The following is a 57,671-nucleotide window of genomic DNA, read 5'->3' on the forward strand; positions in this document are numbered from 1 at the left end:
GATTTAACTGCCGAAAAAGCAAAGGGATACTCAGTGGCTGACGTGAAAGTGACGGCTGCTTACAGTCAGGCGACGAGTGTGTCTCAGCTAAAACCTTGGGGCAATGCGGCAGATGATATCTATTACACCGAGATCGACTTTACCGGTGTGGATATTTTTCCCGGCGGTCAGTCGGATCACAAGAAAGAAGTGCAATTTCGCTTGTCGCTACCCACCACGGGTGACTCGGCGGATTGGGTGAACGCTGGCGACCCGTCTTGGGACAGCTACACCAACGCGGATAAGCAGGCGCCTAAAATTGCGATGTATAACGATACAGCGCTTATTTGGGGCTCTGAGCCAACCCCACCTTGCGGCGCTGGCACCGGCATCAATTGCGCACCTAGCGCGCAAAATGTCGCAGTGACCACGCAGCAAAATACGGCGGTCCAAGTTACGCTTTCGGCTGCAGATAGTGACGGCACCATTGCATCCTACCAAGTAGCTAGCCCTGCAAACGGTAGCCTTGCGGGCACCGGCGCGGTGCGAACCTATACTCCTGCAGCAGGTTTTTTTGGCGTGGATAGCTTCACCTACACCGCCACCGATAACAGCGGCGCGGTTTCAAATGAAGCCACCGTTTCCGTTACGGTAACGGAGCCTATTGTGCCTTCGGTTGCAATATCTTCGCCCAACAATAATGCCCAAGTGTATACCGGCGCATTGGTGCCGGTGAGTTTCACGCTGGCCAATGCCGCGAGTGTAAAAGTGTTGGTCAATGGGGGCCAGGTTGCCACCGGAGTTACCGGGTCGACTGTTAGCATTACCGCGCCCACAAGTACGGGCAGCTTTTTAGTTGAGCTAATTGCGCAAGATGCGAGTGGTGCAGATTTAAGTGCCTCGGCCAGCCTCACTTTAAACGCGGTTACGCCACCGGCGAATACGCCGCCTGTGGCTTCGTTTACATCGGTAAGCAGTGGCTTAACTGTCAATGTTGATGGCTCGGCATCATCGGATGCCGACGGCGATGCGCTGACCTACAGCTGGGATTTTGCCGGCGTGAGTAAGTCGGGCAAGACCGCAAGTCACACCTTTGCGGCGGCCGGAAGCTACGCCGTTCAGCTAACCGTATCCGATGGCATCGATACTAACGTAACGAGCAAAAGCGTTTCGGTGACTGCGCCAACGCCCGGTGTTAGTTGTGATTACATCGTCGCCGATCAATGGAATACCGGCTTTGTTGCCAACATTCGGTTGACCAATACCACCAGCGCGCCGGTGTCAAACTGGTCGGTAACCTGGAGCTACCCAGCCGGTGTTGCCCGCACCAATGGTTGGAATGCAACAGTCGTGGGTAATAACCCCTACACCGCCACATCTGCCGGTTGGAACAACACCATTCAACCTGGCCAGTATGTTGAATTCGGCATTCAAGGCACAAAGCCTAACGGCCAAGCCGCGCCGGTACCCACTGTCACTGGTGCTGTTTGCCAGTAAATGAATGGCCCAGCTTTTCGCTGGGCCTTTTTAATGGAGAAAAAATATGTACAGTCAAATGAAAAAAGGCTTGCTGTCATCGGCCGTGCTATTAACGTCGCTAGGTGTTTCTTCCATTGCCCTTGGTCATGGTTTGATGGTTGACCCGCCGGCGCGCAACGCCAAATGTGGTTTACAAGAAAAGCCTGACCAGGCCACCACACAAGCTTGTGTGGATGCCTTTGCCAATGATTCCAACGGCGGCTATCAATTTATGAGCGTGTTAAGCCACGACGTGGGTCGCAAAGGTGTGACGCCCTTGCCTAGCAACGTTTGTGGTTTCGATAGCGAAGTGTGGAATGGCGGAGCTACGCCCTGGGACACGGCGACCAACTGGCCCACCACGCCGGTGGTTGCCGGTGAAAAAGTGTTTACTTGGAATATTTCCTGGGGCCCGCACTTTGATGACACCGAGGAGTTTCGCTACTGGATTACTAAGCCAGGGTTTGTTTTTGACTCGAATAAAAAATTAACCTGGGATGATTTTGAGACGGAAGCCTTTTGTGTTCTGAATTATGACGACAAAAACCCTACTGCCAACCCCTTGGTGGTAGCCGATAAAGCTAACACGCTTTTTCATACCAGCTGTCAGCTACCAGAGCGATCTGGGCATCATGTGGTGTACGGCGAGTGGGGTAGAAACTACTTTACCTATGAGCGCTTCCACGGCTGTATGGATCTGGCTTACTCGACCGGACCAACGCCACCTAGCGCGCAAAATCAAACGGTGACATTGGAGAAAAATGGCAGTGCGGCCATTACCTTAGTGGCCACCGATGCCGACGGGCAAGTTATCGATTACAGCGTGACGTCACAGCCCGAGCACGGCGTCGTTACTGGCACGGGTGCTAGCCGCGTTTATACGCCAAATGTTAACTACAGCGGTGCCGATGCCTTTGCCTTTGTGGCTATCGATAACGACAACCTAAGTTCGGCACCCGCTACGGTTTCTATCACCGTAAAGGCGGAAAACTCGGCACCGGTGGCAAGCTTTATGGCGTCGACTAATGGCTTGGAAGCGACGCTACATGCGCATGATTCTTCTGATCCGGATGGGGATACACTGAGCTACGCGTGGGATTTTGGCGATGGCAATGTTGGCCAAGGTGTTCATGTTGTACATGCTTATGCAGTCGCCGGAACCTATGACGTTAGCCTGACGGTTTCTGATGGCAACTTAACTGATAGCGTCCAACAAGCTGTCAGTGTGAGTGCTTTGCCAAGCAGCGATATCAGCTGTGAGTACGTCGTGGAGAATGAATGGAACACGGGTGCGGTGGCCACCATTCGGATTAATAACCGAGGTGCGAGCGCAGTTAACGACTGGACCCTGGGCTGGCAATATGCCAACGGTAACCGTGTCGCGAGTTCGTGGAATGCGACCTTAACTGGCGCCAATCCCTACCAGGCGACGGCCTTGAGTTGGAATAAGTATATTCCTGCTGGGCAAACGGCTAGCTTTGGGGTGCAAATCACAAAAGCCGCCGGTGAAAGCGCCGTACAGCCGACGTTTGTTAGCGGAGTTTGTGCGCCAAATTAAAATGAATTAAGGTAATTTTGCTCTATTTGGCGAGCCTTGTGCTCGCCATTTTTTTATCTAGAGCAGATAGGGCGCTTGTAAGGCAATCGGCGCACCGACGAGACTTTACAATTGTTTACATTACTAGACAAAAGCTAATCCATGTTGACTGATTGAATCACAATCTCTTGATAGATTGCCGCTTCTGAAATTTTTCCTGAGGTGGTAGTGACGATGTTAGACATAATTCATACGCGTAAGTGGTTGGCGCGAATCTCCCTACTTGCCCTAATGCCGTTGATGTTGGTGGCCTGTGACGACGATGACGATAGCACCAGCGTCGACGACCGCGGCTATTTACAGTTTTATAATGCATCGTCTAACTCTTCCACCACCCAATTTCGCTTAGACGATGAATTAGTTGGCTCGGCGCCCTACGGTGATGTGACGGCATTAGCTGCAATAGAGTTAGATGATTACACCCTCACCCTCGAGCGCGCTGATACCAGTGATGCGAGCAATAATGTGGTTGTGGTGGAGCAAGACCTAACCATTAGTAAAGATGACTATACCCTTTGGGCGATGTTTGGCGATTTCACCGCACCTGAGTTAGTTGCTTACGACTATGAACCCTCAGACGATTTCGAAGACGATCAGTTTGAGCTGATGGCTTACAATTTCACCTCGAGTTCGAGTCAGCTTGAGATCTACTATGCGCCCGAGGATGGCAGCTTTGATGAGGCTAGCTACTTAACCACGTTAGGAGCGAGAGAGCAGTCCGCAACCTTTGATCTTGAAGAGGGTGACTATACCTTTCATGTGATTGAGGTAGACAGCGGCGAGCTTATTTTGTCTACGGCCGAGGTGCCTTTTGTTGAAGCTAAAACTTATTTTGTCGTGCTGCGCGATGATGATGAGAGCACCGACGGAACCATTTCCTTAGATCAAGTTACCACTTCTACCTTTGTGTATAACTATACGAATGAAAATAATGCGGCGCAGTTGCGCGTGTATAACAGCATTGATGAGCTGGGCTCGGTGGATATACTGCTTACCGGTCGCGCTGAGAATCCGAGTTTTTCAGCCATTGATTTTGACAGTGCGTCTGAATTTCAAACCATGCCCTTCGGTGATTACACCTTAGCTATGACCGAAGTGGGCAATCCAACCAACAAGTACATAGAAAACAAGCTGGTATCACTCGCCTCTGGTGCTTCCAAAAATGTGGTGTTTTACAAGAGTACCAGCAATGTCGTTAGCGCCTTGGTCTTTAGCCAAGATGTTCGAGAGCGTGTATATGAACACGATATTAACTTGTTGAGCTTCGCTAATAAGTTGGACTCAGATGGCGATCGCTACTTGCTAAAAGCATATTTCGTGAACGAGGCCGAGGGAGAAACCCTGGAGTCTGCAGCGCAAGTCTTAACCGGTGTGGATTTTGCGAAAGTACGCAATTTTACCTTGGTATCTGGTGACTATGCGGTCTACATTACCTACACCGACGACGATGGGGTAGAGCAGGCGTTAGTTGATGATATCTATCTGGAGTTAGAGGCCAACACCAATTACATGTTGATATTAGAACCGGACAGTTCGGCATACGGTGGTTATCGTATTAGTGTGGTCCAGTAGTTCTAAACCTGCACGAGGGTCGCTGGGCGGTGGCCTTCGTGTGTCGATAGCTTGTATTTGGGGGCAGACAAGGCGCTGGTCAAAAAACAACCTAAAACAACCTGCGAAGTCTTTATCTCCCAGTTTTCCCAGGGGTGCCAAGCAAAACCAAGAAAACTTGCTGTTTCTGAACTAAAAGGGTGTTCAGCAGTCCCAAGAGTTGAAATAATCCCCCGTTATTTAATTCTGGGTCGAAATCAGCATATGGAAACTCTTCACTCTCGTGGCCGTGGGCGTCAATTTGGTGCCGTGTTGTTAGCCTGTTTGGCTGCTTTAGTTGCAGCTTGCTCGGATAGCAATAGTAATAGTCAAAGGGCGGCCGATGCTGGTTATCTACAGTTTTACAATGCCTCGCCCAACTCTTCGGTGACGGATTTTGTCATCACCACTACCACGTCTGAGACGAATACGAGCCTTGTATCAAAGGCTGAATACGGCGATGCGTCGGCTATAACGGCGGTGACTCCGGCTGATTACGCCTTGTCGATTGAGCGCGCTGATCCTGCCAACCCAGGCGAGAAAATTGCGTTGTTCGAGCGCGATGTCACTGTTATTAAAGATGAACACAGTTTTTGGCTCATGACAGGTGATTATTCTGCACCCGAGCTGACGGAGTATCGCTACGTTCCACCTACGCCCTATAACAGTGGCGAATTCGGCATTACGGTATTCAACGTCACGGAGGCGCGCGGACAAATTGAACTGTATTACGTCGCCGAAGGCGGCACTTTTGACGAGGCGCAATTTTTAGTCACCCTCGGCGATGGCGGCCGCTCTGAGCCAAGCACGCTTAGCGAAGGCAATTATATATTTTTCGCGGTGGACGTGGACTCGGGCAATCGGATTTTAACTACCGATGTCGTGCCCTTCGTTAAAGCAAATACCTATTTTCTTATGTTGCGCGAACTGGGTTATGGTGATGCCAGCACCGTGGTATTAGATCAAGTCTCGGGCTCGAGTTTTGTGTACAGCTATCAGGATCAATTGAACCCAGCGCCTACCAAGATTCGCGCTTATAACAGTATTACAGACTTAAATAATGTCGACGTGATCCTCACGGGGGCATCAGAAACCCATACGATTTCAGGCTTGGCGGCCAGTACCTTGAGCGATGTCCAAAGCCTCGCGGGTGGCGAGTATGATGTGGAACTAACGGCCGCAGCTAACCCGGATGTTGTCCATTACCAACGGGAGGAGGGTAGAAAGCTTGCTTCTGGCTCGAATTCGATACTGTTCTTTCTGGAGAACGTGTTGGCAACTGGTAACGATGTAGTTTTGCTCGATTTTCTCCTGTCCCAACCTCTGAGGCCGCGTTTATACGAATCACATGTTAACTATGTTCATCTAGGGGTTAAACAAGTTGAGGTGGAAACATCTTCTGGTGAGACGGTGTTAGTGGCGGACCCATTGATATTGCACTTTGTTAATGAAGATGCAGGTGAGGTGTTTGAAGCGGTTGATGGCGAAGGCAATTTAGTTGTAGCGCCGACATCAAAATATAATTTGACCAATCTGGAGTTTGGTAGTCAGCGAAACTTCAGTATGCCGGTCGCAAACTATGTGCTTTATTTAACCTACTCAACGACTGCGTCAGTTACGAATGAGGACGGGACAGTCACTGTTGTCAGTACCCGCCATCAATTTGGTGATTCGTTGGACTTTGAAGTGCTAGCCGGTGAAAACTATTTGTTGACCTTTGAAGCGGATGCTTCTGCAACAGATGGCTATCGTTTAAAAATTAGCCAGTAGCCGCCTGACAAGTGATAATAATGGCCGCATGTAGCGGCCATTATTTATGGTGCGGCTGGTATACCTGTGGAATTTAAATAGGTGAGCCCGGCGGCATTTTTCCGGCATCATCGCCATCAGTGGTTAATTTACCTATTTTCTGACGCGCCAGCGCGCTTAACCATTGCCCTTGGGTAGTCTCGTTTGCACCTTTTAGGTCTGAATCTTTGACAATCTTGTTCAAGGTTTTGAGTGCTGCTGCTTTCACTTCCGGGGCTGCTTTGGCTACCAATAAAGCACCAATTTTATTGACATAAGCGGTCTGAGCTCGCTCTTGTATGATTGGCGCAGAGTTAGATTTTTCGCTTAGACGTTGCCAAACTTGCGCCATTAATTTTTCTGCATTGGGTAGAGTTTGCATATCGATGTGTTGCCAGTTGAGGCGCGCGAGGCGCTCGGGCGCGATGAGAATATCGAGGCTGTGGTTGACGCTTGCCTCAGCCATCGACACTGGATCGAGAACCGTACCGGTATAGCCTTGAGTGCTTTCGCGGGTTTTACTGTAGCCGTAAGCTTTGGGCGGAATCAGTGCCTCAATGGTTTTTGGTAGCTGCAAAAACGCCGGCTCCAAGGTGCCCAACAGCGCGTCTATGGCCTTTAATTGGCGCGCAGCGGCAATGGGCTCGTGTACTAAATTCGCCGCATCGCCTTTCACGCCATAATTGTACTCGAGCCCGCCTATCCATTTGCCAGCTGCTTCAGCTTGATAGCGATGAAAAAAATAAATCGGTACTAGGATTTCTTCGAGGTCTGAAAAGGGTCGGTTAGGGGCTAAGGCATTTTGATTAAAATTTTCCAGCGCGACTTTGCGTAACGCGATTACTTTGCTTAGCTCTGCAACCGCGTCTGCGCCATTATCCCAAAGGCTTGAGCTGGCGTGGGTATCGCTGGCGCTGCGGCTGTCTGGGTCTGATATAAAGGTAAAGCCTTGCGCGCGCGATTGATCAATAAAATCCAGTCGCGCCTGTTGGTCGGCAAAATCGCCGTAGCCGTATTGAATAACGCGCTTGTCCCAAGCGCCAATATTCTCGGCATAGGCGTTACTTAAGGTTATTTTATTTTCACCGGTGAGCTCGAATAGGGGATGCGGGTAATCCATCACCGAGGCGCGATCTTTATTACTGGCGGCAAAGTTGTGGGCTATGCCTAGGGTGTGGCCAATTTCATGGGCCGACAACTGCCGAATTCGCGCCAAGGCCATGGCCGATTGTGCTTGTGTGTCTGCGTTGTCGGTGGTGAAGGGCGCTGTCATCCCTTGGGCAATTAAATAATCTTGGCGCACCCGCAGCGAGCCTAAGGTTACGTGGCCTTTGATAATTTCGCCGGTGCGCGGGTCGGTTAAGCCGTAACCGTAGGACCAACCACGAGTGGCTCTGTGCACCCATTGAATGACGTTGTAGCGCGCATCTAAGGGATCGGCATCTTCGGGTAATATTTTTATTTGGAAGGCGTCTTTGTAGCCAGCTGCTTCAAAGGCTTGGTTCCACCAGCGGCCGCCGTCTAGCAAGGCGGTGCGCACCGGTTCAGGTGTGCCTGGGTCTAAATAGTAAATAATGGGTTTTACGGCTTCGCTGAGCTCGGCTGAAGGGTCTTTCTTAGTTAACCGATGGCGAGGAATAAAGCGTTTGGTCATATCCTCTTCAATGGCGGCGGCATAGTCTTTGTATTCGAAAGACCAGAAACCACTTTGGGGGTGAAAGGGTCGGGGTGTGTAACCGGCGTCTGGCAAGGCGACAAAGCTATGGTGCATGCGCAGGCTAATGGCATAGGCATCTGGGCTAACGTCTTGAACGAATTGCCCCGGCTCTTCGCCGGTGAAGCTGACCGTCGCTTCAATTTCGGTATTGGTTGGGAAGGCCTTGGTGCGCGGCAGATAGATGGCAGAGCGCGAGCTATCCAAACGGAAATCACCTTGTTTGGTCTGTTTTAATCGGCGTGCAACACCATGGCTGTCGCGCAGGGCGAACTCCGTGGCGTCCACCAATACATGGGAGTCGTTGCGAGCCACCACCGGAAAGCCCCAGAGTACCGAGCTGGCGAAAGCTTCTTGTACCGATTGTTGCTCCAAGGCATTACTGGAATCGGCTCGATAATAGGTGTTTAACTGCCGCAATAACACCTTGTCGCCCACTGTTTCGAATCTAACCAACTTGGTGTTGAGATCCATCAATTGGCCGCGGTCTAGGCCGATATCGTTGGAGCCTAAACCCTGCGGTAAGCTGAAGTAATAGATATATTCGGGCGAGGTTTTCGCCACTTCCAAATACACTTTGCCAGTGTCGGGGGCGTAGTAGATGGGAATCAGGCCTGCTTGTGCCTGCATATTTTGGGTGAAACTGGCTATCTCATGGCTGGGTGCTGGGGCTTGGTTACAGCCAAGCAGTAGGCCACAAAAGCTGAGTGCGAGTGCGATCAATCGTGTTTTCATCGAATCCTCCGTTTAGATAAAGACCCTTGGGCGAGGCTTTCCCTCAATAGTCTGCGCCAATGGCGTTTGCCGATCAGTTGATGCAGGTCAAGGCAGCCCCCAAAGGCACTCTGCAAAATAGGCGCTCAATCTTGTTAGCGTTTGGGCATTGGGTATTATGATTAACAACTTTTCCGATTTAATCCGGATGGCGTCAGAGCAAAAAGATGCCCAGCGTATGTTGCTGCTTTTTGCCTCGGCGGAATCCGAAGGTAAAAGCCCTGATCAGCAGTCGGAGCGCGGTACACTGTCACCGGTCATGTGCGTGGACAAATTGCCGGCTGACATAAAAAGTTTCAAAGCTTTAGTGGCCGAAGCGGACTCGATTAGCCCTGAATGGGACATGATGTTTGTTGCCGGTCTCAGTGGTAAGGGCCCGATTGCCCCGTCGGAAAAAGATGCAGAGCCCTATTTAAACAAAATGACTAGCGATATCAAAACCGGGCAAGATCTATCCCAGTATTTAGTCTTCGATCGCACGGAGAATTTATTAATGTTTGACCGCCAGTAGGTTGCAACTCAGTCTAAGTAAAAAGCCCTGCAATTGCGGGGCTTTTTACGTTTTAAACATCTTAAGTTAAAATAGCTTGAACCAAGTGGCTATTGATTAAAATGCTGTGGCGCTAGGCTCATGCACCCGGCCCGCAATCCAAACACTTCTCTACCATCTCTGGGCCAATGTGTAATTGGTGGTTTAAATCCCGCAGCGCTGTGCGCACCCCTTCTTCAATCACGGGGTGATAAAAGGGTAGATCCAAAATTTGCGGTACGGTCATGCGCATTTGTATCACCCACGCCAATTGGTGGGCGATGTGCTCGGCCGCAGGGCCAAACATTTCTGCGCCTAACAATAAACCGGTTCCTTGCTCGCCATATACGCGCAATAAGCCTATATTTTTGTGCATAACCCGGGACCGACCTTGGTCTTCAAAGCTTACTTCGCCAATGGCGTAACAGTGTTCGCCGCGCTGTTTAAGTTGCGGCAGTGATAGACCGACTGTGGCGATCTGCGGTTCGGTGAATACAACGCCTATGGGGGTGCGGCGCAAGCCGGCGCGCACGTCGGCAGCATTCTTGAGTGACCGACCGGCGTTATCGCCCGCAATTTTTCCTTCGTCCGCCGCTTCGTGCAGCAGCGGTATCGCGTTTGATACGTCGCCGGCAATAAAAATGGGGCTCTGGCCACATTGACCTGTGTAGCGGTCGTGCACGGGAACACCGAGGTCATCGAGCGTCAAGTCGGCGTTTTCTATGCGTAACTGCGTCAGGTTGGCACGTCGGCCAGTGGCGGCGAGAAGGTAGTCAAAACTCTCGCTGATCAAGCCCTTGTCTCGGTGCTGGTAGCGCACCTGAACGCTGTTACCCTGGTGAGATATGTGCTCAACTTTGGCGGCCGAGTCTAGATAAAACTCTTGGTTAAATTGAGCATGTGCGTAATCTCGAATTTTCTCGTCTTGCAGTGGCCCAAGGCTGCCAGAGGCGCCAAACATTACCACCTTCACACCTAAGCGAGACAAAGCCTGGCCTAACTCAAGGCCGATGACGCCAGGGCCAAAAACCGCCACTGATTGAGGTAGGTCGGTTAATTCGAACAAGTCGTCATTGATTAACAGCCGGTCGCCTGCACTCTTTAAAAATTCAGGCACGAAAGGTGATGACCCAGTGGCGATGACAATGCGGTGCGCGTTAATGGTGAGCTGAGTTCCGTCGGCTTGCTCTACCTGCAACTGCTGTTGATTAACAAAAGTGGCATAGCCTGAAATCTTGTGTTGCGCAGGAAAACTGTCGACCGATTTGAGGACGAAGCCGACAAAGCGATCGCGCTCTTTTTGCACCCGTTGCATGACTTTTTTACCGTCAATTTTCGGCGCCGCGTAATCCACGCCAAACACGCCGTTATGGCTGGCGTGGTGCGCGTGTTCGGCCGCGGCAATTAATAATTTACTGGGCATGCAACCTACTCGCGCACAGGTCGTTCCATGTGGGCCGCCTTCGATTAATAAAACCTTGTCGGTATGTTCGCGTGCGGCGCGGTACGCGGCGAGGCCAGCGGTACCTGCACCAATAATCGCGACGTCTGTGCTGAGGGTTTGCATTATTAACTCCAGTTAATAGGGGGATAGTTAACGGTTCATTTTTCGTGGTGTATTGGTACACCCTTCGCCTGCCCTTTGGATGCAGGTGCAGGCGAATTGTTCCAAACGGTTTAGGCCGTGCTTAGGCTTTTTTGAAGTAAGCTTCTAACTCGTCGGCGCCACCGATATGCTTGCCGTTAATATAAACTTGTGGCGTTGTTCCGCGCCCAGTAATGGCATTGAGTGAGGCATAGCTTAGACCATGGCTACCCAAGGCAACTTCCTCGTAGGTGAAACCCTTGCTTGCCAGTAATTGTTTGGCGCGCTTACAGTGTGGGCAACCGGGTTTGGTAAATACGCTTACGTGGTCTGGCTTTTTGGCGCTTGGATTAATGAAATCTAGCATGGTGTCTGCGTCAGAGACTTCAAAGGGGTCGCCGGCTTTTTCTGGCTCGATGAACATTTTCTCAATGATGCCGTCGTTAACCAGCATCGAATAGCGCCACGAACGCTTACCGAAGCCTAAATCCTCTTTGTCCACTAGCATGCCCATGCCGGCGCTGAAGTGGCCATTGCCATCGGGTAGCAAGGTGATATTAGCCGCGTCCAAGTCTTTGCCCCAGGCTTCCATGACGAAGGTGTCGTTAACGCTTAGGCAAATGAGTTCGTCAATGCCGTTGGCTTTTAAGGTTGGCGCCAGCTCGTTGTAGCGTGGCAAGTGTGTGGTTGAGCAAGTAGGCGTAAACGCGCCCGGTAAGGCGAACAATACCACCCGCTTACCTTTGAAAATCTCTTGCGTGGTGATGGATTTCCACTCACCTTCAACCCGGGTGCGGAAGGTGACGTCTGGAACTTTATGGCCTTCTTTGTTGGCTAACATGGTTAACTCCTGTTTATGCTGTAGCTGTTTGTTGAATCAGTGGGGCTAGTATGGTGAAAACAGTGTTATTTAAAAAATTAATTAACAAAATAGACTTGATAGTTTTTGGCTATTTATTCTATCGATTGCTCTTGGTTAATAGATTCAAGCAATCGTTACCTCAGCTATTGGGTTGCCAGTGTGCTTAAGGAGCGTTGGTTCGACAGCCATTGTCACTTTGATCTGCCTGCCTTCGATGGTGTGCGCGCCGAGCGCTGGTTGACTGCCCAAGCCCATGGTGTGGCCGGTGCACTGATTCCAGGCCTAGAGCCAGGGCAATGGCTGCGCGCTCAGGCCTGCGCGGCAGGCCTAGGTGAGGGCAGTTTTTGGTCCGTAGGGCTGCACCCCTGGTGGATAGAAAAGCAACCGGCGATGTTTACCCCGTCGATGTTAATTGACGCATTGGCAGCGCATTATGCAAATGCTGGCTGCGTCGCTATCGGCGAGTGCGGGCTGGATGGCGCGATTGCGCTGCCACTTGCGAAGCAAGTGCCTTGGCTCGAGAGTCAGCTCGCCTTCGCGCGAGAAAAGTCACTGCCGGTTATTTTGCACCAGTACAAGGCGCACAATGAGCTTGTTGCCGTGTTGAATCGACACCGGGGTATTGTGGGTGTGGTACACGGCTTTAACGGCAGCCTTGCTATGGCGGAGGAGTATATTCGCCGAGGCCTGTTGTTGGGTGTTGGAGGCGTGGTGACCTACCTGCGGGCGAACAAAACGCGAGCCACGGTACAAGCCCTGCCAAGTGACAGCTTCTTGCTGGAAACCGATGCGCCCTCTATGCCTGTGCATGGGCGCCAGGGGGCGGATAATCGGCCAGAGTATTTATTGGAGATTGCGCAGGTTGTGGCGCAACTTCGGGCTGAAACGCTGGCGCAATTAGCGGCGAAAGTACGCGCCAATGGCCAGCGTTTGTTTAGGTTTTAGCGCTTTAAATGCGCCAAAACGAACGCCCTTTTTTACTGTTTAATACCTTCAACATTCAGCCAAAGTTTTACTGTTTCAGACGCCGGGCCCAAGTTGTAGGTTAAGCCAAACTCTGACGGCTTAAGGGTAATTTCACCTGAAAATCCAGCGCGGTAGCCGCCCCAGGGGTCTTTGCCTTCACCCACTTTAGACACCGCAATGGTGATTGGCTTGGTCACGCCGTTGAAGGTTAGATTGCCGTCGAGATCAAACTTTTCGGCGCTGGCATTTTTCACGCCGGTGCTAACAAATGTGGCTGTTGGGTGTTTATCGGTGTTTAAAAAGTCTTTGCTGCGAATGTGTTTATCGCGCTCGGCGTGATTGGAGTCGACGCTTGCGACATTGATCTCCACCTTGATCTTGCTAGCTTCGGGGTTGGCGGCATCGTAACTGAATTCGCCGCTGAATTCGTTAAAGCGCCCGGTGAGCCAGCTATAGCCCAAGTGTTGAATCGCGAAGTTGACGCTAGCGTGGGCACCTTTGGTGTCGATCACGTAATCGGCGGCTTGTGCACTCGTGGCGGCTAGCCAGATACCGGCTGCGGCGAGCAGGCTGCGGCTGAACAGTTGCAGCTTAGGTCTGGCGTTTAGGGTGTTGTTATTTGTCATCATGGGCTTCCTTAGGTTGTGTTAATCAAGTGTCGCGGTTATGGCTTTTGGTGAATGGCAGCATGCGCGTTAAGGTTTCATCTTTTTTAATGAAGTGATGCATGAAAGCTGCGCCGGCATGGAGTACCGCCAGGGCAATCAGCAGCCAAGCGCCCCATTCGTGTAATTCTCCGGCGCTATCTACGTTAGCGCTGCTTAATTGGATGCTAGACGGTATCGTAAACCAGTCGAAAAAGCTCGCACCTGCGCCTTCTGCGCTGGTTATTAGATAGCCAGTTATGGCAAGTAGTGTAAGTAAGCTTAGGAGTAGCCACTTGATAGTAAGCGCCAACTGATGCTGCCACTTACTGGTTCCAACAATGGCTTGGGGCGAGGCTTGCGACAGTCGCCAGAATATTCTCACCAAGGTGAGACCAAACAGCAGGATGCCCAAGCTGATGTGCAGTGCGGGTGCTTGGTGATAGTAGTTGTCGTAGTAGCCGAGCTCTACCATCCAAAGCCCGATACTAAACAGTGCTATGACTAAGATGGCACTGCTCCAGTGCAAACATTGGCTGAGTGCGCCATATCGATGGCTGGTGTCCTTTAGCATCATTTGGAGCCTTCATGGGTGGCGGGATTCGACATTGGTGCCGGTGATTGGCTAGTGTAGGATAACCGACCTTAATTTTGCACCTTACTTGAATATGAACGAGTGTCGATAAACGATGGATGCTTCGGTGCTGGTCAGTGAGTTTGGCGACGTGGATACCGCTGCATTAGCGCGCGCCAGCAACTGGCAGATAAAATACAAGCTATTGATGACCTGGGGCAACAGCGTGAGCGTTAAACCGTGGCTGCGACAGGACGAATATCTGGTGCGCGGTTGTGATACCTCCCTTTGGTTGTTCTGTGCCGTGCGCGAAGAGCGCGTTTATTTTTCGGTCGACGGCGATTCGCGCATTATCAAGGGGCTGGCGGCCTTGTTATTGGCGCAGGTAAACGGCGCGGCTAAAGCGGATATATTGTCGATGGATCTAGCGCATTTATTAACTCGCTTGCAGTTGGATCGCCATTTGGCGCCGTCGCGCAACAATGGTTTTGCCGCTTTAGTGAGCCGCGTGCTCGAATCTGTTCGGGCACTTAACGCCTAGTTTTTGCCAAAAATCGCTCGATGGCGCGCGAGCAGGCAACAAAACCAAAGCTGGCTGTTACCATTGTCACGGCGCCCAGGCCGCCGCCACAGTCTAATTTGACCTCTGCACCTAACGCCGATTTATTTGTGCAAACGCCGCCTTCGGGCGTGGGGAACTTTAACTGTTCGGTGGAGTAGATCGCTTCCACGGAAAAATTTCTTTTCGTGTTGCGAGAAAAGTTGTAATTCCTACGCAAATTATTGCGCGTGCGCGCGAGCAGTGGGTCGTTGGTAGTTTTGGCGAGATCGAGCGAGGTAATCTGGCGCGGGTCGAGTTTTCCGCCGGAGGAGCCGACCGTGATAACGGTGAGTTTTATGCGCTTACAGTAGCCGATAATTGCGGCTTTTACATGGGCAGAGTCGATACAGTCGACGACCACGTCTTGCGACTTATTTAAGAGCTCGGCGACGTTTTCGGGTTGAATAAAATCGTCGATGATTTGCACATTTAGTTCGGGGTTTATGCCCTTTAAGCGCTCGGCAATAACCGCAGATTTTGCTTGCCCCACCGTGCTGGCCAGCGTGTGCAGTTGTCGATTGGTGTTGGTGACGCAGACTTCATCCATATCGATGAGAGTGATATGACCGATACCGGTGCGCGCCAAGGCCTCCGCCGCCCAAGAACCCACACCGCCAATGCCGATGACCACAAAATGTGCCTGCGCCAGCTGAGCTAGAGCGTCCATTCCATAGAGTCGAGCAACACCGCCGAAGCGCTGTAGGTAGGCGGGGGATAAAGGTGTTTGGGTCATGGCAAATAGAAACTAATAAAACCGCTATTATAGCGTGATAAAACCCCGGCTCAATCCTTTGCTTGGCTTGAAATGATCGACAGCTGTAACTGACTTAACTGCAGAGCGCGATAGTGTTCGGCTATTGCTTGGTTTTCAAATGCAACGCTATTGAGATTGCGCAAGACATTCTGGTTGCGCGTTTCATTGACGAGGGTAAGTTCTTGCCAGCTTTTCGTTGGGCAGGCTGTTTGGTCGCTAGCGATAGTGCGCTGGTAATTCAATTCGTAACTACAGATAAAACTCGCCAAGGGCAATTCGAATGACAGCGGTTTACCCCACTTGCTGGGGGCAATAGATAACAGATAGTCGTTGCGCCAGCGGCCCTGATTTGCATCTCGCTGCGTCCAAAAAGTCATTAGCAAGTGCGCCTGATCATCGTCAAAATCTGCCAGATTCAGGGGCGCGAACTTTTCTTGGTACCAGATTTTTAACTGGCTGTTGGTAGGAGTTTCGGTCAGTTCAGCGTTAATGAAAAAGCTTATCTGTAAGGCTGAGTGTTGTTGGTTAAAGGCGTTCGGTTCAACTTTAAACGTGAGACCATTGGTGTGCTGATGGCTCCAGTCGGCGAGTTTTTTCAACAGGCGAATTTGATAGCCTTTTGCGTCTTTTGTCAGGGTGAACGGAGCGTAACTATTATCTGGCGCTGGCGTTAAATCCTGGGCGCTGTCTTGATGGAACCAATAAGAGGCTTCGAGCTGTTGGCTGGCTTCGCCGGCGTTCGGGTTAGCGCTCATACAGAGAAGCGCGAAGGCCATAAGATATTTGATACAAAGCGCGGGGTATTTGTTCATGACGGAAGTTTGCGCCATAACAGGCGCGCTGTAAATTGCATCGGGCCTGTTTTGAAGCGGGCGCGGACTGCTGGGTGTTAGATAAAATCGCTTTCCTGCACTTCGATAATCGTTGGTAAGTCCGACGCTTGTGCGTTTATTAGCGCAGAGGTTAATTCGCGCAAGTTTTTGGCTCTGACACCTTTACAACCGTAACCTTCGGCAATTTTGATAAAGTCGGGCGCGTAGATATCGCAGGCAATGGGCTCCATACCCGCATCGCGAAAATTCATCGCAATCATTTCGTAACAGCTGTTGTGCCAAATAATAATGCTAACGGGAATTTTCGCCTCCACAGCCGTCGCTAATTCATTGAGCGAAAATTGAATACCGCCGTCGCCCAGCAAACCGATAACCGGTCGATGGGGTGCACCCAAGCGCGCGCCAAAGGCCGCCGGTAGCGCCCAACCCAAGGTGCCGTAGCCGGTTGCAGCCGAACCAAAACTGCGCGGTGCGGTGGCGTCAAATTGGTTGGCGGCGTAGTAGGCCGGTTGCGTTGAGTCGCCCATTAGGATGGCGGTCGGTAGTGCCTCCAGCAGGCTGTCGAGAAATGCTTGATAGCCGAGGTGTATTTCTTGCTGATGTTTTTGCTTGGCCTCGGCAACCCGTTGCTTGGCATTTTCAAGGCGCGTTTTGCTCGCTGTCAGTTGGCTAGTTAATGCTTGGGCAAACTGACAGGCATCAGACTGGATAGCGAGGCTTGGTTTGCAGTTACGTGTTAACTGATCGGTGGCGATATCCACCCGAATGAGTTTGCCGGGAATGGTGAAATCGCCTTGAAAGAAAAAGTCGTAATCGGTTTCGGACAGTTCGGTGCCGATGGCGAGTATCACATCCGACTGTTCGAACTCATGCCGTATAGACGCGAACGATGGGTTTGAGCCCAACAGTAAAGGGTGATCGGGTGGCAGCAGACCTTTGGCGTTATGGGTCAGGCTAACCGGCGCCTGTAATTGCTCTGCCAGTGCGAGCATTGCGGCTTGAGCGTCGGCGCAACCGCCACCTAAGGCCAGTAGCGGTCGCTTGGCTTGATTGAGTAGTGTCGCGGCCTGCGCCACGCTGCTGAGGTGAGCGGCCGGCTTGCTGGGCAGCGGCCAAAGGTCGAGTGGCACATGATCAGCCGATGCGGTAATCACGTCCAAGGGTAGGGTTAAATGCACGGGCCCTGGCCTTTCGCTGGCGAAGATAGCGAAGGCTCGCGCCATCACCCTGGGTAATTCGTCGGGCCGAGTGAGGGTGTGTGCCCAGCGCGAACATTCGGCCATGGCAGCCTGCAGGTTGCGGGTTTCGTGCAACCGGCCTTCACCGAGACCGCGTTGCCAAGTGTTGTTGTCGGCGGAGATAACCAGCATGGGCTGAGAGTCTTGCAGCGCTTGCCCCATGGCGCCACTGATATTGAGTGCGCCTGGGCCGGAAACGGTAATACAGGCAGCAGGCTTGCCGGTCACGCGCGCATAGCCGTCGGCCATAAAGCCGGCGCCTTGTTCATGGCGAGGCGTAACGTGGCGAATCGCGGTTTGCGGTAAGCCGCGGTAGAGCTCGATGGTATGGGTGCCGGGAATGCCGAAGGCTACTTCAATGCCATAGGCTTCGAGGTATTTTGCCAGTAGTTCGCCGCAGGTTTGCATGGGGTTCTCCTATTCAATGCCCCAAGCATAGTGAGCTTAGGCGCAATAGGAAAATGAGATAATGGTATGAGTTCATGCAAAAAACGAAACGAATGGTGCTGCTACCAGCCGTCGTCTTCGTTGGTGTTATCTATTGATGGGGTTTTGGTCGTGGGGCGTTCGTCGCGAGGCAAGGGCGAGATTTCCACATGGCTCATAAAGTCATCACATATTTGCTCGAGCAGTGCGTCTCTGGCGGCCAATTCCGTGGGGTTTTCAGCGGTGAAGCCGTTGAAGCGAAAGTCAAACTTGATGGCGACTCCTTCGCCTGCGGGTGCGTAGTTGACGATTGGTGTTATGCCGCCTAAGTGAGAACCAGCTTGAGCTTGGAAGTAGGGGAACTTTACTCCTTTTCTAGCCACTTGGTGTTGGGATTTCGGATAGGGAATTCTTTTATATTTTGGCGATTCTTCGGGAACTAATATAGAGTCTGCATCTCCACGATTAAAAAAATTGCGCTCTAAATCATAATATTCTTCAGAAATATGGGTAGATATCGCGCTGTGACTTTTTAATGAGTTTTTGCTTGATAGAATTAGTCTTATATCTACAAAAACTTCTCCCGCTAGAGCTTCTATATGCAGAAACTTACATGGCCAGTTTAACGAGCAAATGGGCGGGCATTTCATTTCTGTGATGCCCTCGTTAAAATATCTGTTTTCCAAATCTCTAGTGCATAGTTTATCTGGGTAATATTCACCAAAGCCAGGAAGCAGAAAAAAAAGGTTAAAGTTTCCTGCAATGATTTGCATTAGTTGCGGGTTTGCATTTGCATAAACATCTTCGATGATCATTAGCCTTGCCATTTACCAAGTAGGTTCGCCTGTCTCGCGGCTGTTATGAAGTTACTTTTTGAATGACTGAGTGCCCCTCCGACTGAGAGGGCTATGCTAGAGGCATTTGTTTTTTCTGTTACTTCCAAAGCATTGGTTGGCCTGCCCACACTTCTTAGTATGCTGGAAATTTGGTTTCGCACTTTGGTTAGTGTGATTTTTGATCGTCTAGATGTGATTTGTACAGGCGACTTGGATAGCTTGGCATTTTTGGAAGCTAATTGCCTTATGGTTGAGGTAATTGTCGCGTCTGGGTCAATAAATTCAAACCCGAGCTTATCTAAATGACCTTTTACAAGCGTTAGTGATTTGTCCAGTATTCCACTGGAACTATCAAAGACTCTAATTTTAGTGAATGAGCCACTTTTGTTTATCATCGCCTGTTGAGTTTTTTGTAAGATTTTTGCTAGGTCAACTATTGATTGAGACTCGTTAAATATCTTTTGAGCGGGTGTTATCCAAGTTCCATGTTTATCTATGTCATAACTTGGCGAAAAAAATATTTCATAGGATAGTGAGTTCCAGCCATCAACCTCAGCGTAGGGTTTGAATCGATTGGTAAGGTTATCTATTGATTGATCTGATCCAATGAAAGCCTGTTCTAGCGCAAAAAAGTCATTATCATTTTTTCTGACAATTCCGTTCTGATAGCGATATAAGCCTGTTTCATCCTTGTTATTGTTGATACTGCCTACATTTGTTATATAGATCCCGCCGGAGTTCTTGGCAGTTGCTTGAGTAATGTAATAGTGGACTTCCACTTTACCCATTAAACATTTATGGCTATTCGCAATGTCTTTATTTTGGTGGCTATTTATCCCTCCGCCCAAAGCTCGTAATTGTTCTATTTTCTTCACTACTTCTAGACCGCTAAAGTTACTTATATCCACAGCGGCGAGAAAGTCGGGCAGCAGTTGGGCGTCGATATACACAGGGCGACCGCAGCGGCCATCCGTGTTTTGGGAAAAGTGAATAAAGCGGTGTTTGGTGTTTTTGTGCGGTTGTTGGGCTATGTGCCCAAGGCTTGCGAGTCCATTCATGATGCGTTCCATGCAGTATCAATGTGAGCTGGGCAGTATATTTGGCGGCCCTAGACTTGCCTAGAAAATCAGTCGAAAGCTGTACGAGTGTTCCTGCATATTTCGAAGGCTTTAGATTTGAGGGGGTAGGTCGAAACTAGTTATAAAGTATTAGTTGCTGAAAATGACTAATGCCATGTTCTGTTTTTGAGCTTGCCCGGTCATAAGTTCGGCATTTTAGTTGTGGTTTTATCGGAGTTTTACGTTCTTTTTTGGTGCTTCGAATAACCATAAAAATAAAATTGTTATTGGGGTTGTTCCGAGTCTTATTGGTGTGGACTATGGTTAACCCGACCATTACCCGCCGGTGGATTCCGGCCTGTATTGCGGTCATTTTTCAGGTACGGTTTTTCTCAAAATTGCATTTAGTTGAATGCCATAAGCGTTCTCTAATTGTTTACCGTTGTCCAAGGAGTTGGCTAAATGAAGAAATTGCCTCTATCTGCGCTCGGCAAGTCCGTTGCGCTATGTCTATCTTGTTCCGTGGCTGCGCTGGCTGGTGCTCAGGCACTCGACCCCGCCAAGCTTTCCCTCGAGCGCACCGCGCTGGATACGAAGCAGGCCCCCATTGCCACAGGCAAGAATCGATTGGAGATTTTTGTCGAGCTGGAAAGCGCCTCTGTCGCTGGGTTTGTTGTTGAAGAATTAGAAGCCACTGAAACTGAACCGAGTCGCGATCGCCAGCTACAGCAGGCTGAGAAGATTGCTGCAGAACAGGCTCAGTTCCGCGCCAAAATGAAAAAGCTTGGCGCCACCGAAGTGAAAAGCTTTCGCGCCGGTGTAAACGGTAGCAAGTGGTTGGTAGATCGTAGCGATTTAGCCGCGATTCAAGCCCTAGTAGGCGTAAAGCGTGTTATGCGTGTGCCACACCATAAGTTAATGAACAGTGTTTCTGTTCCTTGGGTTGGTGCTACAGACGCCTGGGACCTCGGTTTCAGCGGTGCCGGCAAAAAGATTGCGGTTATCGATACGGGCGTAGATTACGTGCATCAGAATTTTGGTGGCAACGGTGATTACACCGGCATAGACCCCTCTTCAATCACTCCTGGTTCCTTCCCAACGGCGAAAGTTACCCTTGGTTATGACTTTGCCGGCGCCGATTATCATGCTGGTGGCACTCCCGAGCAGCAAATTCCCCAGCCAGATGATAACCCGATGGATTATCAAGGCCACGGCACTCACGTTGCCGGCTCTGCGGCGGGTAACGGTGTTGAAGGTAAGGTAGGTCCTGGCGTTGCAAAAGATGCTGAAATTTGGGCGCTTAAGGTATTTGGCGACAATGGTGGTTCCACCTCGCTAACGGTTGACGCGATTGAATTCGCCCTAGATCCAAACGGCGACGGTAGCGTTGACGATCGCGCCGATGTGATTAACATGAGTTTGGGTTCTGACTTCGGTAGTCCCGATGATCCGTCTTCAGTGGCCGCGGATAACGCTGCGAGCATGGGCGTGGTTGTGGTGGTGGCTGCGGGTAACTCAGGCAATGGTGTGCCCTATGTACACGGTGCTCCGGCCGCCGGTAAGAAAACCATTTCTGTTGCAGCTACCGTTGCGGGCGGTGCCAATGAATTCGCTGTGCACGTAAACAGCGACATCGTTGGCGGTGACTACAACGCCGCTTATTCGGGCATCTCTCCAGCGCTGATCGAAGGCAGCCCAATTTCTGGTGCGATGGAGATCGCCAACCCGCTCAATGCCTGTACGCCGCTGGCGAATGACATGACCGATAAGGTTGCGTTCTTGCAGCGTGGCGGGTGTTCCTTCACCATCAAGTTACAAAATGCTTTAGCTGCAGGCGCCAGCGGTGCGGTGGTCTTCAATAATGAAGCTGGCGCTCCAATTATTATGGGTGGCACGCCAGTAGATTTGGCCGCTGCAATGATTTCATTGGAAAACGGAACGTTAATTTACAATGCCATGACCGGTGGTGATATGCCCGAAGGTGTATTGGATGCTGCCAACTATGTGCCTTTCCCTGATAATGATGACACCTTAGCTGGTTTCAGTTCTCGCGGCCCAAATAATGGTGGCTCTGATTTCAAGCCTGACTTGGCGGCCCCTGGTGTGGGTATTTCATCGGCAGCGACGCAGTCCGGCGATGGCGCTGTGAGCTTGAGCGGAACCTCGATGGCGACTCCACACGTTGCCGGTGCAGCTGCTGTTTTGTTGCAGAAGTTTCCCAACCTGAAGCCGAAGGCCATCAAAGCCATGCTGCAGAACTCTTCGCACTCTGCAAATGCCGGCGGCCCTGGCTCTAATACGCCATATCCGCTGACACTTCAGGGTACTGGTGTGATCAACGTAGCGGAAGCGGCAAAGCTCAGCAGCATTGCAATTCCTGGTGCAATTAGCTTCGGTCGTATTAACGAGGATCGAGATACCCGTGCGCATGAGTTGGTGATGCTGAAGAACATGTCTTCTTCAAGCCGCACCTTCAATGTGACCCATGTGCCGAACCGCGAGGTTCCTGGAGTTTCACTGCAGTTCCCTAGTCGCGTGCACATGGGCCGCAACAGCAAGCGCCCAGTGTTGGTGAGCATGAAAGTGGATGCATCTGAACTGCCCGCCGATAACGGCTACCTTAGCCAGACTGAAGTTGATGGCTGGTTAGTGTTTGACGACGGTGAAGATAAGCTCACGGTTGGCTACTTGGCCGTGGTTGACCCTGCTTCGCGCATAACGGCGCAGGAAGATCGCAGGGGCAACTTTACCTTGCGCAACCAAGGTCAGGGCATGGGTATAGCTGAAGGCTTCACCTTAGCGGGTAAAGATGGGCTATTCCTCGATGGCACCTCTAATGCTATTAAAGCCCTAGGTTACCGCACCGCCGATTTCGGTGGCACGCCCGTGGTGCAGTTTGGTTTAGCGACTGAGCGCCCATGGAACAACTTATCTCAGCTGTACACCGCTATGTACATCGATACCGATGAAGATGGTTTGGATGACTACATCCTGTATAGCTACGACCAAGGTTGGTTGACAGGTGCTACCGATGCAAGCGGCAATATGGTTACTGCTTTGCAAAACCTTAATACTGGTAGCTTCCTGCTGGAATACAATGTTGTGAATGATTACAACGATACTAGCGCAGTGCATACCGTCGATATGTATGGTGAGTACGGCTTCTTAACCGAGGGTGATACCACCTTCAACTATTGGTTGGAAAGCCACAGCCAAACAGATGGTGACAGTGTTGACGTCCAGTACGGTAGCATCGATCTGGCCAATGAAATCATCGTGGATCAGCCTTCAGTAGTTGTTGGAGCGCGGGATAAAGTGAAGATTGAAAGGCTATCAGGCACTGGTAAGTACATGTGGCTGCTACCGAATGATGAGGCGCGTCGTCAGTTAGAGATTGAATAATTTAACTGAAACGGGTCTTAGGGTGTAAGAACCGTTACTGATGACAAAATGATGTAACCATTGGCCCCGCTTTGCGGGGCCTTTCTTTTTCTGGGGTAGGTCTTTCAACATCCATAGGCTTTTGTCATATACTGCAGGCTCTTGCTAATTTACGCATCGAATCGAGCCAATAGAATGTTCGCCAGCCAGCAAACAAACATCAATAACCGAATAATCCGTTTAGCGATCATGATGTTTATGTGGGCGAGTCTGTCTCTGTCAGCGCCATCCTTTGCTGAGCCAGATGAATTTGACCAGCGCTCGATTGACGCGCAGTTTACCGAGTTGGAAAACTCGGAGTTGATTGGCGGGCGCGATATCTATCTTGAGAAATTGGCGTTGTTAAAATCTCGCTTGAACCCTAACGATCCGCTCCAGCAAATGCGTTATCGGCAGCTTGCCTGTTGGTATCAACCAGAAGAAACTGCACTCCAAATTCAGGCCGCTATCGCCAACGCTAGCACCTGGATGCGCGAGGCCTCGGCCCTGAAAAACATTACCGCCGAAGCAGAGTTCCTGCTATGTCGAGGTTGGTTTCGCCAGTTCGGCAACGATATGGCTGGTGCAAAAATGGATTTTGAAACTGCCCTAAAAATAGCAGAGATGTCCGAACATCGTCGGCTAATAGCTGATGCGTTGAGCAGTAGAGGCGAGTTGCTCAGCAATCAAGGCGATCTCGCGTTGGCGCTGGAAGATTTGCAAGTCGCTTACCAGATGTACCATCTGCTCGGTAATCGCTATTGGTCCGCATACACCCTCTCCATGGTTGCCAATACCTATCGCCGTATGGGCGACTTAAGTCGCGCTAAAACATTACTAGAGGAAGTGGTAGATCTTTACCAGGCGCGCGGGGATATTGAAAGTGTGATGGATACGAATTATATCCTCGCGCTCACCTACGATGATTTGGGTGAATACGCTCGAGCGCTCGCCATCTATATGGATGTTTTAAAATACTATCAAAACAACAAGGTGCCACACGGCCAACTCACCAGCTATATCGCGATAGCAGACAATCGTCTTCGTGCAGGCGATAGTGGTGCAGCAGCAAGCGCCTTGCAGAGTGCAGAGCCCTTGCTCGATAAAGATTATGATGCGTCAAGCTGGGCACTCTGGCATCTTTTTAGCGCCTATCTCGATGTGGCAAATAAAAAATATGCGGATGCGTTAATGCATTTAGAAAATGCATCCCCCATTGTGGTTGCGCTAGATAACAATCGCTATTTAAGTTGGGTGCAAAAATTGCAGGCGGATGTCTATGGTGCGCTCGGGCGATGGCAGCAGGCTTTCGAGTCGCTACAGGCATACCAAGCCACAAGTGATCTACTCTCGTCAAAACTCCGCGATCAAACCAGTACGCGTATGCGAATTGAGTTCGATACGGCAAGAAAAGAGGCAGAAAATCAGGCGTTAAAATCTGAGCAGACTGTGCGTGAATCTAGAATTATTGCTTTACAGGAAAAGCGCCGTTGGCAAGTAGCGGTAATATCTTTATCGATGGTGGTATTGATCTTCATTGCGCTGTTTGGTTTGCGTCAGTGGCGGCGGTCGAAACATCTACACATTATCGCGATGACCGATGAGTTAACTCGCCTGCCGAATAGAAGAAGCATCTATGTGTGTGGCAATGCCGAGCTCGAGCAAGCGCGTAAGCAGGGTACCGCATTCAGTATTATCGTGTTTGATGTCGATCACTTTAAGCGCATTAATGATACTTGGGGGCACAATGTGGGCGATCGAGTGTTGCAAAAAATAGCGGAGTATTCTCAGTTAGCTTTGCGCAAAAATGACAAGATTGGCCGAACGGGTGGAGAGGAGTTTCTCGCCATTTTACCGGGCGCAGACACTGAACAGGCGGTGGAAGTTGCCCAGCGCCTATGCGCATGTGTTGAAGATATGGATATGCGCGCTGTTGCAGATGATCTCGCTATCACCATTAGCTTAGGCGTTGCACAGCTAAGGGATGCAGACAAGGATTTATCAAAGTTGATGCAACGAGCAGACAGCGCTCTCTACATGGCGAAGCACGCAGGTAGAAATAGGGTCGAAGTAGCGACAGAATAAGCGTGAGCCCGCTTTTAGCAGGCCTACGTTGTGCGCTCGATAGTGGCTCTTGCTCCATGTGCGAGGCTTACAGATTACACTAAGCATAAATGAACAGTTTAGGCGACCGCTCTAACCTTGGCCTTCTTCGCGGCGGCGCTGTTGATCTTGACGCCTTGAGTCGCTGGGTTGCTGTGGCGCTTGTGCAGGAATTCTAATACCTGTGCACGATAGAGATTGTATTGCGTGTCCTTAGCCATCTCCAATCTGTCTCTGGGCCGAGCTAAATCAACGTCGAGTATGTCGCCAATTTTTGCTGCAGGACCATTGGTCATCATCACAATCCTATCGGAAAGTAAAACCGCCTCATCCACATCGTGGGTGATCATGATAACCGTACTATTTAACTCGTTTTGAATTTCGATGAGCGAATCCTGTAAGTGCGCTCTGGTGAGTGCGTCCAAGGCGCCAAAGGGCTCGTCTAGCAAAAGAACTTTGGGCTCCATGGCTAGGGCGCGGGCGATACCCACCCGCTGCTTCATGCCGCCAGAGATTTCGTCAGGGCGCTTGTGCATCGCGTGATCCATATGCACCAAGCGCAAGTTGTGCTCGATCCAGGCCTTCATCTCGGCCTTAGTTTTTTTGCCTTTAAATACCTGCTTAACCGCTAACTCAACATTTTCGTACGCGGATAACCAGGGTAGAAGGCTATGGTTTTGAAATACCACGGCGCGCTCTGGTCCCGGTTCATTGACTTCCTTACTGTCTAAAATAACGCCGCCTTCGGTTGCCTGGTAGAGTCCCGCGACGATATTGAGTACAGTCGATTTTCCACAGCCGGAGTGACCTATCAAAGAAATAAATTCGCCGCGCCTAATCCTCAAGGAAATATCATCCAAGGCTCGGAAGGGTCCTGTTGGCGTTGGGAAATCGATACTGACATTTTCGATACTTAAGAAGCGGTTGTGCATGTCCATTGTATTCTCCTAGCGCAAGACCGCGCTCTTATCCCAGCTGAACGCTTTTTGTAGCATAAGCATTGCGCGGTCGAGTAAAAAACCTAAAACGCCGATGGTGAGAACGGCAACCATAATTCTAGCCAGAGACTGGGAGCTTCCGTTTTGAAACTCATCCCAAACAAATTTGCCGAGGCCAGGGTTTTGAGCGAGCATTTCGGCCGCAATCAATACCATCCAACCCACGCTAAGGGACAATCGCAAACCAGTAAATATACCGGGTATAGCCGAGGGGATAACAATCTTCTGGATGTGTGTTAAGGGTGAGAGCCGCAACACTTTGCTGACATTAATTAAGTCTTTATTAACGCCCGATACGGCAACGGTAGTATTGATGAGCGTCGGCCATAGGCAGCACAAGGTCACGGTTATGGCCGAGGTGACGAATGACTTTGCAAAAAGTGGATCGTCGCTCACGTAAACCGCAGCCACAATCATGGTCACAATGGGCAGCCAAGCAAGCGGCGATACCGGCTTAAAAATTTGTATGATGGGGTTGACCGCGTTATAAAACGTAGACGATAGGCCGCAAATAATACCGAGGGGTATGGCGACCAGTGAGGCAATAATAAAACCGACAAATACCGTTTTAAGGCTGGTAAAAATCTGATCTATATAAGTCGCTCTACCGGTATAGGAGCGCCATTTGAGCTTAGCATCTGGATTGCTCGCCAATTTCTTTTCATTGCGCAGGGTCTGGCGATCATAAAAGGCGACTTCTTTGTCGCGCTCTGCGCGATGCTCAAACCATAAGCCTTGAGCTTGCGTGAAAACCTGTGTTGGGCCGGGCAGTTGACCCAGACTAGTATCGACTTTTCCCGCGGCGATATGCCAAAAGCAGACAAAGAGCACGATGGTGATGCCGGTAATAATTGCTTGGCGAACAGGGCCTCGGGCGGGAGAACCACCTAGCTCGCGTAAAAATTCAAAAAAGCCTTTTCTGTTATTTAGGGTGCTTGTTGTCACTGTGACCTCCATGCGGCTTTGACTGCAGTAATGCAGTTAGCCGATTAATCTACTGCGCGAGAGCCTTCTAAAGGCTGCTCGCGCAGCACGGGGCTAGCTATAATTTACTGTCGGCTTTTAGCCCGATGGTAAATTTTTGTAAGTATTCATTTGGCTTAGTACCATCGTAAGCAATGCCGTCGATGAACTCTTTCTGTACCGGTTTAAATCCGGTCTCAGCAGCTGAAGGGAAGTCAGTGGCGGCCATTTTTCCATCGGCTATTAATTCGTTCGCCGCCTTTCTGTAGATGTCAGGGCGATACACTTTCTTGGCGGTTTCCATATACCAGCTGTCGGGTTTATGTTCAGCAATTTGACCCCAGCGGCGCATTTGCGTGAGGTACCAAATAGCATCGCTGTAGTAAGGGTAGGTGGCGTTATGTCGGAAGAACACGTTGAAATCTGGCACCTCGCGTTTATCGCCTTTTTCGTACTCGAAAGTGCCTGTCATGCTGTTGGCAATCACATCGTAATCAGCGCCAACATAATAAGGCTTAGACAAAATCTTTACGGCTTCCGGACGATTTGCATTGTTTTTATCATCTAGCCATTTGGCGGCGCGAATGAGTGATTTAACAACTGCGATATGGGTTTCAGGGTACTTATCGGCCCACGCTTTACTGACGCCGAAAACTTTCTCTGGGTTATTTTTCCAAATTTCGTAATCGGTAATAACCGGTACGCCGATACCTTTGAACACGGCTTGTTGATTCCATGGCTCGCCGACGCAGTAACCATATATAGTGCCAGCTTCCATCGTTGCTGGCATTTGCGGCGGTGGCGTCACGCTGAGAATGACATCGGCATCGATATGACCTGAGGTGTCGTTTTTTGCGGGGGCATAATAGCCGGGATTGATACCGCCAGCGGCCAGCCAGTAGCGAAGTTCGTAGTTGTGCGTCGATACCGGAAACACCATGCCCATATTGAATGGCTTGCCTTCTGCCTTATATTTTTCGACAACAGGTTTTAATGCATCGGCTTTTATTGGGTGTACTGGTTTGCCATTTTCATGGGGAATATTTTTCTTCATCTCAGCCCAGATAGCATTGGAAACTGTAATTCCATTACCGTTTAAGTCCATGCTAAATGCGGTGATGATATCGGCTTGAGTGCCGAAACCGATGGTGGCACCCAGTGGTTGTCCGGCTAACATATGGGCACCGTCAAGTTCACCGGTAATAACGCGATCGAGAAGGACTTTCCAATTTGCCTGTGCTTCTAGTTCAACATACAGGCCTTCGTCTTCAAAAAATCCTTTCTCTAGCGCGATCGCTAACGGCGCCATATCAGTGAGTTTTATAAAGCCAAATTTCAGTTCGTCCTTTTCTGGCTCAGCTGCAATAGCGCAATGCATGGCGCTAAGGCTAGCAACTAGTCCTGCTAACAAAGAAGTTATACCCTTCATAGTTCACCCCAATCATGATTAATGTTTGTAAATGTTAATTAGGTAATACAAGTCTCATGCCAAGGACAAAAAGAGCCTGAAAAAGATGTTTTTTAACGTCGAATCCCTTATTGGGTGCGGAAAATATAATTTAAAATATGCTCCGCGCTGAAATGGTGCGGGAAAACCTGGCTAAATGTAAATGAGGTGGTTCTTTCTGGTGCGAGAATGCGCGAAGTTAACGCACAGCAGGGCGGCTGGGCTTTGGTGCGTGAGATGGTAGGAGGATAAGCCAACCGAACAAGGCTGGCTGCTAGTAGCGGTATAAAATTCTAACGCGGTTTAATTGAGCACAGTTGGTCGCCGTAATAGTTATTCTGGTAGTTGCAGTAATTTACTTCTTGTATTGATTGTTTTGATGTAAAGCTAGCTATGATTCTAGTTAACGCTTTCATATGTTGGCTCCTGTTCATGTGATTCTATTGTTGCGCCTCCGATGGAAAACGAACATCGCACAAAGTCGATTATTATGTTCGGCTTTGCCTATCATCGCTGCCCAAGCGGTTAAGTTCATCGCGAATAAGTTGCTTTAGTATTTCTATGTTTTCTAATCCGGGGTAGTTGGGCCGAACGATAAAGGCAATTTCGCGATGAGGGCCGGGTTCGTCAATAGGTATTGCAGACAAATGAGGGTTGAGGTTAACCAGTTGTTCAAGCGCCATCTCAGGTACTAAAGTGGTGCCTAAATTACCTGCCACCAGTTGAATCAATGTGCTTAAGCTAGTGCCGCCGGTCTCGTAGCCACTGTCGCTCTCCATGCCGCAAACTTTCAGTGCATGATCTTTAAAACAATGCCCATCTTTTAGCAACATTAGGTTTGAACGCCCTAGCTCTTTAGCCGTTACGCATTGCTTGGTGCTGAGCCTATCGTCTTTGTGTGTAACCAGATAAAAATTCTCTTGCCAGAAGCTGAAACTCAACAAACCTGAGCAATCATAGGGTAGAGCCAAAATGGCGCAATCCAGTTGTCCTTCGAGAACTTTTCTCACCAGAATGTGACTTTGGTCTTCTTCGACGCGTAAATCGAGTTTGGGGTAGTGGGTTTTAATAGGGGGTAGCATGAGCGGCAGAATGAAAGGCGCGATCGTTGGAATCATGCCAATACTGAGTGTGCTGCTCAGCGGGCAAAGCATCTGACCAGCCAAACTGGTGAGGTCATTCATCTGTAGATAGATGTTTTTTGCGTAAGTAAGTACCTGCTTACCTAAGGGCGTTATAAGTACTTTTTTGTTGTCCCGCTCAAATACCGCAAAGCCCAGTTGTTTCTCCATGTCGGTTATCGCAGTGCTCAAGGCAGATTGAGATATGGCGCAGCTTTCCGCTGCTTTCTTGAAGTGTAAAAACTCCTCTACGGCTAGGGCATAGCGAATCTGCTTAAGGGATACCAAGGTCTATCTCCTGATTCAAGGTAAGTCTGGCCTAATTTGCCGGTTGGAGGGTAAATCATAGGTACTTTTATACTAGCTGTACCTTCAGTTTTTTCGAACGTAGGGTTTGGTTTTATCAAATTTAGATGAATAACAAAAGCGCCTATATTGATCTCACTGCAGGCTCTCATGCCCAGAAAATTAACTCAAACCCCATGTTAGGAGTAAATAACCGATGGCTTTAATCAATACTAAAATCAAGCCTTTTAATGCCAGCGCCTTCAAAAATGGCGAATTCATTGAAGTAAGTGATGCGGACCTACAGGGCAAGTGGTCGATCTTCTTTTTCTACCCCGCCGACTTCACCTTCGTATGCCCGACCGAGCTAGGCGATGTAGCTGATCATTACGCTGAGCTTCAGGCGCGCGGTGTCGAGGTCTACTCGGTATCAACGGATACACATTTCACGCACAAGGCGTGGCACGACTCTTCCGACACTATTGGAAAAATCAAATACACCATGATTGGCGACCCGACCGGCCAAATTACCCGCAATTTTGAAGTGATGCGGGAGAGTCAGGGCTTGGCTGATCGCGCAACATTCATTGTCGACCCTGAGGGTGTTATCCAAGCTATGGAGATTACCGCTGAAGGCATTGGTCGCGACGCACAAGATCTGCTGCGCAAGGTAAAAGCTGCCCAATATGTTGCGAGTCACCCAGGCGAAGTTTGCCCGGCCAAATGGAAAGAGGGCGAAGCAACCTTGGCGCCGTCTTTGGATCTAGTTGGCAAGATTTAAATACCAAACAAGCGGGCTTTTGCCCGCTTGTTTGGTTTCAGTGACATTCAACCTAGGTAGGCAACACCATGATTAGCCAAGAAATACTTGCTGCTGTTAAGCAGTATACAACTAGCCTTACTAAGGATGTAAAGCTGATAGTCCAAGTTGGTAACCACAGTAAGCGCGACGAGCTTATGGCTTTTCTACGCGAGTTTACCAGTGCTTCCGAAAAGTTAAGTCTAGAGGAGCGAGATGTTCCTGCGATACTTCGTAGCCCGATTAGCTTTCAGCTCGAAGTTGATGGCGACGCTTCAGGTATTATTTTTTCAGGCATACCCAGCGGGCACGAATTCAATTCATTTGTTTTAGCGGTGTTGCAAGCAGGGGGCACGGCTTTAAAACTGGATGAGAGCGTTAAAACAATTGTACGCGCCGTGGCTGAGCCACTGCACTTTGAGGTGTTTGTCAGCTTAAGTTGTCATAACTGTCCAGATGTTGTGCAGCTCTTGAATCAATTTGCGCTTCTGAATCCACATATTTCTTCGGAAATGATCGATGGCGGATTATTTCCCCAACTGATTGCAGAGAGGGATATTCAAGGCGTACCAAGCGTGTACCTCAATGGCGAGCTGTTCGCAAACGGCAAGGTGGACACACCACAGCTGCTTGAAAAATTACTGCAGCGATCGCCAGATCTGGCCAATGCCAATCAGGGCGTTAAGCTGCCACGTCAAGATGTAACCATTATTGGCGGCGGCCCTTCAGGTGTGGCTGCGGCAATCTATGCGGCCCGCAAAGGTTTGGCCGTAACCTTAATAGCAGATCGCATCGGTGGGCAGGTTAAAGATACGGTTGGTATTGAAAACCTGATATCCGTGCCAAAAACAACAGGCTCCGAGCTGACCTCGGCATTGATGGCACACATGAATGACTACGCCATCACGTTGAAAGAGCATGTCAGCGTGACAGAGGTGATGGATGATAATGCTATTAAGTCCATCAAGTTAAGTACGGGTGAATTGATCGAGTCTAAAACATTGATTATTGCGACCGGTGCTCGGTGGCGAGAGCTTGGTGTTCCCGGCGAAAAGGAGAATGTTGGCAGCGGCGTTGCTTACTGTCCACACTGTGATGGCCCCTTCTTCAAGGGTAAGGATGTGGCTGTTATAGGTGGCGGCAACTCAGGTGTGGAGGCCGCGCTTGATCTAGCCGGCATTGTGCGCTCGGTAAAGCTATTTGAATTTTTACCGGAATTAAAAGCGGATAAAGTGTTGGTTGATAAGGCAAAGGTTGCATCCAATATTGAAATCTATATCAATGCCAAGACCACGTCGGTCGAGGCTGAGACAGGAAAAGTTTCTGCACTACATTGGCAAGATCGCGAATCAGGCGAATCGCATCGGCAGCCGCTAGATGGCATCTTCGTCCAAATTGGGTTGGTGCCAAATAGTCAGTTCCTAGGTGATCTTGTCGAAACGACTCGTCATGGTGAAATCGTGGTGAATGAAAAATGTCAAACGTCGGTGCCGGGCATATTTGCTTGTGGCGATGTCACAACAGTTCCCTACAAACAAATAGTTATCGCTATGGGAGAGGGCTCCAAGGCTGCGTTGTCTGCGTTTGAGTATTTGTTGACTCGCTAGTTAGCTGAATGTGTTCTATATGTTTTAGTCTCAAGGAAAGGGCAGGAGAAACCTAATGCATGGCGACTTTCGACGTGTTGTGTGCTTTCTATGTTGTCCTTTAGTTTTCTCTTAGCATCCTTGCCCTTGAGGTTATTTGTTGTAGATGTTCGAAGTTGTTGTAGATGTTTGAAATTGTTGTTGGTAATAAAACGTCGCTTCTGGCGACATACATGCAATGAAGGCTGCCACGCAGCATAAATAGGGATGGAGTTAATAATGAAAAAACGTAATCTACTATTAAGCACCGCAATAGCTAGTCTATTGTCGTCCGCCACTCTGACTTTCGTCAATGCCGATGAAATATCCAAGCCGAAAGGCGCCGCGGGAACGGGCAAGGTGGTTCCCGGCATGGCTCGAACCAATCAATTTTGGTGGCCAGATCAGCTAGATCTCTCCGCCTTGCGCGATCACGATCTTCGATCCAGCCCCTATGGCGACGATTTCAATTATGCAAAAGCATTTACAAAGTTGGACTTAGCTGCCGTTAAAAAAGACATCGACCAATTATTAACAACGTCCCAAGATTGGTGGCCAGCGGACTTTGGCAACTATGGCCCATTTTTTATTCGCATGTCTTGGCATAGCGCTGGCACCTACCGCACACTTGACGGGCGCGGTGGTGCCGATGGCGGTCAACAACGTTTCGATCCACTTAATAGCTGGCCAGATAATGCGAGTTTGGATAAAGCGCGTCGGTTGTTGTGGCCGGTCAAGCAAAAATATGGACAAAGTCTTTCCTGGGCGGATTTAATGATTTTGGCCGGCAATGTGGCGTTAGAAAACATGGGTTTCGAAACCTATGGTTTTGCCGGTGGTCGCACCGATGACTGGGAGCCCGATGTAGTTTACTGGGGCCCAGAACTGGAAATGTTAGCGAGCGATCGTGAAGATAAGGACGGTGAGCTTGAGCGCCCCCTTGGCGCCACCCATATGGGTTTGATTTATGTGAACCCTGAAGGCCCTAAGGGTAAGCCAGATCCTGTTGGGTCGGCAAAAAATATTCGTGTGGCCTTCGGGCGAATGGCGATGAACGATGAAGAAACTGTCGCGTTGATTGCCGGTGGCCACACCTTTGGAAAAATGCACGGCGCGCACAAACCTGCTGATTGTGTTGGTGCAGAGCCCGGGGCTGAGGGCCTAGAAAGCCAAGGCTTGGGTTGGAAAAATAAATGCGGTAAAGGGCATTCAGAAGATACGGTAACGAGCGGCCTTGAAGGTGCTTGGACGCAGGCGCCGACTCGGTGGACCACGCTGTATTTACAAAACCTATTGAATTTTGACTGGAAGCAAACGCGTAGCCCCGGTGGTGCGATTCAGTGGATACCCACTGACGAATCTCTACACAACTCTGTACCGGACGCCCATGTTAAAGGTAAGTTTAACGCGCCGGTTATGACCACAGCGGATTTGGCCTTGAAGTTTGACCCTGAGTACAAAAAAATTGCCGAGCGTTTTCTGGCAAACCCGGACGACTACCAAAAGGCTTTTGCCAAAGCTTGGTATAAGTTGACGCACCGCGACATGGGGCCAAGCACCTTGTATTTAGGGGCCGAAGTTCCGCGTGACGAATTGATCTGGCAAGATCCTATTCCCGCAACAAAGGCTAAACCGCTTGATAAAAGGTCACTTAGTAAACTCAAGAAGGAGATTCTAAGCTCCGGCTTAACGGTACCGGAATTAGTGCGCACGGCTTGGGCATCAGCCTCGACATTCCGCGGCACAGATAAGCGAGGCGGTGCCAATGGGGCGCGCATTGCGCTAGCGCCCCAAAATGAGTGGCCGGTAAACAATCCGCAAGAGTTAACGAAAGTATTGGGCAAACTCACGGCTATTCAAACAAAGTACGGTAAAAACAAAGTATCTTTGGCTGATCTCATCGTGCTAGGTGGTGCGGCGGCTATTGAAAAAGCGGCGAGCGACGCTGGAATGAAGCTTGAGGTGCCTTTTAAGTCTGGCAGAGGTGATGCCAGTCAAGCACAAACGGATATAGCATCCTTCGCATTATTGGAACCAAAGGCGGATGCGTTCCGAAACTATTTTGATACCAGCGGCACTTATCGTACGCCGGCCGAAATGTTGGTGGATAAGGCTGATCAATTGAACTTAACCGTGCCAGAGATGACGGCGTTGATTGGCGGTATGCGGGTCCTCAATGCGAATGCCGATGGTAGTAAAAATGGTGTTTTTACCGCGCAGCCTGGCGTTTTAACCAATGACTTTTTTGTCAATTTACTGGATATGTCAACTCAATGGCGCAAGAGTAAAGTCGATGGTCTATACGAAGGCTTCGATAGAAAAACGGGCAAAGTTAAATACTCTGCAACGCCAGTAGATCTGATATTTGGCTCGAACTCAGAGTTACGCGCCGTGGCTGAAAGCTATGCGTATGATGGTGCTCAAGAGCGGTTTGCCAAGAGCTTCATCAGTGCTTGGGTAAAAGTTATGCAAGCTGATAGGTTTGATTTGCAATAGACGGTAGATGTAGCTAGACGTAAATAGTAATTATTTTCGTGATGTTAAAAATGCCTCCTGTAACGGAGGCATTTTTATTGATTAGCGTTCGAGCAGCTTTAGAGTGAAATCTGAACTTGCAGCCAAATCTTTTGCGTGTCCGATGCGTAATCCTTAGCTTGATAATCAGCGAACTTAAGCAAGGTGGTGACCTGCTTGTTAATTGGGTAGGCTATCACGGCGTCCCATTCTGTACCGTAATTAGCACTGCCTTCCGCCGCTTTAAAATCGTGGTAAGTCAAAGCCAATTTTAGTGGCCCCACGTTGGCGCCTGCACCTATATAGGCGTCTTCTACACCGTTTGCTGGGGTGCCAAGAAACTTATCCGCGAAACCTTGAAATTTATGACCTGTTGCCAGTGGTGTTTGAAACCCTTTTGCACCATCGTCTGAGCCTAAGACTTCGTAACCCACTGTCCAGTTAAATTTTTCGGCCAAGACGCCTTTAGCTTCGAGCAAATAATAGTCTGTGCTGTACTCTGCGCCGTCGCCCGCTTCGGATTGTGCCGCGTAACTTGCTATTACGCTTGCGGGTTTAAACTTTCCTTCGTAGCGCAGACCATAGGTTTGGTTTGATGCCGCAGCGGCGTTTTCAAAATCCATATCGTAGTAGAAACCGACGACTTTCTGCGCATCGCTTAAGCTCCAGGCTGCGTTCAGTAAATGCACATCGCCATCTAGGGTCGCGTTGGCGCCTTCGGGCCCGAAGATACGATTCACCTGAGATACATAGCTGTACTCGCCGCTAAGCGAACCACTGCCGAACTGTAATCTAGCGCCATCGTAAGTTTGTTCGTTCTGGCGCCACGCCACACCACCAACAAAGCGTTGATCGTCGAGATTAATGCGCTGGCGGCCGCCGGTGGCTGCAAAGCTACCGCTCACGTATTTTGCGTAAAATTGATTAATGTCGGTGCCGTCTGGATCTGCGACAACCGGGTAAGTGCTATTGCCGTTGCTGGTGCTGTTAAAATTATCATCGCCTAAATGATGTACGTCATCGAATTCTAAACCCAGGCTGAACCCGCTTACGTTGCCTGAAACAAAGCTCAAGCGCGAGCGGAGGGTGTTCGCGACGGCATCTTTATCGATGCCATCTTGTTCAACACTTTCAAACCGATAGCGAAAATCGATATTGGTTTTACTTTCTTTCATGAAGGTCTCGAGCGCTGAATCTGCTAAGGCGTAGGGCGATGATGCGGCGGCTGCGATAGCCAATGACAAGTAAACTTTTTTCATATCTCACTCTCTATGGTCTTCGATAATGGTGAACGCTTACACCTTATGTGTGTCTGGTCTAGGTGTTGTTGATTTGTATCAAGCTGTGCGTGTCGCTACTCATTGGTGTTTGGCGAGTAACACTTTATGGGTATCAATATGTATGCCAAAACTAAGTCGCGCCTTTGAAGTTCCTGATCTTAAGTGGATGAAGGGTGAGCGAAAAAGACTTGTATGTTGGTTGCGCGCGAATTTAATTTCTCAGGCAAGATCGCGGGCCACACCTTAACGGTAAAGGCTTTAAGGCGGATTTAGGTGTTGCTCGACAGTCTATGTTGAGCGAAGGATTAGCTAAGTTTTTGGCGGTGTATTCGGCCTAGACCTGAGATAAATATATTTATAATTTATTGTTTAGAGGCGGTGCCGGCGTTTGAAAGAGTCGATGAATGACTTAGGCAGAGAGCCAAAATGGTTCGATATTTTAAATTTGTGCGTCAAATTGGGTCGGTTGCGCCAGCGATGTTTCCTCGCCTGCCTCGCGCGTTGGGGCGGAAACGACAAAAGAGAGACGGTGGGCGACTTACGCTTCGCACCTTAATGGGGATTGCGTGCACTCTCGGGTGGCATGAGGTGCTCTGAAAGCGACTCTCAATCTAGTTTCAATAAATTGGAAAAGGCCGGCGCATCATGAGTTGCGCAGGTTTTAGTGGTGGCTGCCGCAAGGCCTAGGCTATTGGCCTGGTTCGTGCAGATTTGAATTCAGGGGATCAAGTCTAGCTACGCTTTGGAGTTCAACATCATGGGTTTATGTCACCGGTTTGCCTTTATCAGATTTTTGCCAAGTGTGTCGGTACTTTTTTTGACTGCCATCAGTATGTTGGCTCATGCGGAGATGAGTATCGGCGAAGCGGTCAATCGCGCGGGCGAACAAAGAATGTTGTCACAGCGCATTGCGCAGAGTTATCTGTTAACAATTATTCAGCCGCAGAGCCCAAAAGGGCGAGATAGGGTGGTGCGCGGCATTGAACGCTTTGAGAGTAATCTTTCGGCCCTAGAGAATTTTACCGCCGCAAAATCCTTGGCGCCTGATCTCGATCGAGTAAAATCTCTGTGGCAGGCCTATCGTGCACTAGCCCTATCTGAGGCTAGCGATGCCAATGCAGAAAAATTATTGCTGGCGAGTGACCGTATATTGGTTGAGGCGAATAGATACGTGGGCCTATTAGAAAAAATTTCCAAAACGGGCTTGGGCGAAGTGGTAAACATCTCTGGCCGGCAGCGCATGCTGTCGCAGCGAATTGCTAAAAACTATTTAGCCTACTTTCAAAAGCTGGGTGGCGAGGAGCGAATACAAGCGCTGTATGAAGATTTGGCTGAGTATGAAAATGTTTTAGGCTACTTAAAAGAAAGCACCCTCACTACGCCGGATATCTTAACCAAGTTAAACCGGGTTGAAGGCCAGTTCGCCTATGCCAGCAAAGGCTTCGATGGGTTGATGCAGATAACCGGCGATAGGCTTATTTATGTGATTACCGGTACGACGGATTCTATGTTAAAGAATATGGATGATGTCACCAAAATGTATGCGGCGCTCTAGACCGTAAAATTACTAAGTTGCCGTGTAATGTATGGCTAACCAGAGCGTAGTGGCATCTTTTTTGGTCCAGGCTACGCGATGCTGTTGGTGGGCGGGAATATTGAGGTAGTCTCCCGGCTTGAGCGCGATGGCCTGTTCGCCTTTGAATTCAATGCCGGCTTCGCCTTGTATTAGCATTATCCACTCGGCTTGTTCTTGATCGTACCAATGATCCGCCGGAGAGCTTTGACCGTTGCTAATAATGCGCTCTATTTTGAGGTTCGGCTGCGCCAAGAGAGTTTGAAATATTTCCTCATGCTTGGCATTGGGTAGCTCTGTGAAAAAATTTTTCATGAATTTGGGATTCGAGGTGGAAGGGCTGGGCGTCGTAAGCATGGGCGACGAGTGGCCTCAATTTCATTGGCCACTCGTGCGTCGTTCTATCGTTAACGAAAGGCGAGCAATACCGGCATACGGGCTGCGCGCCAGGCGGGAAATACGCCGCTGACGAAGCCGATGATTAACGCCATCTGGATGCCTTGTTGAATCAGATCGCCGGTCATCCGGAAGCTGAACACCACTTGGGTAAAGCTGCCCCCCAAGGTCGAGGCATTGAGGCCGTCGAACAATAAGAATGCACACAGGGCGCCCACTAAACCGCCGATGGCGGCAAGCACCATGGACTCTACTAGCGTACCCAAAAAGGCTGAGGTGGTGCTAAAGCCGAGCGTTCTTAATGTGGCAATTTCCTTTGACCTATCCGCAACAGAGGTGTACATGGTGTTGAGCGCGCCTGATAAGGCTCCTAGCGCCATGACCGCGCTGATAACCTTTCCGAAAATGGCCATATAACTTAGGTTTTTACTTTGGCTGGAGAAGTAATCCTTTTCTGTTTGCACATCGACATTTAGGCGCGCATCATTTTCCGCAAAGGCTTTAATAGCCTCTAGCTGGGATGCATCTGTGAGCCGTGCGCGCACTGTTTGCACCGAGCTGCCACGGTTGTAAACATTCTGGATAACACTGAGATCGGCCCAGAGTTCACTTTCGAAAACATTGCCGCCCGTGGTGAATTCACCCACCACTGTCCAATCGGAATTGCCAATCCTTAGACTGCTGCCTAAATCGAAGCCCTCAAATTGTTGGATAACACCGCGCCCGACCACAAGTTCATTGGTGCCAGGTGTAAATAGGCGGCCAGCACTGATGTTAAAATTATTGCGCAATGGCACGCCGGAAAGTTCCAACCCGCGCAGCGGCAAGTTAGCCTCGGTGCCGGTGGATTTTTTTATGCCATCGACGATGACATAGAGCTCGGCAGAAACCTGCGCGCCCTTGTCATCTTTAACAATACCCGGTGCCGTGCGAATTAAATTCACTTGATCACGGTCCAAACCACTATTGAGCTCAGCGGCAGAACCTTTGCGTAGAAACAGTGCGACATCGTCTGAGCCGGCACCTTGTAGGGTTGTTTCAAAGCCTTTATCCATGGCGAGAAAGGCCAGTAAAATTGCCACCACAACCGCATTGGCTAATATCATGGCCAGCGACATCCACAGGCGCCGCGGCAGGCTGCGTATGTTCATGACGATCACGGCGTTCGTTTGTGAAATCACGGAAAACATAATTAGCCCCTATTAAATGCAGTAACAATATTGAGCCGTAACGCGTTGAGCGCGGGCATAATGCCGGTAATTAAACCGAGTAGGGCCATATAGATCAGCGCTTGAATCACTACGCTTTGGTCTACTGCAATATTAGGCAGGAATTTGGCCAGCTGCGCTGACATGGCCTGAACAATAAGGTGTGCCGCGGTTAACCCCAGCAGTCCGCCGATAAATGCCAGTAGCAATGACTCCGCCAGTACCATGTTGAAAATCCGCATAGAGGTAAAGCCAAGGGTTTTCAGTACCGCGATTTCATTGGTGCGTTCGCGAATGGCTAATACCATGGTATTGCCCACCACGATCAGAATGGTAAAAAAGGCCATGAAAACGACACCGAAAATAATCAGGCCAATATTGCCAATTTGTTCGAGAAAGGCTTTATTGAATGCTTTTTCAGTGCTTGTTTTTGTTTCTGCGCTCGAGTTTGCAAAATTATCGTCAACGGCTTTGGCAACAGTTTCATTCAGTCTGGCATCAGTTGTGGTGAGCGTGAGCCAACCCACACTATCGCCACCGTAGGAATTGGTTTCGCGAAAATACTTGTAGTGGAACACCATATAGCCGGTGTCTACCTTTAAGTCCTCTGCGCGAAAAATGCCATCAACGGTAAATTCCCAAGTTTGACCACCGGTCTTTTGGGAAAAAATATTGGACGAAATTGGCACGCGATCGCCGACCTTCCAGCCGTAGACTTTAGCAAGTCGCTCGCCCACTAGCATACCGGATTGGTTGTTGAGCCAAGTTTGAAATTCAGCTGGCTCGACGATCAATTCTTCGTAAACCTTAAAATAACTCTCTGGGTCTATGGCAAAGGACATGATTTGTGTAGCTGGTTCTTGGTAGTAGCCGCCAAACCAGTTGGCGTGGGTCACATCCTTTACCCCTTCCATGGCCTTGATCTTGTTGACGTAGGCGTAGGGTATGGAAACGGTGAAGTTAATTTTGTTAACCACCACAAGTCGATTGTCGGCCGACATATCGATGCCAGAATCGAGCGAGGCCTTTAATGCGGTAATGGCGCCGAAAATGGTAAAGGCGATAAAAATCGAAAACAGGGTGAGTGTTAGCCTTAACTTTTTTCGCGTTATGTTTTTTATGATCAGATAGAAATCATTCATAGCGCGGCTTCCTTGTCGACAAACTCCCCCTTATCCAGATGCAGCGTGCGGTTGGCGTATTTTGCGGCCGAGGGATCATGGGTCACCATGATGATGGTTTTGCCGAACTCGCGATTGAGCAGCTGTAGCATTTTTAAAATTTCATCGGCAGTGCTGCGGTCTAAATCACCGGTGGGTTCGTCACACAGCAAAAGTTTTGGATCTGAGACCACGGCCCGAGCAATGGCAACACGCTGCTGTTGGCCACCGGATAGCTCGCTGGGCATGTGCTTAGCGCGATCGGCCAAACCGACCAGCTCCAGCGCCGTGCTCACACTCTGCTTGCGCTCGGCGCTGGAGAGATTGGTTAGCATTAACGGCAGTTCGACATTGCGCGCGGCGTTTAACATGGGCATTAAATTGTAGAATTGGAAAATATAACCCACGTTGTTCGCGCGCCATTTTGCCAATTGGTTCTCGCTCAAGCGTTCAATAGGGTCGCCGTCGAATAGTATTTCACCCTCTGTGGGCTGATCGACGCCGCCGAGCAGATTTAGCAGGGTGGTTTTACCCGAGCCAGAAGGCCCCATGATGGCAACGAAATCGCCTTTAGCTATGTGTAAATCGAGCTGGTCAAAAATAGTGATGGTTTCCTTGCCCTTTACGAAGCGTTTGGCGACTTTGTTCAGTTCGAATAGGTTGTCCATGAATTTTTCGCTCTCTCGTTAGAATTAGTAAAATGCAACTTTTACACCCATGTCAGGCAGTATGCGTTCATCAGTGGCATCAATTTGAATGCGCACACGCACCGTGGCTTTGCCTCTGTCGGCGGTGGGAATAATGGCAATAACACTGGCGGGTATTTCCCAGTCTGGGTAGGCATCGAGCTGTGCTTTTACCATTTGCTGTGGGCTGACGCGACCAATGAACGCTTCGTTCACATCCACTTCAATCTCCAGCGATGTCATATCCACAATGGTGCAGATGCCAGTTCGGGTGAAGCCGCCACCGGCCGAGCTGGGCGCGACAATTTCACCGGGTTGGGCATTTTTTACCGTAACCACGCCACTAAACGGCGCGCGAATGATGTGGTCGTCGACTAGTTCGGTACGGCGTTGGGTTTCGAAGCGAAGGGCGGCGAGATCCGATTTTGCGCCGGCTAAATTCGCTTTTGCCGTGGCAAGGTTTGTCACCGCTTGGGTTTTCTCAAGCTCGCTAGAATATTTATTTTCTTGTGCGCGACGATATTGGCGCTGCGCCTCTTCCAGCGATGCGCTCAAGCTGTCGACTCGGGCCAGCGCCGATTGCGTTTGTGCCTGTGCTTGTTGCAGGCTCACGCGCGCCAGTGTGTCGTCGAGTCGCGCCAATATTTGATGCTCTTGCACCGCCATACCCTCTTCGACTTCGACGGTTTTGATGAGTCCCATGACTTCGGCGGACACGGTGGCCATTCGGCGCGCGGTGATGTAGCCGGAAGCATTGAGTACCGCACTATTGATCGCGCTTGGCTTAGGTGCCGCGGGTATCTCTTGTTGCTTGGCAGCGGAGCTGGGCGCGCTATTGTCGCTGATGGGTTTGCTGGTTGGGCTTGGGGCTGTCGCGGTTAATACATATGATAGGCCGGCGCCAGTGAGCGCGGCGGCCAACACCAGTATGGCAACTGTAGTATTCGAAAAGCCTGAAGCTTCGGGTGTTTTACTGCGGTCGATGCTGAGTTTACTGAGCAGATCGGTGGTATTTTTATCATTGCTGTTCATAGTCGAGACGGAATCCTTGCCCTATCGGTGTGCCAGCGCGATGTTGTGCTTGATATTCGGCCGGAACTTCGCGACCTATAGTCCCACTTTTTAGATGATATAAAAAGGTCGCGTAAGTACTAAATTAGTCCTAATGATGGCTCCGGGAAAGCGCTAGCTCATGACCGGTGTTGGCTTGCGCTCGTCGTCAATGGCGACAAATTTGAATTCGCCACTAATGGCTTGATGTTGGCCGTCGGCGTACATGTTTTCTAGGCAAATATCGACGTTGACCGTCACGCTTGTGCGCCCAACTCGCACTACCTTCGCAACCAGTTCAACAAATGTTCCTGCGGGAATGGGTTCTTTAAAATCGATGCGATCGGTCGATACTGTCACCAAGGATTTGCGACAAAACCGCGTGGCGGCGATAAACGCTGCCTCGTCCATCCACGATAGTGCTTGGCCGCCGAACAGGGTGTTGTGGTGGTTAGTGGTGCCGGGAAATATCGCTTTCACAATACGGGTAACCGACATCGCCTGACGCTGCTCGAAACTGAATGCTGTGATATTCATCGTTTACCTAAGGTTTCGTTGATGGATGTGAAGTGCCGCTGCTTGCTTTCCGTTTGAGCTTTGAGCTTTGAGCTTTGAGCTTTGAGCTTTGAGTGTGCTGTGGCCTTTTGGTGCAATCTATTGATTGCTCGAAGGTTGCGTTAAGGATTATTCCAAGGATTGCTGTGGCTTGCGCTGGCAATATAGAGCTGTTCCACTTTTTCTCGCGCCCAGGGTGTTTTGCGTAAAAATTTTAAGCTCGACTTTATCGATGGGTCTGATTTGAAACAGTTGATATTGATGCGCTGTGCGAGGCCGTCCCAACCGTAGCGTTGTTCTAGGCTAATTAAAATATTTTCCAAGGTGATGCCATGCAGGGGGTTGTTGGCTTGCGGTAGTGCAGCCTTGGGTGTCGGTGGTTGGCTCGGCATTTCGTTTCCTGTTTGATGTGCTTTCGACGCGGTATTCTTGGCGACTTTTAATGGCAATAGAATTTAACAGCGTTGGTAATAATTTCCCTGTGGTGCCTCGGCCAATAACGCCATGGCAGATTGTATTTTATCTTTCGGAAAGCCTGCTACAGAGGCTTGGTGCGCCGCTTTATCATGCCATTTTTCGACAATAAAAAATTCCGTTTTCTGACTTTCCTGTTGCAGCAGTTCGCAGCTCTCGCAGCCTGGAGATGCGGTTATATAGGGTATCAGCTCGGTGAGAAACAATTTTAGTGCGTCCGCTTGTCCCGCTTTCGCGACGAATCGGTTGATGCGTGTGGCGCTCATAGCTGTCTCGCAAGATGTTGGCCTGACGCTTAGGTGCGTCAGGCTGAGAGTGATTAAGGATTCACAATAGCGTCTACTGTGCCCTGTGCCAAGGGGTGGTATCCGGGCCTAGCGACGGCGTAGACACGCTGGGCGAATGCCTTGCCCGTGGGCGTGGTGACTAGTGCTTTGTATAGCGGTGTGATGAGTTTGCGCCGGCCTATCTGAACGAGATAACTTTCTAAGCGGCTATAGGCGGGCTGGTAGTTATTATTGATGGCAATCAACAGCCAACTGTGGGCAATTTCATTGTTGCCGGTGCTGGTTAATTTGAATTGGGTGTCTAAGTCGAGCATTTGCGCGTCGGTTAACTGCGCCGGCAAATTGTTCAAAAAGTACAGCCATTCGTGCACTGTCCACTCGGTGGCTTTGATGTCCGAGGCTTTCAGGCTGCCGGACAGCCACTGACTGCGCACTTGGTCTATATCGGTAAATGCATTGGACTTAGGCACGGGTGCGCCCTCGGGAATGCCTGGCTGATATATCCACTGTTTTAGCCGTTGCATCGACAATTGCTCGGGGTGCTTGGCGACTAAATGGGTGTCGACATAGGTCAGCCATTCTTCAGTGGATAGGCTGCTAAAGGCGAAATCGGCAAAGTATTGTTTTAGGTAAGCGTCGAACGCCGGGCGGCCGATCTTGGTTTCGATTTCGGTCAGCAGCAAAGCACCCTTTTCGTAGGGCACATCGGAAAAGCCGTCGTCTGGGTCTTTGTCGCGCAAGTCTATTGCCAGCAGTTGATAGGGCGCGGGCAGCTCGGCGATATCGTTTTGCAGGTCTTGGTAGCCCAGTACGCTTTCCATGTTGAAGCGCTTCTGGCCGTAAATCAGCTCCATAATCCGGTAGGTGAGGTAGGTGGTGTGGCCCTCATTCAACCAAAGATCGCGCCAGGTGGCATTGGTAACCGTATTGCCCGACCAGGAGTGTGCCAATTCGTGGGCAATGAGCGACACCAAGCTTTTATCGCCGGCGATGACGGTTGGGGTAATAAAGCTCAAGCGGGGGTTTTCCATGCCGCCGAAGGGGAAACTAGGCGGCAGGATCAGCAAGTCATAGCGGCCCCAGCTGTAGGGCCCATAGGCTTTTTCTGTGCTTTCTAGCATGGCTTCGGTGTCGGCAAACTCAGCCACGGCGGCATCGAGTATTGACGCCTCGGCGTAGACGCCAGTGCGCGCGCCCATGGCTTTGAATTCCAAGTCGCCCACGGCCAAGGCAATTAAATATGACGGGATGGCTTGCGGCATATGGAAGCGATATTCGCCGGTTTTATCGGCGTTGGGCGTGTTCTCGGCGCTCATCACGGCGCGTAAGTTTTTCGGCGTGCGCAAAATGGCGTCGTAGGTTGTGCGCACTTGCGGTGTATCTTGCAGCGGGATAAAGCTGCGGGCATGAATAGCCTGTGCCTGGGTAAACAGGAAGGGATACTTTTTGCCGGCGGTTTGCGCGGGCGTAAGCCACTGCAGCCCGGATGCCGTTGCGCTGGTGCGGTATTGCACTTTAATTTGGTCGGCCTTGGCCGGCAGCGTCACTCGCAGGGCGGCGCCTAAAGCTTCGTGGGGCGCCTCTAATTTAAACCCTGTCTTCGTCCATTTGCCGTCAACCCGCGCGCTGGTGGCGATAATGGTGAGGTCTCGGGTGTCTAATACCAGTTCGCTTGCCTTGGTTGTTTTGCGCTCGAAGTCAAAGATGACCGAGCCGCTCAACTCTTGTTTCTTAAAATCGACGCTAAGATCCAAGGTGAGGTGGGTAGTGAGTACTTGGTGGGGGTTGGCTTGGCTGTGGTAATCCACGCTTGGGTCGAGTTTAGGCGTGGTAGCCACTGCAAGGGTGGCGAGCAGGCTAAGAAGGCCCGAGCAAATGAGGCGTAGCATGGTGTTCTCTCTGATTAAAATAATGAACTTACTAGTCAGACGAAGCATAGAGCAAGTTCCTCCCTAGTTTGTCCTGACACATAAAAAACCCAGCCTAGGCTGGGTTTTTTATGTGGGGCTCCTAGCTGAAACAGCTGGGTTTAATGGTTGCCGCCGAGCTTCTTCTCGAGGTAGTGAATGTTCACACCACCCTTGCGGAAGGCTTCGTCGCGCACCAGGTCTTTCTGTAGCGGAATGTTGGTGCGAATGCCGTCGATCACCACTTCGTCTAGCGCGTTGCGCATCCGATTCAAGGCGATTTCCCGGGTATCGCCATGGGTGATGATTTTGGCAATCATCGAATCGTAATTTGGCGGCACTGTGTAGCCGCCATAAATATGCGAGTCAACCCGCACACCTAAACCGCCTGGCGAATGGAAAGTGTTGATTTTGCCCGGGCAAGGCATAAAGGTCTTTGGATCTTCGGCGTTCACACGGCATTCAAACGCGTGGCCTTTGATCACGATATCCGATTGCTTTAGCGACAATTTATTGCCCGCACAGACGCTGATTTGCTCTTTGATTAAATCCACGCCGGTGACCATCTCGGTGACTGGGTGCTCGACCTGAATACGAGTGTTCATTTCGATGAAATAAAAGCGCTCGTTTTCATACAAGAACTCAAAGGTGCCGGCACCGCGATAGCCAATGTCGACGCAGGCTTTTACGCAAGAGGCGTAGACCTCGTCGCGCACGTGCTGCGGAATACCCGGCGCCGGCGCTTCTTCCAGTACCTTCTGGTGTCGGCGCTGGAGCGAGCAATCGCGATCGCCCAAGTGGATGGCGTTGCCTTGGCCGTCGGACATCACTTGTACTTCAACGTGACGCGGGTTGGTTAAAAACTTTTCCATGTACACAGTGTCGTCGCCAAAGGCGCCCTTGGCCTCGGACTTGGTTACTTGAATGGAGTTGATTAGGGCCGCTTCCGTGTGCACCACGCGCATGCCGCGACCACCGCCACCGGCGGCGGCTTTAATGATGATCGGGTAGCCAATGCGCTTGGCAATGGCTAAGCATTGCTCGCGATCGTCCGGCAGTTCGCCATCTGAGCCCGGCACAGTGGGTACACCGGCTCGCTTCATGGCGGCGATGGCCGATACTTTATCGCCCATTAAGCGAATCACATCGGGATCTGGGCCGATGAAAACGAAGCCGCTTTTTTGGATTTGCTCGGCAAAGTCTGCGTTCTCGGCTAAAAAACCGTAGCCCGGATGTACGGCAACCGAGTCGGTGATTTCCATAGCGCTGATAATGGCTGGGATATTTAAATAGCTGAGTGGCGATGGGTTTGGACCAATGCACACGGTTTCGTCGGCCAGGCGCACGTGCTTAAGATCGCGGTCAATTTTAGAGTGAACCGCCACTGTCTTGATGCCAAGCTCTTTACAGGCGCGCAGTATACGCAGTGCAATTTCACCGCGGTTTGCGATTAATACTTTATCAAACATGAATCCTACTCCTGCTAGTCATTCGTGTGTGTGGCAAGAGGGCCGTTTAAACGATGGTGACTAGAGGTTGATCGAATTCAACTGGCTCGCCATCTTCAACCAAAATGGCTTCGATGATGCCGGCCTTGTCAGCCTCAATTTGGTTCATCATCTTCATGGCTTCAATGATACAAATCACATCGCCCGGTTTTACGTGCTTGCCCACTTCGGCAAAGGCTGGAGAGCCAGGGCTTGGACAGCGATAAAAGGTGCCCACCATCGGCGATTTGATGATGTGGCCGTTTGGCGCTGCCGGAGCTTCTGCTGCAGCAGCAACGGTTGCTGCGGCGGCTGGCGCTGCAGCAGGTGCGCTTTGCTGCATGGGGGCGTATTGCATGGGCATCATTTGTGGCTGATGGTTTGAGCCACGGCTGATGCGTACGGATTCCTCACCCTCTTTAATTTCGATTTCGCCGATATCAGATTCTTCTAACAGCTCAATCAATTTTTTAATTTTACGAATATCCATCACACTCTCACTTTGTGTTTAGGCCTGTTATTGAAAGGTCAGGCTAATTGATTTAGTGCGGCATCCAATGCCAGCTCGTAACCTTGGGCTCCCAGCCCACAGATAACACCCACCGCTACATCCGAAAAGTAGGAGTGGTGGCGAAAACTTTCTCGCTTATGCACATTGGATAAATGTACTTCGATAAACGGAATCCCGACCGCAAGCAACGCATCGCGCAGGGCAATGCTGGTGTGCGTGAAAGCCGCCGGATTGAAAATAATAAAATTTACACCCTCGCGTTTGGCGTCGTGAATGCGATCGATAAGTTCGTATTCAGCGTTGCTTTGCAGAGCTTGTAAATGATGGCCGTCTTTTAGGCAGCGCTCTGTTAAGCGCTGATTAATGTCTGCCAGAGTGGTTGCGCCGTACACTTCAGGTTCGCGGCTACCCAGTAAATTCAAGTTGGGGCCGTGTAACACCAGAATGGTTGCCATCGTGGGGTTTTCACCTCATTAAGCTGCGATTGATAGTGGAACGTCGTCTAAAAGCCCAAAAAACAAACATGGGCTTCAATTGAGGGGCGAGTTTGCCGGAATTGTGACCCCTTGTCCACGTTTGCGGAGGGATATTGTAACTTTCTTGTTAGTTAGCGACCAGATCGCGGAAGTTAGATTCAAAACGCTTGTTTTATTGTGTTTTGCGGCAGTGGAACTAGCACGATCGCGACATGTTGTCAGCGAAATGGGCTTAAAGCGCGCTAGTTAGCGGCATGTTCGAGCAAAGTTGCTGAACATGCCGCTAATTGCTGTAAATGTCGGTCAATTTCCTGCAATGGCGCGGTTTAGCGCCTCGAGGAAGATGTCCGGTGTTAACAGTTGAGGTAAAATTTCTGGTTTTGCCTCTGGGTCGGCTGGAAACATGAGGTATAAGGGCACGCCATTGCGCTGGTATTGCGCCAAAAGCGCGGTGATTTCGGGGTTATATTTCGTCCAGTCCGCTTTAATTAGCATTAAATCGGCATCGGCTATCTCTATTTGCACCGATTGTTGGCTAAATACCAGTTTCTCGTTGGCTAAGCAGGTTAGGCACCAGTCTGCCGTAACATTCACGAATATGGGTTGGCCCTGTTGGCGCTGTTGCTGCCACTGGCTGCTGTCGTAGGCATCCCAGTGATCGGTGGAGACGTCTTTGCTACTGAGTGGCAGCAGCACTGCCAGCGCCAAAGCGCCGAGCAGGCAGAGTTTGGCAAACCAATTTTTAAAGCGCCAAAGCCATAGCGCGAAGCCTAAAGCCAGTAGGCCGCATAGGGCCATGATGAGTTCATCGGTGCTGGTTTGCCGGCCCAGTACCCAGAGTAGCCAGATGGCGGTGAGAAATAACGGAAAGGCCAGAATTTCCTTAAAGGTTTCCATCCACGCACCAGGCTTGGGCAGCCATTTGTGCAGGTGCGGCACGTAACAGAGTGCCAAGAAGGGCAGGGCCATACCGAATCCCAATGCGGCGAACACTGACAGGCTGGCGGCGGGCGATTGGGTCATGGCGTAACCCAGTGCTGTGCCCATAAAGGGCGCGGTACAAGGGCTGGCCACGAGCGTCGCCAAGGTGCCGGTGAAGAATGAACCCTTCAGGCCGCCAGCATTGGCGAGGTTACCGCCAATATTAGCCAGCCCAGTGCCAATTTCTAGGGCGCCGAGTAGCGCCATGCCGAGCACGAAAAACAGGTAAACCAAGCCTAATATTAATAGCGGCGATTGGAGTTGAAAGCCCCAGCCAACGGCTTCGCCGCCGGCTCTGACAATTAATAGTGCGCCGGCGATGGCAACAAAACTCAACACCACGCCAGCGGTGTAGGCCCAGCCGTGCAGTTTGCGGTGTGCGCCGTCTTCGCCACTACTGGCCAGGCTGAGCGCCTTAATAGATAGCACAGGAAATACGCAGGGCATTAAATTGAGCACCGAGCCGCCCAGCATGGCGAGTAAAATGGCGACCAACCAGCTGGTATTGCTAGGTGGCAGCGCCGTCGCAAGAGGTTCCGTGGTTGGGCTTGCGGCGGAGACTTGCGCGAGGGGCGTGGGGGCTTGCTCGGTAAAGGTCTGGCTTTGCGCGCTATAGTTAAACTGCTGGTCTCGCGGCGGGTAGCAAAGCCCGGCATCAGCACAGCCTTGGGACTGAAGATGCAGGCTGAAGTCCTGCGTGAGGTCGAGGCCGCTATTGGGTAAATCTAGGTTGAGGCCGTTGTAAAACACCTCTAGCTCGCGCTCGAAATACTCGTCGTACTTGTGCTTGCCCTTGGGCCAAAGCGGATTAAGGGTCAGGGTTTTGCCCTGCTGGCGGGCCAGCAGCTTAAAGCGCTCTTGGTATAGGTAGTAGCCGGGGCTGATGCGCCACTCCAGTTGCAAGCTGGTTTGATTGCTGAAGGGCAGGGTTTGGTAAGCCTCTTCTATGGGCAGGAATTCGGCTTCGCCACTGAGGCTCGCGGGTTGGGCAAGTTGTGCGACAGCGCTCTGGCTGCTGACTAGGGCCAGCAGTATCAATATCGCGAGCGTTTGCAACGCTGGAACCAAGGTGCCGTATCGGGCACTATGTGCGCTATTTTGGAGAGTTCCTTGGAAAGTTCCGGTCATGTGATTCATTCATTTCTTAGGTTGATGAGTGAGTTATTGCTGAGCCATCAAGGTGCTTAAAGCAGCGGCGGCGGCAAACTGTTGGGCTCAAGAATAACAGGTTGCTTGAAAAGCCGGTGTGCCGAGCGCCAAATTTTGGTAATAAGCGCTATTTTGACGTGGTAAGAGTTTAGATATTGAAGTCGAAAAGAAGTTACAGCTTAGTTGCCCTGTGTTTGGTGGCTCATTTGCTTGGCTGTAGTCAAATAACAGAAATTGTCCCGCGTATCACCAAGCCTGCATTTGAGCCGCGCTCAGAGGCGAAGAGCGATCAGCTGCTCGAATATTTGGCGGCAGCCGATGCGGCCCTAGCGAGGGATCACCTCAGTAGGCCTAAGCGCAACAGTGCCTTTGAGCTGTACCGCAATGCGCTGGTGCTAGACCCAGAAAATGTTCACGCCCACAACGGTGTGGTGTTGATCTTGCGCCGTTATATGGCCTTGGCCAATGCCGCCCTGAGCCAAGGCAACTTCGAGCGAGCGCTCACCTTGTTGGCCCGGGCGCAAAGTCTGGATGCCAATAACCGCGACGTGATTCAAATGCGCCAAGCGCTGGTGCAGCAGGAGCAGCTGTCCTTAAATGGCGAGCGACCTATCGTTGTAAAATTGAGCGTTAAAGAGCTCGAGAGCCGAGACCCGGCCTTGGTGCAGCGACTGCAGGCGCTGGCCCTTTCGCTCGCCGACAGCGGTGAGCGAATTGTCATCTATGCGCGCACCGATATTGAAAGTCGGTGGTTGTACCAACAGCTAAAGCAAGCGCAGCCAAATCATCATTTCGTCGTTACCACGGGGCTGTCGTCTCGGCCGCGTATTGTTCGAGTACCGGTTGTGCGGGAGTCCTGATAGTATCGAGCCGGCTCGTTTAGCCACAAGCGCAGATGCTTGAGCTGCTAGTCTTAAGTGTCCGCTGTAGTGGTCGACTACATTTCTCTAACCTGACTCAGCCCGTCGCGGGATGAGCGAGGAGCTTACGTGAGTTTGTTGCGCCAATTGGTCATTGCCATCACCCTCTTGGTGATGGTGTTGCTGGCCGGAAATATGATTGTCAGTGTGGTTAATGCGCGGATATATTTTTTCGCGCAAATGAACGTGCACGCGCAAGATACTGCGACGGCGCTTGGGTTTAGTATTTCCCAGGCCGCGCAGGAAAAAGATGCGGTGTTAATTGGTTCGATGGTCGATGTTATTTTTGATCGCGGTTATTACCGTGAAATTTCTTACCGCGATCTCGAGGGCAAGACGCTAGTGTCGCGCGACGTTAACTTGCAGGTGGACGATGTGCCCGCATGGTTTATCGACTTGATCGAGATTCCCGAGCCCAGGGGCGAGTCCGAAGTGATTAATGGTTGGTTCCGCTTGGGTAAAATCGAAGTGATTGCCCACACGGGGCTGGCCTATCGTGATCTATGGCGCGTGTTCCGCGAGCAGCTTTGGCTATTTCTGTTTACCGCAGTGGCAGCTTATGGTCTGGCCGGCGTGTCGTTGCACTTTCTACTGCGGCCATTAAAGCGCGTGGAAAAGCAGGCGGATGCCATTTGTCGGCGCGAATTTCCCGAGCAGCAGCGCCTGCCGCGCACACGGGAACTGCGCTCTATGGTTCATGCGATGAACCGCATGGTGGAAAAAATCAAAGACATGTTCCAGGAGCAGTTGGAGCTAACGGAATCTTTGCATCGATCTTCCCATGTGGATTTTATTACCGGGCTTTCTAACCGGCTAGATTTTGATGCACGCCTAGAGTCTTTCATTAAATCAGAGTTGGGTGGGGGTGAGGGCGCGCTGTTGCTTTGGCAGCTATCCGGCATGCAAAAATACAACCAAACCCATGGGCGAGAAGCGGGCGATTTACTGTTGCGGCAGATTGCCGATGTGTTCAAGCCATTGTCGACGGCCTGGCCGGGTGCCATTGTGTCGCGTCGGGGAGGCACCGATTTCTGCATTTTCATTCCCGCAATTGATAGAGCGCAAACAGTTACCCTGTGTGAAGAATTGGTGGCCAAGGTGCAGCTTATTAGTTGGCCAGAGGGCAGCTTGCCGCTGCATCTCGGCGTGGTGCACGATCAAGCGGTCACCCTCGATAGTCAGTTGCTGAGCCGAGCGGATGCGGCGCTGCGCGTGGCTCAGCACCAAGCTGAAAAGGGTTGGCACTTACAGCTTACGGAAACCGTCGGCGCTAGGCCCGCTGGCGAATGGCGGCAATTACTGGAGCGCAGTTTGAGCGAGGGCCAGTTGGCGCTGCACTATCAGCCTGTTTTTGATCTGCATAATCAGTTGCTGCACGCAGAAGTGTTGGTGCGCCTGAAAGTAGATGGCCAATTGCAGCCAGCAGGTAGTTTCTTACCGATGGTGGAGCGCTTCGCCTTGGTAGATACCCTGGATCGGCGCGTATTGGAAATGCTGGCGCAAACCTTTCACCAGACGCAGGCGAATTACTGTGTGAATCTTTCGCCCAGAACTATCGCCTTGCCGCAGTTTCGTCACTGGTTAAAGGATTTCCTAAGCCTTAACGCCGAGCTCGCCAGTCGCCTATTCATTGAAGTTAGCGAGAATGTGGTGCTGCACTCGATGGATGCGCTGAGGGATCTCGTCGCTATCAGCAATAGCGCTGGCGCTAAGGTGTCATTGGATCATTTTGGCGTTACAGGTAAAGCCTTTAACTATCTGCAAAGCCTGCCGCTACACAGTTTAAAAATTGATCGCAGTTTCATCACTCATTTACATAATCGCCAGGATAATCAGTTCTTCGTCAAATCATTGGCTCAGATAGCACACAGTTGCGATATGATGTTACTGGCCGAGGGCGTGGAAACGGAGCAGGAGTGGCTGCAAGTAAAGGCGCTCGGACTGGATGGCGCACAGGGCTATTATTTAGGCCGGCCAGCGGCTGAATTGCCCTAGCGATTGATTGATAGGAGAAGAAGATGAAAAACGGTTTTATGTTTGCGCTGCTGGCGTTTTTTACCCAGGTCGCCGTTGCCGAAATACAGGTGACAGAGGCGTGGGCGAAAGAGTCTATCCCCGGCACTAACACCTCGGCGCTGTTTGCCACCCTCTATAACACCACGCGCAAGCCCACCGAGTTGGTCAAGGTGGTGGTTGAGGGCGTCGATAAGGCGGAGCTGCACACGCACAATGAGCAGGACGGCATGATGCAAATGCGTCGTGTGGATGCGATTGACATAGGGGCTCGGGCGACGGTGGCGTTGGCACCAGGGGGCTTTCATGTCATGTTGTTTCAATTAAAAGCCCCGCTAAAGGCCGGCACCGACCTTGCAGTAGAATTTCACTTCAGCAATGGCGAGCAAGTAGCGGCGGTTGCGAAAGTCGTAAACCCCCATCAGGCCGGCGAGCATCAACATCACCACTAGCGAAAACTTCGGGAGATAACAGCGCATGGCATGGAACGGTATTAAACGCTTGTGGCTAAAAAACAAGCGCAACATGAGTGATTACGGTGCGGATGTTAAAGCGGATTTAGCCGAGGGGAATGTTATGTGGCGCTGGATGGCAATTGCCCTGCTCATTTTGTTACTCGCAATTGCGGGCTTAGGCTTCTATTGGGATCAAGAACCGGATGCATTTTCGGTGAAGCAAAATGCCATGCTGCGCGTGCCTGTACACGGCGATAAGCCAGTGGTCGGTACGGTAACCACGGCGGCACTTATTCATATCGCTGAAACCCTGCTCGATAAGCCGGGTGGCTATCTTAGTAACGATATCATGCCGCCGAGTGTTTGGATGGACAACCAGCCCAGCTGGGAGTACGGCGTGCTTATTCAAGTGCGCGATTTAAGCAAGGCGATGCGCGAAGTGCTTAGTCGCTCTCAGTCTCAGTCGCGCGAGGATAAAGATTTGGCCCTCGCCGAACCGCGCTTTAATTTTAATCACAACAGCTGGGTGTTGCCGTCATCTGAATCTGAATATCGCGCCGGTATTAAATTGTTGAACGCCTATCTCACGCGCTTGGTAGATGACAATGAGCAAGATGCCCAATTTTACGCGCGCGCCGATAACTTAAATTATTGGTTGCGCACGGTGGAGTCGAGGCTGGGTAGTTTGTCCCAGCGCCTTTCCGCCAGTGTCGAACAAAATCGGGTGAACACTGATCTCGCTGGCGAGGCAGCGGCAAAGAAATCTACGGCGACACCGCGAGAGCAGATGGTTAAAACCTCTTGGTGGGAAATTGACAACGTTTTTTACGAGGCCAGAGGCACCTCCTGGGCACTGATGCATATGTTAAAAGCGGTGGAAGTGGATTTTGCCGATGTGCTCCAGAATAAAAATGCTCTGGTGAGCTTGCAGCAAATAATTCGCGAGTTGGAGGCCACCCAAGAGCCCTTGCATAGCCCGCTGATTCTTAATGGCACAGGCTTTGGAATGTTGGCGAACCACTCTTTGGTGATGGCCAACTATGTGTCGCGTGCCAATGCCGCCATTATTGATTTACGCGAGTTGCTCTCCCAGGGCTAAGTGCGTTGTAGAGGTTGACGGGTGACAGTAAACCAAGGCTTTCTGCTCACCCGCGATTGGCGCGACGCCCGCTCGGGCTTGGCGCTGGAGTTTTGGTTGGCAACATCGCAGGGCAGTAAAGCACTGCGTGTAACCAACCAAGAAAGTGTCTGCTTTTTTCTACAATCCGATCACGCGCTACTGGCCAAGGTGTTGGCAAAACACAGTGGCTGGCGCGCGCAAGCGTTGAACTTAACCAATCACCAAGGTTTGGCCGTGAGTGCACTTTATAGTCGCAGTCACGTGCTACAGCGCAACGCCGTTAGCTTGTTGAGCGACGCGGGTATTACGACCTGGGAATCAGATATTCGCCCAGCCGATCGGTATTTGATGGAGCGGTTTATCACCGCCGATATCGCCTACCAACCGGGCCCCGTGAGTCGGGGTTTTATCGCGCCAAAACAGATAAAGCCGGCAGCTATTGCCGAGGTTAACCTCAAGGTGCTGTCCATCGATATTGAAACCTCTATGGATGGCTTACAGTTGTTTTCTATCGCACTGCAGGGGCCGGCCGTACGACGAGTGTATATGGTTGGCGCCAGCGAGGATCAGCACCTAGCTGGCGATGAATTGGACCTAATCGCCTGCGCGAGTGCGCGCGAATGCTTGGATAAATTTTTACGCGCGGTTCGTTTACTCGATCCAGACATTTTAATCGGCTGGAATGTTATCGGCTTTGATCTTTGGATGTTGCAACGTTTCTGTGATCAGCAGTCGATAAAATTTAATATCGGTCGAGACGGCTCCACGCCGCGCTGGCGCGAAGAACCGGATAGCGAAAGGCGCTACATTCATATCGCCGGCCGGGTGGCGTTAGACGGTATCGATTTGGTTAAGGCGGCCGCGTTTAGTTTTGATAGTTACAGTTTGCAGCAAGTCTCCGAGTCTGTTTTGGGTACCGGAAAACTGATTGCCGGCAGCGATGGCGGTGCCGAAATTACGCGCTTGTTTAATGAGGATAAAACTGCGTTGGCACGATATAACTTGCAAGATTGCCAGCTGGTGAGCGACATATTTGCAAAATTAAATCTTCTGGATTTCGCCATTGCCCGCGCCCGTTTGACTGGTTTACCGCTGGATCGCATCGGTGGTTCAGTGGCGGCATTTGAATACGCCTATCTGCCCTTGCTGCACCGAGCTGGTTTTGTCGCGCCGAATTTAGGTGAAATTGAATCCGATGTGATTAGCCCTGGCGGCTATGTGATGGACTCCACCCCCGGCCTGTATAGCGATGTGTTAGTGCTGGATTTTAAAAGCCTGTACCCGTCTATCATTCGCAGTTTTCTTATCGACCCCTGCGGTTACTGGCGGGCTAAAAATAGCGGCCTAAAAAAGGCGCAAGTTGTGCAAGGCTTTAACGAGGCATTTTTTGCCCGAGAGGGGCATTTGCTGCCCGGCATTATCGAAAAGCTTTGGTCTGCACGGGATAGCGCTAAGGCGGAAAAGAACCAACCCCTGTCTTACGCCATAAAAATCATCATGAATTCCTTCTATGGCGTCTTGGGTTCGGAGGGCTGCCGCTTTTTCGATCCGCGCGTATGCAGCTCTATTACCTTGCGTGGCCACGAAATTATTCAGCGCTCGAAGCAATGGATAGAGGCGCAGGGTTTTGCGGTTATTTATGGCGACACCGATTCATTATTTGTCTGGGCTGGAGACGCGGCGACCACGATGAACCCGGAGGAGCTGGGGCAGAGTTTAGCGGCCGGGCTCAATTTGTGGTGGGCGCAAACCATCCGCACCGAGCACCAGCTCAACAGTGCTTTGGAGGTGGAATTCGAAACCCATTTTAAGCGATTTTTCATGCCGACCATTCGTGGCTCTGAAGCCGGTAGCAAGAAGCGCTACGCGGGCATTATTACCAATCAACGCGGCGCAGACGAGTTAATCTTCAAGGGCTTAGAGAGTGTGCGCACCGATTGGACGCGCTTGGCGCGAGACTTTCAAACTGAGCTCTACTGGCGATTATTTCATGGTGAAGCGGTGGATCAATGGATTGTCGAGCTAGTGGCGGCTCTTCGCGCCGGCGCAAAGGATGAGCAGCTGGTGTATCGTAAGCGCTTGCGCCGCAAGCTTGAGGATTACGCAAAAAGCCGACCGCCCCATGTGCAGGCGGCGCATAAATTGGCTCAGGTGGGTTTGACGCCAAAACGCGGTGAGTGGGTGGAATATTTCATCACCACCAATGGCCCGGAACCCAAGGCGACGAGAACATCTGCCATCGATTATCAACATTACCTGGATCGGCAGTTGCAGCCGGTGGCTGACGCTATTTTGCCGTTTTTTGGCTATTCATTTTCGAGTTTAATTGAACATCAGATTCGCTTATTGTGACAGTGTGAGCAATTTGCTCTAAATGCCTTGGGTTTTTACATCTATTCAGTTGAATCTGATCTAAGCAATTTAAAGATCTATTTCTATACTTACTAAATTGACCCTCAGGTTTGCGCAGGAATGAGTATTTGAAGCCCACGGCTATACCCCTTAATGACGAAGTGATTGGTGAGCATGAACTGCTCGCTCACTCGAGCGATTGCGTGTTGACGTTGGATCGGCGCGGTGCCTTAGTTGCCATTAACGCCGCAGGGCGAAAAATCTTCTCCGGTATTAAAAACCTGTCAGAGCCACTACTGGGTCGCTCGCTGCTGTCGTTATTAGGCCGGGAAGAGGGTGATAGACCTGAGCAAGCCTTTGCATCGCTGTTGGCGATGTTCTATCGGGAGGGCGGTGTGATGCTGCGTGGCACTAACGCCGCGGGCCAACCGCTGGCTTTGCAGTGGGTTGCCACAGCACCGCTCGGCGATGAGGTGACCTTGCTGCTAAA

Annotated in this window: 47 protein-coding genes (2 of these 47 only partly in view); 19 read left to right on the plus strand and 28 right to left on the minus strand. The window is 50.7% G+C overall.

Going from position 1 to position 57,671, the window contains the following annotated elements; all coding sequences use genetic code 11:
* The 4 genes from QWY82_RS05790 to QWY82_RS05805 all read left to right on the plus strand — a co-directional run.
* On the plus strand, window positions 1-1,476 hold the 3' end of the coding sequence (locus tag QWY82_RS05790) for a glycoside hydrolase family 9 protein (protein ID WP_290260604.1). It extends 1,605 nt beyond the left edge of the window; the window shows 1,476 of its 3,081 coding nt (coding positions 1,606-3,081); its start codon lies off the left edge, out of view; it ends in the stop codon at window positions 1,474-1,476.
* A gap of 46 nt (window positions 1,477-1,522) precedes the next feature.
* A complete protein-coding gene (locus QWY82_RS05795; RefSeq protein ID WP_290260605.1) occupies window positions 1,523-3,055 on the plus strand; it encodes a lytic polysaccharide monooxygenase in 1,533 nt (510 codons plus the stop codon).
* Window positions 3,056-3,268: 213 nt separating this feature from the next.
* Window positions 3,269-4,666: a DUF4397 domain-containing protein gene (locus QWY82_RS05800; RefSeq protein WP_290260606.1), complete on the plus strand. Its 1,398-nt coding sequence runs from the start codon at window positions 3,269-3,271 to the stop codon at window positions 4,664-4,666.
* Window positions 4,667-4,909: 243 nt separating this feature from the next.
* Complete coding sequence (locus QWY82_RS05805; protein WP_290260607.1) at window positions 4,910-6,454, plus strand: hypothetical protein; 1,545 nt, start codon at window positions 4,910-4,912, stop codon at window positions 6,452-6,454.
* Window positions 6,455-6,527: 73 nt separating this feature from the next.
* Here the strand turns inward: QWY82_RS05805 and QWY82_RS05810 are convergent, their stop codons facing one another.
* The gene (locus QWY82_RS05810) at window positions 6,528-8,921 is read right to left on the minus strand and encodes a zinc-dependent metalloprotease (RefSeq protein WP_290260608.1); all 2,394 of its coding nucleotides are present in this window, start codon (window positions 8,919-8,921) and stop codon (window positions 6,528-6,530) included.
* Between the two features lie 157 nt (window positions 8,922-9,078).
* Between QWY82_RS05810 and QWY82_RS05815 the strand changes: the two genes are divergently transcribed.
* A complete protein-coding gene (locus QWY82_RS05815) occupies window positions 9,079-9,471 on the plus strand; it encodes a ribonucleotide reductase subunit alpha (RefSeq protein ID WP_290260609.1) in 393 nt (130 codons plus the stop codon).
* Between the two features lie 118 nt (window positions 9,472-9,589).
* On the opposite strand, the gene QWY82_RS05820 is transcribed toward QWY82_RS05815, so the two are convergent.
* On the minus strand, window positions 9,590-11,056 hold the full coding sequence (locus tag QWY82_RS05820; protein WP_290260611.1) for a dihydrolipoyl dehydrogenase: 1,467 nt from the start codon (window positions 11,054-11,056) through the stop codon (window positions 9,590-9,592).
* 121 nt (window positions 11,057-11,177) lie between these two features.
* Entirely contained in the window at window positions 11,178-11,915 is a 738-nt protein-coding gene (locus QWY82_RS05825; protein WP_290260612.1) for a glutathione peroxidase, read from the minus strand.
* 105 nt (window positions 11,916-12,020) lie between these two features.
* Here QWY82_RS05825 and QWY82_RS05830 point away from each other — a divergent pair, with 105 nt between their 5' ends.
* The gene (locus QWY82_RS05830; RefSeq protein WP_290260613.1) at window positions 12,021-12,881 is read left to right on the plus strand and encodes a TatD family hydrolase; all 861 of its coding nucleotides are present in this window, start codon (window positions 12,021-12,023) and stop codon (window positions 12,879-12,881) included.
* A 32-nt stretch (window positions 12,882-12,913) separates the two neighbouring features.
* Here the strand turns inward: QWY82_RS05830 and QWY82_RS05835 are convergent, their stop codons facing one another.
* Together QWY82_RS05835 and QWY82_RS05840 are read right to left on the minus strand one after the other, a co-directional pair.
* Window positions 12,914-13,531, minus strand: a complete 618-nt coding sequence (locus tag QWY82_RS05835) for a YceI family protein (protein ID WP_290260614.1) — start codon at window positions 13,529-13,531, stop codon at window positions 12,914-12,916.
* Between the two features lie 22 nt (window positions 13,532-13,553).
* A complete protein-coding gene (locus QWY82_RS05840) occupies window positions 13,554-14,123 on the minus strand; it encodes a cytochrome b (RefSeq protein ID WP_290260615.1) in 570 nt (189 codons plus the stop codon).
* Between the two features lie 112 nt (window positions 14,124-14,235).
* Here QWY82_RS05840 and QWY82_RS05845 point away from each other — a divergent pair, with 112 nt between their 5' ends.
* The gene (locus QWY82_RS05845) at window positions 14,236-14,661 is read left to right on the plus strand and encodes a SufE family protein (protein WP_290260616.1); all 426 of its coding nucleotides are present in this window, start codon (window positions 14,236-14,238) and stop codon (window positions 14,659-14,661) included.
* Here QWY82_RS05845 and tcdA read toward each other — a convergent pair.
* The 5 genes from tcdA to QWY82_RS05870 form a co-directional block, all read right to left on the minus strand.
* Window positions 14,651-15,454: a tRNA cyclic N6-threonylcarbamoyladenosine(37) synthase TcdA gene (gene tcdA, locus QWY82_RS05850; protein ID WP_290260618.1), complete on the minus strand. Its 804-nt coding sequence runs from the start codon at window positions 15,452-15,454 to the stop codon at window positions 14,651-14,653. The genes QWY82_RS05845 and tcdA overlap by 11 nt on opposite strands.
* A gap of 50 nt (window positions 15,455-15,504) precedes the next feature.
* Complete coding sequence (locus QWY82_RS05855; RefSeq protein WP_290260619.1) at window positions 15,505-16,287, minus strand: hypothetical protein; 783 nt, start codon at window positions 16,285-16,287, stop codon at window positions 15,505-15,507.
* 77 nt (window positions 16,288-16,364) lie between these two features.
* The gene (locus tag QWY82_RS05860; RefSeq protein WP_290260620.1) at window positions 16,365-17,954 is read right to left on the minus strand and encodes a 5-guanidino-2-oxopentanoate decarboxylase; all 1,590 of its coding nucleotides are present in this window, start codon (window positions 17,952-17,954) and stop codon (window positions 16,365-16,367) included.
* A gap of 101 nt (window positions 17,955-18,055) precedes the next feature.
* On the minus strand, window positions 18,056-18,787 hold the full coding sequence (locus tag QWY82_RS05865) for a hypothetical protein (protein ID WP_290260622.1): 732 nt from the start codon (window positions 18,785-18,787) through the stop codon (window positions 18,056-18,058).
* Window positions 18,787-19,866 (minus strand): hypothetical protein, encoded by a 1,080-nt coding sequence (locus tag QWY82_RS05870; RefSeq protein ID WP_290260623.1) that lies wholly within the window; start codon window positions 19,864-19,866, stop codon window positions 18,787-18,789. The genes QWY82_RS05865 and QWY82_RS05870 overlap by 1 nt, the downstream gene beginning before the upstream one ends.
* A gap of 462 nt (window positions 19,867-20,328) precedes the next feature.
* On the opposite strand from QWY82_RS05870, the gene QWY82_RS05875 reads away from it, so the two are divergent.
* Together QWY82_RS05875 and QWY82_RS05880 are read left to right on the plus strand one after the other, a co-directional pair.
* Window positions 20,329-23,268, plus strand: coding sequence for a S8 family peptidase (locus QWY82_RS05875; protein WP_290260625.1), 2,940 nt, complete (start codon window positions 20,329-20,331; stop codon window positions 23,266-23,268).
* A gap of 174 nt (window positions 23,269-23,442) precedes the next feature.
* Window positions 23,443-25,371, plus strand: a complete 1,929-nt coding sequence (locus QWY82_RS05880; protein ID WP_290260627.1) for a tetratricopeptide repeat-containing diguanylate cyclase — start codon at window positions 23,443-23,445, stop codon at window positions 25,369-25,371.
* A gap of 98 nt (window positions 25,372-25,469) precedes the next feature.
* On the opposite strand, the gene QWY82_RS05885 is transcribed toward QWY82_RS05880, so the two are convergent.
* The 4 genes from QWY82_RS05885 to QWY82_RS05900 form a co-directional block, all read right to left on the minus strand.
* On the minus strand, window positions 25,470-26,321 hold the full coding sequence (locus QWY82_RS05885; RefSeq protein ID WP_290263468.1) for an ABC transporter ATP-binding protein: 852 nt from the start codon (window positions 26,319-26,321) through the stop codon (window positions 25,470-25,472).
* A gap of 15 nt (window positions 26,322-26,336) precedes the next feature.
* Window positions 26,337-27,332 carry an ABC transporter permease gene (locus tag QWY82_RS05890; RefSeq protein WP_290260628.1) on the minus strand — a complete coding sequence of 332 codons (996 nt, stop codon included), beginning with the start codon at window positions 27,330-27,332 and terminating at the stop codon, window positions 26,337-26,339.
* Between the two features lie 97 nt (window positions 27,333-27,429).
* Window positions 27,430-28,728: a CmpA/NrtA family ABC transporter substrate-binding protein gene (locus QWY82_RS05895; RefSeq protein ID WP_290263471.1), complete on the minus strand. Its 1,299-nt coding sequence runs from the start codon at window positions 28,726-28,728 to the stop codon at window positions 27,430-27,432.
* Between the two features lie 557 nt (window positions 28,729-29,285).
* Window positions 29,286-30,206, minus strand: coding sequence for a hydrogen peroxide-inducible genes activator (locus tag QWY82_RS05900; protein ID WP_290260629.1), 921 nt, complete (start codon window positions 30,204-30,206; stop codon window positions 29,286-29,288).
* 214 nt (window positions 30,207-30,420) lie between these two features.
* Here QWY82_RS05900 and ahpC point away from each other — a divergent pair, with 214 nt between their 5' ends.
* From ahpC to katG, 3 genes are all read left to right on the plus strand, one after another.
* Window positions 30,421-30,984 carry an alkyl hydroperoxide reductase subunit C gene (gene ahpC, locus QWY82_RS05905; RefSeq protein WP_290260630.1) on the plus strand — a complete coding sequence of 188 codons (564 nt, stop codon included), beginning with the start codon at window positions 30,421-30,423 and terminating at the stop codon, window positions 30,982-30,984.
* Between the two features lie 68 nt (window positions 30,985-31,052).
* Complete coding sequence (gene ahpF / locus QWY82_RS05910; RefSeq protein ID WP_290260631.1) at window positions 31,053-32,609, plus strand: alkyl hydroperoxide reductase subunit F; 1,557 nt, start codon at window positions 31,053-31,055, stop codon at window positions 32,607-32,609.
* A gap of 390 nt (window positions 32,610-32,999) precedes the next feature.
* Window positions 33,000-35,123: a catalase/peroxidase HPI gene (katG, locus tag QWY82_RS05915; RefSeq protein WP_290263475.1), complete on the plus strand. Its 2,124-nt coding sequence runs from the start codon at window positions 33,000-33,002 to the stop codon at window positions 35,121-35,123.
* Window positions 35,124-35,221: 98 nt separating this feature from the next.
* Here katG and QWY82_RS05920 read toward each other — a convergent pair whose 3' ends face one another.
* The gene (locus QWY82_RS05920; RefSeq protein WP_290260632.1) at window positions 35,222-36,400 is read right to left on the minus strand and encodes an alginate export family protein; all 1,179 of its coding nucleotides are present in this window, start codon (window positions 36,398-36,400) and stop codon (window positions 35,222-35,224) included.
* Window positions 36,401-37,238: 838 nt separating this feature from the next.
* Here QWY82_RS05920 and QWY82_RS05925 point away from each other — a divergent pair.
* Complete coding sequence (locus QWY82_RS05925; RefSeq protein WP_290260633.1) at window positions 37,239-37,976, plus strand: type IV pili methyl-accepting chemotaxis transducer N-terminal domain-containing protein; 738 nt, start codon at window positions 37,239-37,241, stop codon at window positions 37,974-37,976.
* Between the two features lie 12 nt (window positions 37,977-37,988).
* Here QWY82_RS05925 and QWY82_RS05930 read toward each other — a convergent pair whose 3' ends face one another.
* From QWY82_RS05930 to QWY82_RS05990, 13 genes are all read right to left on the minus strand, one after another.
* Entirely contained in the window at window positions 37,989-38,309 is a 321-nt protein-coding gene (locus QWY82_RS05930; RefSeq protein ID WP_290260634.1) for a cupin domain-containing protein, read from the minus strand.
* A 92-nt stretch (window positions 38,310-38,401) separates the two neighbouring features.
* A complete protein-coding gene (locus QWY82_RS05935) occupies window positions 38,402-39,580 on the minus strand; it encodes an ABC transporter permease (RefSeq protein WP_290260635.1) in 1,179 nt (392 codons plus the stop codon).
* A 2-nt stretch (window positions 39,581-39,582) separates the two neighbouring features.
* Window positions 39,583-40,740 (minus strand): ABC transporter permease, encoded by a 1,158-nt coding sequence (locus tag QWY82_RS05940; protein ID WP_290260636.1) that lies wholly within the window; start codon window positions 40,738-40,740, stop codon window positions 39,583-39,585.
* The gene (locus QWY82_RS05945; protein WP_290260637.1) at window positions 40,737-41,426 is read right to left on the minus strand and encodes an ABC transporter ATP-binding protein; all 690 of its coding nucleotides are present in this window, start codon (window positions 41,424-41,426) and stop codon (window positions 40,737-40,739) included. Before QWY82_RS05945 ends, QWY82_RS05940 begins: the two co-directional genes overlap by 4 nt.
* 24 nt (window positions 41,427-41,450) lie before the next feature.
* Entirely contained in the window at window positions 41,451-42,476 is a 1,026-nt protein-coding gene (locus QWY82_RS05950; protein ID WP_290260638.1) for an efflux RND transporter periplasmic adaptor subunit, read from the minus strand.
* 153 nt (window positions 42,477-42,629) lie between these two features.
* Window positions 42,630-43,031 carry an acyl-CoA thioesterase gene (locus QWY82_RS05955; RefSeq protein WP_290260639.1) on the minus strand — a complete coding sequence of 134 codons (402 nt, stop codon included), beginning with the start codon at window positions 43,029-43,031 and terminating at the stop codon, window positions 42,630-42,632.
* Window positions 43,032-43,171: 140 nt separating this feature from the next.
* Entirely contained in the window at window positions 43,172-43,441 is a 270-nt protein-coding gene (locus tag QWY82_RS05960) for a VF530 family protein (RefSeq protein ID WP_290260640.1), read from the minus strand.
* A gap of 63 nt (window positions 43,442-43,504) precedes the next feature.
* Window positions 43,505-43,789 carry a putative quinol monooxygenase gene (locus QWY82_RS05965; protein ID WP_290260641.1) on the minus strand — a complete coding sequence of 95 codons (285 nt, stop codon included), beginning with the start codon at window positions 43,787-43,789 and terminating at the stop codon, window positions 43,505-43,507.
* A gap of 53 nt (window positions 43,790-43,842) precedes the next feature.
* Window positions 43,843-45,747 (minus strand): M1 family metallopeptidase, encoded by a 1,905-nt coding sequence (locus QWY82_RS05970; protein WP_290260642.1) that lies wholly within the window; start codon window positions 45,745-45,747, stop codon window positions 43,843-43,845.
* A gap of 92 nt (window positions 45,748-45,839) precedes the next feature.
* Window positions 45,840-47,186, minus strand: a complete 1,347-nt coding sequence (gene accC, locus QWY82_RS05975; RefSeq protein ID WP_290260643.1) for an acetyl-CoA carboxylase biotin carboxylase subunit — start codon at window positions 47,184-47,186, stop codon at window positions 45,840-45,842.
* Window positions 47,187-47,232: 46 nt separating this feature from the next.
* Entirely contained in the window at window positions 47,233-47,694 is a 462-nt protein-coding gene (accB, locus tag QWY82_RS05980) for an acetyl-CoA carboxylase biotin carboxyl carrier protein (protein WP_290260644.1), read from the minus strand.
* A gap of 38 nt (window positions 47,695-47,732) precedes the next feature.
* On the minus strand, window positions 47,733-48,170 hold the full coding sequence (gene aroQ / locus QWY82_RS05985) for a type II 3-dehydroquinate dehydratase (protein ID WP_290260645.1): 438 nt from the start codon (window positions 48,168-48,170) through the stop codon (window positions 47,733-47,735).
* A 324-nt stretch (window positions 48,171-48,494) separates the two neighbouring features.
* Window positions 48,495-50,309, minus strand: coding sequence for a protein-disulfide reductase DsbD family protein (locus QWY82_RS05990; protein WP_290260646.1), 1,815 nt, complete (start codon window positions 50,307-50,309; stop codon window positions 48,495-48,497).
* A gap of 167 nt (window positions 50,310-50,476) precedes the next feature.
* Between QWY82_RS05990 and QWY82_RS05995 the strand changes: the two genes are divergently transcribed.
* The 6 genes from QWY82_RS05995 to QWY82_RS06020 form a co-directional block, all read left to right on the plus strand.
* Window positions 50,477-51,181: a tetratricopeptide repeat protein gene (locus QWY82_RS05995; RefSeq protein ID WP_290260648.1), complete on the plus strand. Its 705-nt coding sequence runs from the start codon at window positions 50,477-50,479 to the stop codon at window positions 51,179-51,181.
* A 129-nt stretch (window positions 51,182-51,310) separates the two neighbouring features.
* Entirely contained in the window at window positions 51,311-53,236 is a 1,926-nt protein-coding gene (locus QWY82_RS06000; RefSeq protein WP_290260650.1) for a bifunctional diguanylate cyclase/phosphodiesterase, read from the plus strand.
* A 23-nt stretch (window positions 53,237-53,259) separates the two neighbouring features.
* Window positions 53,260-53,706 (plus strand): copper chaperone PCu(A)C, encoded by a 447-nt coding sequence (locus tag QWY82_RS06005; RefSeq protein WP_290260651.1) that lies wholly within the window; start codon window positions 53,260-53,262, stop codon window positions 53,704-53,706.
* Window positions 53,707-53,779: 73 nt separating this feature from the next.
* Window positions 53,780-54,808 carry a DUF2333 family protein gene (locus tag QWY82_RS06010; protein WP_380736152.1) on the plus strand — a complete coding sequence of 343 codons (1,029 nt, stop codon included), beginning with the start codon at window positions 53,780-53,782 and terminating at the stop codon, window positions 54,806-54,808.
* A gap of 21 nt (window positions 54,809-54,829) precedes the next feature.
* Window positions 54,830-57,181, plus strand: a complete 2,352-nt coding sequence (locus QWY82_RS06015; RefSeq protein WP_290260653.1) for a DNA polymerase II — start codon at window positions 54,830-54,832, stop codon at window positions 57,179-57,181.
* A 128-nt stretch (window positions 57,182-57,309) separates the two neighbouring features.
* Window positions 57,310-57,671, plus strand: the 5' portion of a protein-coding gene (locus QWY82_RS06020) for a putative bifunctional diguanylate cyclase/phosphodiesterase (protein WP_290260654.1). 1,708 nt of this gene lie beyond the right edge of the window; 362 of the gene's 2,070 nt are visible here — the first part of the coding sequence; it begins with the start codon at window positions 57,310-57,312; its stop codon lies beyond the right edge, outside the window.

It is taken from the genome of Simiduia curdlanivorans (assembly GCF_030409605.1).
GTDB lineage: Bacteria > Pseudomonadota > Gammaproteobacteria > Pseudomonadales > Cellvibrionaceae > Simiduia > Simiduia curdlanivorans.

Excerpts from the sequence above, each read along its gene's own strand:
- QWY82_RS05795 (WP_290260605.1), top strand. The coding sequence starts at position 1,523 with ATGTACAGTCAAATGAAAAAAGGCTTGCTGTCATCGGCCGTGCTATTA.
- QWY82_RS05800 (WP_290260606.1), top strand. The coding sequence starts at position 3,269 with ATGTTAGACATAATTCATACGCGTAAGTGGTTGGCGCGAATCTCCCTA.
- QWY82_RS05805 (WP_290260607.1), top strand. The coding sequence starts at position 4,910 with ATGGAAACTCTTCACTCTCGTGGCCGTGGGCGTCAATTTGGTGCCGTG.
- QWY82_RS05810 (WP_290260608.1), bottom strand. The coding sequence starts at position 8,921 with ATGAAAACACGATTGATCGCACTCGCACTCAGCTTTTGTGGCCTACTG.
- QWY82_RS05815 (WP_290260609.1), top strand. The coding sequence starts at position 9,079 with ATGATTAACAACTTTTCCGATTTAATCCGGATGGCGTCAGAGCAAAAA.
- QWY82_RS05820 (WP_290260611.1), bottom strand. The coding sequence starts at position 11,056 with ATGCAAACCCTCAGCACAGACGTCGCGATTATTGGTGCAGGTACCGCT.
- QWY82_RS05825 (WP_290260612.1), bottom strand. The coding sequence starts at position 11,915 with ATGTTAGCCAACAAAGAAGGCCATAAAGTTCCAGACGTCACCTTCCGC.
- QWY82_RS05835 (WP_290260614.1), bottom strand. The coding sequence starts at position 13,531 with ATGATGACAAATAACAACACCCTAAACGCCAGACCTAAGCTGCAACTG.
- QWY82_RS05840 (WP_290260615.1), bottom strand. The coding sequence starts at position 14,123 with ATGATGCTAAAGGACACCAGCCATCGATATGGCGCACTCAGCCAATGT.
- QWY82_RS05845 (WP_290260616.1), top strand. The coding sequence starts at position 14,236 with ATGGATGCTTCGGTGCTGGTCAGTGAGTTTGGCGACGTGGATACCGCT.
- tcdA (WP_290260618.1), bottom strand. The coding sequence starts at position 15,454 with ATGACCCAAACACCTTTATCCCCCGCCTACCTACAGCGCTTCGGCGGT.
- QWY82_RS05855 (WP_290260619.1), bottom strand. The coding sequence starts at position 16,287 with ATGAACAAATACCCCGCGCTTTGTATCAAATATCTTATGGCCTTCGCG.
- QWY82_RS05860 (WP_290260620.1), bottom strand. The coding sequence starts at position 17,954 with ATGCAAACCTGCGGCGAACTACTGGCAAAATACCTCGAAGCCTATGGC.
- QWY82_RS05865 (WP_290260622.1), bottom strand. The coding sequence starts at position 18,787 with ATGATCATCGAAGATGTTTATGCAAATGCAAACCCGCAACTAATGCAA.
- QWY82_RS05870 (WP_290260623.1), bottom strand. The coding sequence starts at position 19,866 with ATGAATGGACTCGCAAGCCTTGGGCACATAGCCCAACAACCGCACAAA.
- QWY82_RS05875 (WP_290260625.1), top strand. The coding sequence starts at position 20,329 with ATGAAGAAATTGCCTCTATCTGCGCTCGGCAAGTCCGTTGCGCTATGT.
- QWY82_RS05880 (WP_290260627.1), top strand. The coding sequence starts at position 23,443 with ATGTTCGCCAGCCAGCAAACAAACATCAATAACCGAATAATCCGTTTA.
- QWY82_RS05885 (WP_290263468.1), bottom strand. The coding sequence starts at position 26,321 with ATGCACAACCGCTTCTTAAGTATCGAAAATGTCAGTATCGATTTCCCA.
- QWY82_RS05895 (WP_290263471.1), bottom strand. The coding sequence starts at position 28,728 with ATGCATTGCGCTATTGCAGCTGAGCCAGAAAAGGACGAACTGAAATTT.
- ahpC (WP_290260630.1), top strand. The coding sequence starts at position 30,421 with ATGGCTTTAATCAATACTAAAATCAAGCCTTTTAATGCCAGCGCCTTC.
- ahpF (WP_290260631.1), top strand. The coding sequence starts at position 31,053 with ATGATTAGCCAAGAAATACTTGCTGCTGTTAAGCAGTATACAACTAGC.
- katG (WP_290263475.1), top strand. The coding sequence starts at position 33,000 with ATGGCTCGAACCAATCAATTTTGGTGGCCAGATCAGCTAGATCTCTCC.
- QWY82_RS05920 (WP_290260632.1), bottom strand. The coding sequence starts at position 36,400 with ATGAAAAAAGTTTACTTGTCATTGGCTATCGCAGCCGCCGCATCATCG.
- QWY82_RS05930 (WP_290260634.1), bottom strand. The coding sequence starts at position 38,309 with ATGAAAAATTTTTTCACAGAGCTACCCAATGCCAAGCATGAGGAAATA.
- QWY82_RS05935 (WP_290260635.1), bottom strand. The coding sequence starts at position 39,580 with ATGTTTTCCGTGATTTCACAAACGAACGCCGTGATCGTCATGAACATA.
- QWY82_RS05940 (WP_290260636.1), bottom strand. The coding sequence starts at position 40,740 with ATGAATGATTTCTATCTGATCATAAAAAACATAACGCGAAAAAAGTTA.
- QWY82_RS05945 (WP_290260637.1), bottom strand. The coding sequence starts at position 41,426 with ATGGACAACCTATTCGAACTGAACAAAGTCGCCAAACGCTTCGTAAAG.
- QWY82_RS05950 (WP_290260638.1), bottom strand. The coding sequence starts at position 42,476 with ATGAACAGCAATGATAAAAATACCACCGATCTGCTCAGTAAACTCAGC.
- QWY82_RS05955 (WP_290260639.1), bottom strand. The coding sequence starts at position 43,031 with ATGAATATCACAGCATTCAGTTTCGAGCAGCGTCAGGCGATGTCGGTT.
- QWY82_RS05960 (WP_290260640.1), bottom strand. The coding sequence starts at position 43,441 with ATGCCGAGCCAACCACCGACACCCAAGGCTGCACTACCGCAAGCCAAC.
- QWY82_RS05965 (WP_290260641.1), bottom strand. The coding sequence starts at position 43,789 with ATGAGCGCCACACGCATCAACCGATTCGTCGCGAAAGCGGGACAAGCG.
- QWY82_RS05970 (WP_290260642.1), bottom strand. The coding sequence starts at position 45,747 with ATGCTTCGTCTGACTAGTAAGTTCATTATTTTAATCAGAGAGAACACC.
- accC (WP_290260643.1), bottom strand. The coding sequence starts at position 47,186 with ATGTTTGATAAAGTATTAATCGCAAACCGCGGTGAAATTGCACTGCGT.
- accB (WP_290260644.1), bottom strand. The coding sequence starts at position 47,694 with ATGGATATTCGTAAAATTAAAAAATTGATTGAGCTGTTAGAAGAATCT.
- aroQ (WP_290260645.1), bottom strand. The coding sequence starts at position 48,170 with ATGGCAACCATTCTGGTGTTACACGGCCCCAACTTGAATTTACTGGGT.
- QWY82_RS05990 (WP_290260646.1), bottom strand. The coding sequence starts at position 50,309 with ATGAATCACATGACCGGAACTTTCCAAGGAACTCTCCAAAATAGCGCA.
- QWY82_RS06005 (WP_290260651.1), top strand. The coding sequence starts at position 53,260 with ATGAAAAACGGTTTTATGTTTGCGCTGCTGGCGTTTTTTACCCAGGTC.
- QWY82_RS06010 (WP_380736152.1), top strand. The coding sequence starts at position 53,780 with ATGAGTGATTACGGTGCGGATGTTAAAGCGGATTTAGCCGAGGGGAAT.